General features: G+C 61.0%; 54 protein-coding genes and 1 tRNA gene (1 of these 55 running past the window's edge). 40 read left to right on the plus strand and 15 right to left on the minus strand.

The annotated features are described in order from the left end of the window. Positions 1–352 precede the first annotated feature (352 nt). Together DXD94_RS04780 and DXD94_RS04785 are read right to left on the minus strand one after the other, a co-directional pair. A tRNA-Leu gene (locus DXD94_RS04780) sits at positions 353–437 on the minus strand. 31 nt (positions 438–468) lie between these two features. After that, positions 469–1,092, minus strand: a complete 624-nt coding sequence (locus tag DXD94_RS04785) for a hypothetical protein (protein ID WP_117763395.1) — start codon at positions 1,090–1,092, stop codon at positions 469–471. 163 nt (positions 1,093–1,255) lie between these two features. Here DXD94_RS04785 and DXD94_RS04790 point away from each other — a divergent pair, with 163 nt between their 5' ends. Both DXD94_RS04790 and DXD94_RS04795 read left to right on the plus strand, forming a co-directional pair. Then, entirely contained in the window at positions 1,256–1,543 is a 288-nt protein-coding gene (locus DXD94_RS04790) for a PTS sugar transporter subunit IIB (protein ID WP_055252380.1), read from the plus strand. 11 nt (positions 1,544–1,554) lie between these two features. Then, the gene (locus tag DXD94_RS04795; protein WP_055252379.1) at positions 1,555–1,929 is read left to right on the plus strand and encodes a VOC family protein; all 375 of its coding nucleotides are present in this window, start codon (positions 1,555–1,557) and stop codon (positions 1,927–1,929) included. Positions 1,930–2,003: 74 nt separating this feature from the next. Here DXD94_RS04795 and DXD94_RS04800 read toward each other — a convergent pair whose 3' ends face one another. From DXD94_RS04800 to DXD94_RS04810, 3 genes are read right to left on the minus strand one after another with little or no spacing between them, the layout of a single operon-like run. After that, positions 2,004–3,299 carry a cell wall metabolism sensor histidine kinase WalK gene (locus DXD94_RS04800; protein WP_117763396.1) on the minus strand — a complete coding sequence of 432 codons (1,296 nt, stop codon included), beginning with the start codon at positions 3,297–3,299 and terminating at the stop codon, positions 2,004–2,006. Next, on the minus strand, positions 3,283–4,059 hold the full coding sequence (locus tag DXD94_RS04805; RefSeq protein WP_117763397.1) for a response regulator transcription factor: 777 nt from the start codon (positions 4,057–4,059) through the stop codon (positions 3,283–3,285). The genes DXD94_RS04800 and DXD94_RS04805 overlap by 17 nt, the downstream gene beginning before the upstream one ends. A gap of 18 nt (positions 4,060–4,077) precedes the next feature. Further along, positions 4,078–4,620, minus strand: a complete 543-nt coding sequence (locus DXD94_RS04810) for a hypothetical protein (protein WP_055252376.1) — start codon at positions 4,618–4,620, stop codon at positions 4,078–4,080. Between the two features lie 373 nt (positions 4,621–4,993). Between DXD94_RS04810 and DXD94_RS04815 the strand changes: the two genes are divergently transcribed. Then, complete coding sequence (locus tag DXD94_RS04815; protein WP_117763398.1) at positions 4,994–5,755, plus strand: metallophosphoesterase; 762 nt, start codon at positions 4,994–4,996, stop codon at positions 5,753–5,755. 21 nt (positions 5,756–5,776) lie between these two features. On the opposite strand, the gene DXD94_RS04820 is transcribed toward DXD94_RS04815, so the two are convergent. Then, positions 5,777–6,457: a hypothetical protein gene (locus DXD94_RS04820; protein WP_117763399.1), complete on the minus strand. Its 681-nt coding sequence runs from the start codon at positions 6,455–6,457 to the stop codon at positions 5,777–5,779. A gap of 473 nt (positions 6,458–6,930) precedes the next feature. On the opposite strand from DXD94_RS04820, the gene DXD94_RS04825 reads away from it, so the two are divergent. Both DXD94_RS04825 and DXD94_RS04830 read left to right on the plus strand, forming a co-directional pair. Next, positions 6,931–7,170: a hypothetical protein gene (locus DXD94_RS04825; RefSeq protein ID WP_117735535.1), complete on the plus strand. Its 240-nt coding sequence runs from the start codon at positions 6,931–6,933 to the stop codon at positions 7,168–7,170. Positions 7,171–7,255: 85 nt separating this feature from the next. Beyond that, complete coding sequence (locus tag DXD94_RS04830; protein WP_233540321.1) at positions 7,256–8,020, plus strand: metallophosphoesterase; 765 nt, start codon at positions 7,256–7,258, stop codon at positions 8,018–8,020. 82 nt (positions 8,021–8,102) lie between these two features. On the opposite strand, the gene DXD94_RS04835 is transcribed toward DXD94_RS04830, so the two are convergent. The 3 genes from DXD94_RS04835 to gluQRS form a co-directional block, all read right to left on the minus strand. Next, the gene (locus DXD94_RS04835; protein ID WP_082435587.1) at positions 8,103–8,576 is read right to left on the minus strand and encodes a GNAT family N-acetyltransferase; all 474 of its coding nucleotides are present in this window, start codon (positions 8,574–8,576) and stop codon (positions 8,103–8,105) included. Next, entirely contained in the window at positions 8,573–8,839 is a 267-nt protein-coding gene (locus DXD94_RS04840; RefSeq protein WP_158550249.1) for a DUF1778 domain-containing protein, read from the minus strand. Before DXD94_RS04840 ends, DXD94_RS04835 begins: the two co-directional genes overlap by 4 nt. 103 nt (positions 8,840–8,942) lie before the next feature. Further along, on the minus strand, positions 8,943–9,944 hold the full coding sequence (gluQRS, locus tag DXD94_RS04845; protein WP_117763401.1) for a tRNA glutamyl-Q(34) synthetase GluQRS: 1,002 nt from the start codon (positions 9,942–9,944) through the stop codon (positions 8,943–8,945). 517 nt (positions 9,945–10,461) lie between these two features. On the opposite strand from gluQRS, the gene DXD94_RS04850 reads away from it, so the two are divergent. Then, positions 10,462–12,408 carry a DUF2207 domain-containing protein gene (locus DXD94_RS04850; RefSeq protein WP_158564793.1) on the plus strand — a complete coding sequence of 649 codons (1,947 nt, stop codon included), beginning with the start codon at positions 10,462–10,464 and terminating at the stop codon, positions 12,406–12,408. A 110-nt stretch (positions 12,409–12,518) separates the two neighbouring features. On the opposite strand, the gene DXD94_RS04855 is transcribed toward DXD94_RS04850, so the two are convergent. Beyond that, positions 12,519–13,160 (minus strand): GNAT family N-acetyltransferase, encoded by a 642-nt coding sequence (locus DXD94_RS04855; RefSeq protein ID WP_055251276.1) that lies wholly within the window; start codon positions 13,158–13,160, stop codon positions 12,519–12,521. A gap of 277 nt (positions 13,161–13,437) precedes the next feature. Between DXD94_RS04855 and purH the strand changes: the two genes are divergently transcribed. The 6 genes from purH to DXD94_RS04885 all read left to right on the plus strand — a co-directional run bounded on the left by purH (position 13,438) and on the right by DXD94_RS04885 (position 19,661). Continuing rightward, complete coding sequence (purH, locus tag DXD94_RS04860) at positions 13,438–15,045, plus strand: bifunctional phosphoribosylaminoimidazolecarboxamide formyltransferase/IMP cyclohydrolase (RefSeq protein ID WP_117763403.1); 1,608 nt, start codon at positions 13,438–13,440, stop codon at positions 15,043–15,045. A gap of 246 nt (positions 15,046–15,291) precedes the next feature. Continuing rightward, positions 15,292–15,999, plus strand: a complete 708-nt coding sequence (locus DXD94_RS04865; RefSeq protein WP_233502255.1) for a hypothetical protein — start codon at positions 15,292–15,294, stop codon at positions 15,997–15,999. A gap of 176 nt (positions 16,000–16,175) precedes the next feature. Further along, positions 16,176–16,847, plus strand: coding sequence for a response regulator transcription factor (locus DXD94_RS04870; protein ID WP_117763404.1), 672 nt, complete (start codon positions 16,176–16,178; stop codon positions 16,845–16,847). 9 nt (positions 16,848–16,856) lie between these two features. After that, a complete protein-coding gene (locus tag DXD94_RS04875) occupies positions 16,857–17,900 on the plus strand; it encodes a sensor histidine kinase (protein WP_117763405.1) in 1,044 nt (347 codons plus the stop codon). A gap of 178 nt (positions 17,901–18,078) precedes the next feature. Then, on the plus strand, positions 18,079–18,369 hold the full coding sequence (locus DXD94_RS04880) for a helix-turn-helix domain-containing protein (protein WP_082435520.1): 291 nt from the start codon (positions 18,079–18,081) through the stop codon (positions 18,367–18,369). Then, entirely contained in the window at positions 18,369–19,661 is a 1,293-nt protein-coding gene (locus DXD94_RS04885) for a HipA domain-containing protein (protein ID WP_117763406.1), read from the plus strand. The genes DXD94_RS04880 and DXD94_RS04885 overlap by 1 nt, the downstream gene beginning before the upstream one ends. A 98-nt stretch (positions 19,662–19,759) precedes the next feature. Here DXD94_RS04885 and DXD94_RS04890 read toward each other — a convergent pair whose 3' ends face one another. Further along, positions 19,760–20,197, minus strand: coding sequence for a universal stress protein (locus tag DXD94_RS04890; RefSeq protein WP_055251269.1), 438 nt, complete (start codon positions 20,195–20,197; stop codon positions 19,760–19,762). A 246-nt stretch (positions 20,198–20,443) separates the two neighbouring features. On the opposite strand from DXD94_RS04890, the gene DXD94_RS04895 reads away from it, so the two are divergent. Both DXD94_RS04895 and DXD94_RS04900 read left to right on the plus strand, forming a co-directional pair. Next, positions 20,444–21,421, plus strand: coding sequence for an undecaprenyl-diphosphate phosphatase (locus DXD94_RS04895; protein ID WP_117735525.1), 978 nt, complete (start codon positions 20,444–20,446; stop codon positions 21,419–21,421). Between the two features lie 293 nt (positions 21,422–21,714). Continuing rightward, positions 21,715–24,615, plus strand: a complete 2,901-nt coding sequence (locus DXD94_RS04900) for an ATP-dependent helicase (RefSeq protein ID WP_117763407.1) — start codon at positions 21,715–21,717, stop codon at positions 24,613–24,615. A gap of 323 nt (positions 24,616–24,938) precedes the next feature. On the opposite strand, the gene DXD94_RS04905 is transcribed toward DXD94_RS04900, so the two are convergent. Beyond that, positions 24,939–25,871 (minus strand): type I phosphomannose isomerase catalytic subunit, encoded by a 933-nt coding sequence (locus DXD94_RS04905; protein WP_370448122.1) that lies wholly within the window; start codon positions 25,869–25,871, stop codon positions 24,939–24,941. A gap of 72 nt (positions 25,872–25,943) precedes the next feature. Then, positions 25,944–26,663: a GntR family transcriptional regulator gene (locus tag DXD94_RS04910; RefSeq protein WP_117763409.1), complete on the minus strand. Its 720-nt coding sequence runs from the start codon at positions 26,661–26,663 to the stop codon at positions 25,944–25,946. Positions 26,664–26,966: 303 nt separating this feature from the next. Here DXD94_RS04910 and DXD94_RS04915 point away from each other — a divergent pair, with 303 nt between their 5' ends. From DXD94_RS04915 to nhaA, 7 genes are all read left to right on the plus strand, one after another. Continuing rightward, the gene (locus tag DXD94_RS04915; protein WP_117763410.1) at positions 26,967–28,367 is read left to right on the plus strand and encodes a glycoside hydrolase family 1 protein; all 1,401 of its coding nucleotides are present in this window, start codon (positions 26,967–26,969) and stop codon (positions 28,365–28,367) included. Positions 28,368–28,487: 120 nt separating this feature from the next. Then, positions 28,488–29,831, plus strand: a complete 1,344-nt coding sequence (locus DXD94_RS04920; protein ID WP_099432237.1) for a PTS sugar transporter subunit IIC — start codon at positions 28,488–28,490, stop codon at positions 29,829–29,831. A gap of 158 nt (positions 29,832–29,989) precedes the next feature. Further along, entirely contained in the window at positions 29,990–30,292 is a 303-nt protein-coding gene (locus tag DXD94_RS04925; RefSeq protein ID WP_055285538.1) for a PTS sugar transporter subunit IIB, read from the plus strand. A gap of 9 nt (positions 30,293–30,301) precedes the next feature. After that, a complete protein-coding gene (locus DXD94_RS04930) occupies positions 30,302–30,634 on the plus strand; it encodes a PTS lactose/cellobiose transporter subunit IIA (RefSeq protein ID WP_199407153.1) in 333 nt (110 codons plus the stop codon). A gap of 242 nt (positions 30,635–30,876) precedes the next feature. After that, positions 30,877–31,830 (plus strand): ROK family protein, encoded by a 954-nt coding sequence (locus DXD94_RS04935; RefSeq protein ID WP_233539392.1) that lies wholly within the window; start codon positions 30,877–30,879, stop codon positions 31,828–31,830. Positions 31,831–31,995: 165 nt separating this feature from the next. Then, a complete protein-coding gene (locus DXD94_RS04940; protein ID WP_117763412.1) occupies positions 31,996–32,919 on the plus strand; it encodes a manganese-dependent inorganic pyrophosphatase in 924 nt (307 codons plus the stop codon). 264 nt (positions 32,920–33,183) lie between these two features. Further along, a complete protein-coding gene (nhaA, locus tag DXD94_RS04945) occupies positions 33,184–34,542 on the plus strand; it encodes a Na+/H+ antiporter NhaA (protein WP_117763413.1) in 1,359 nt (452 codons plus the stop codon). A gap of 177 nt (positions 34,543–34,719) precedes the next feature. Here nhaA and DXD94_RS04950 read toward each other — a convergent pair whose 3' ends face one another. Next, on the minus strand, positions 34,720–34,974 hold the full coding sequence (locus tag DXD94_RS04950; RefSeq protein ID WP_117763414.1) for a hypothetical protein: 255 nt from the start codon (positions 34,972–34,974) through the stop codon (positions 34,720–34,722). A gap of 150 nt (positions 34,975–35,124) precedes the next feature. Between DXD94_RS04950 and DXD94_RS04955 the strand changes: the two genes are divergently transcribed. From DXD94_RS04955 to DXD94_RS04985, 7 genes are all read left to right on the plus strand, one after another. Beyond that, positions 35,125–36,429 (plus strand): aminotransferase class I/II-fold pyridoxal phosphate-dependent enzyme, encoded by a 1,305-nt coding sequence (locus DXD94_RS04955; RefSeq protein ID WP_117763415.1) that lies wholly within the window; start codon positions 35,125–35,127, stop codon positions 36,427–36,429. A gap of 67 nt (positions 36,430–36,496) precedes the next feature. Continuing rightward, complete coding sequence (locus DXD94_RS04960; RefSeq protein ID WP_117763416.1) at positions 36,497–36,811, plus strand: STAS domain-containing protein; 315 nt, start codon at positions 36,497–36,499, stop codon at positions 36,809–36,811. A gap of 153 nt (positions 36,812–36,964) precedes the next feature. Beyond that, complete coding sequence (locus DXD94_RS04965; protein WP_158557542.1) at positions 36,965–37,564, plus strand: twin-arginine translocase TatA/TatE family subunit; 600 nt, start codon at positions 36,965–36,967, stop codon at positions 37,562–37,564. Beyond that, positions 37,564–38,355, plus strand: coding sequence for a twin-arginine translocase subunit TatC (tatC, locus tag DXD94_RS04970; protein ID WP_022093860.1), 792 nt, complete (start codon positions 37,564–37,566; stop codon positions 38,353–38,355). Before DXD94_RS04965 ends, tatC begins: the two co-directional genes overlap by 1 nt. A 6-nt stretch (positions 38,356–38,361) precedes the next feature. After that, the gene (hypA, locus tag DXD94_RS04975) at positions 38,362–38,718 is read left to right on the plus strand and encodes a hydrogenase maturation nickel metallochaperone HypA (RefSeq protein ID WP_117735512.1); all 357 of its coding nucleotides are present in this window, start codon (positions 38,362–38,364) and stop codon (positions 38,716–38,718) included. A gap of 35 nt (positions 38,719–38,753) precedes the next feature. After that, complete coding sequence (hypB, locus tag DXD94_RS04980; protein WP_117763418.1) at positions 38,754–39,437, plus strand: hydrogenase nickel incorporation protein HypB; 684 nt, start codon at positions 38,754–38,756, stop codon at positions 39,435–39,437. A gap of 54 nt (positions 39,438–39,491) precedes the next feature. After that, positions 39,492–42,071 carry a DNA topoisomerase I gene (locus DXD94_RS04985; RefSeq protein ID WP_117763419.1) on the plus strand — a complete coding sequence of 860 codons (2,580 nt, stop codon included), beginning with the start codon at positions 39,492–39,494 and terminating at the stop codon, positions 42,069–42,071. A gap of 140 nt (positions 42,072–42,211) precedes the next feature. On the opposite strand, the gene DXD94_RS04990 is transcribed toward DXD94_RS04985, so the two are convergent. Continuing rightward, positions 42,212–43,195 carry a zinc-ribbon domain-containing protein gene (locus DXD94_RS04990; RefSeq protein WP_117763420.1) on the minus strand — a complete coding sequence of 328 codons (984 nt, stop codon included), beginning with the start codon at positions 43,193–43,195 and terminating at the stop codon, positions 42,212–42,214. Positions 43,196–43,407: 212 nt separating this feature from the next. Here DXD94_RS04990 and tmk point away from each other — a divergent pair, with 212 nt between their 5' ends. From tmk to DXD94_RS05050, 12 genes are all read left to right on the plus strand, one after another. Next, on the plus strand, positions 43,408–44,091 hold the full coding sequence (tmk, locus tag DXD94_RS04995) for a dTMP kinase (RefSeq protein ID WP_117763421.1): 684 nt from the start codon (positions 43,408–43,410) through the stop codon (positions 44,089–44,091). 1 nt (position 44,092) lies between these two features. Continuing rightward, on the plus strand, positions 44,093–45,220 hold the full coding sequence (locus tag DXD94_RS05000; RefSeq protein WP_117735508.1) for an ATP-binding protein: 1,128 nt from the start codon (positions 44,093–44,095) through the stop codon (positions 45,218–45,220). Then, the gene (gene ricT, locus DXD94_RS05005; RefSeq protein ID WP_117763422.1) at positions 45,211–46,911 is read left to right on the plus strand and encodes a regulatory iron-sulfur-containing complex subunit RicT; all 1,701 of its coding nucleotides are present in this window, start codon (positions 45,211–45,213) and stop codon (positions 46,909–46,911) included. The genes DXD94_RS05000 and ricT overlap by 10 nt, the downstream gene beginning before the upstream one ends. Before the next feature lie 102 nt (positions 46,912–47,013). Beyond that, the gene (locus DXD94_RS05010) at positions 47,014–47,820 is read left to right on the plus strand and encodes a ComF family protein (RefSeq protein ID WP_233539393.1); all 807 of its coding nucleotides are present in this window, start codon (positions 47,014–47,016) and stop codon (positions 47,818–47,820) included. A gap of 10 nt (positions 47,821–47,830) precedes the next feature. Continuing rightward, entirely contained in the window at positions 47,831–48,940 is a 1,110-nt protein-coding gene (locus DXD94_RS05015; protein WP_117763423.1) for a hypothetical protein, read from the plus strand. A 731-nt stretch (positions 48,941–49,671) separates the two neighbouring features. Next, a complete protein-coding gene (locus DXD94_RS05020) occupies positions 49,672–50,697 on the plus strand; it encodes an ABC transporter substrate-binding protein (RefSeq protein WP_233540328.1) in 1,026 nt (341 codons plus the stop codon). Between the two features lie 317 nt (positions 50,698–51,014). Further along, on the plus strand, positions 51,015–51,599 hold the full coding sequence (hpf, locus tag DXD94_RS05025) for a ribosome hibernation-promoting factor, HPF/YfiA family (protein WP_117763425.1): 585 nt from the start codon (positions 51,015–51,017) through the stop codon (positions 51,597–51,599). Positions 51,600–51,679: 80 nt separating this feature from the next. Continuing rightward, the gene (locus tag DXD94_RS05030) at positions 51,680–52,633 is read left to right on the plus strand and encodes a DegV family protein (RefSeq protein ID WP_117763426.1); all 954 of its coding nucleotides are present in this window, start codon (positions 51,680–51,682) and stop codon (positions 52,631–52,633) included. Between the two features lie 98 nt (positions 52,634–52,731). Then, a complete protein-coding gene (locus DXD94_RS05035) occupies positions 52,732–53,811 on the plus strand; it encodes an NAD(P)-dependent oxidoreductase (protein ID WP_117763427.1) in 1,080 nt (359 codons plus the stop codon). 5 nt (positions 53,812–53,816) lie between these two features. Continuing rightward, positions 53,817–54,245 carry a hypothetical protein gene (locus DXD94_RS05040; protein ID WP_055310425.1) on the plus strand — a complete coding sequence of 143 codons (429 nt, stop codon included), beginning with the start codon at positions 53,817–53,819 and terminating at the stop codon, positions 54,243–54,245. A 15-nt stretch (positions 54,246–54,260) separates the two neighbouring features. Continuing rightward, positions 54,261–54,959 (plus strand): hypothetical protein, encoded by a 699-nt coding sequence (locus tag DXD94_RS05045; RefSeq protein WP_117743274.1) that lies wholly within the window; start codon positions 54,261–54,263, stop codon positions 54,957–54,959. Positions 54,960–54,965: 6 nt separating this feature from the next. Next, positions 54,966–55,946: the 5' portion of an isocitrate/isopropylmalate dehydrogenase family protein gene (locus DXD94_RS05050; RefSeq protein WP_117743273.1), read on the plus strand. 105 nt of this gene lie beyond the right edge of the window; the window shows 981 of its 1,086 coding nt (coding positions 1–981); its start codon is at positions 54,966–54,968; the stop codon falls past the right edge of the window.

A 55,946-nucleotide genomic window follows, 5' to 3' on the forward strand; every position in this document is an offset into this window, starting at 1 on the left:
CTAACAGAGCCTTTTTTAATCCCCGTCCCAGAAAACTCATTGGGTGGGCGGAAAAGTAGTCAAAAAAGCCCCGTCCCAAATTAGCTGCCCTGCAGTTGACGGCATCTAAAAGAAACGGGCCCGCATCCCTTGGGGACACGGGCCCGTAAACAATACGTGGTAGGGGCGGTGGGACGTCTGCGTATTTGCTTCGCAAATACGCACCGGCTTCGGTCGCCTGCCGGCGCCCTCGCCGGCTTGCTGCAAACGCTCCGCGTTTGCTTAACGCTCGCCCCCTCGCGGGTTCGAGCCCCACCGGCGTGCAAAAGAAACGGGCCCGCATCTCTGGGAGATACGGGCCCGTAAAAGCCAATGGTAGGGGCGGTGGGACTCGAACCCACAATCCTTGCGGCGAGAGATTTTAAGTCTCCTGCGTATGCCAATTCCGCCACGCCCCCGTGAGACTAGAAGTCTAGCACAAGCCGCCCGTTACGCGTTGACAGCCATCGAGTGCTGGCCCGACTTTTCCAAGTACTCGGCAAACTTGGCCTCGTCGCCCTTGTTCTTGTACTGCAGGGCCAGCAGGTATTCCAGGCGGCAGCTCTTGACCTTGTCGTCACCGGCCTCCTTGAGCATGCGCTCCAGTTCGGGAATGTCGTTGTGGCGCTTGAGAATCATCGTGTCGTACATCAGCTGACACTCGTGCGCGACTGCTTCGGCCTGACCGCCCTCAAAGCCCTTGATCTCGTGCAGCAACTCCTTGGACTTTTTGCGGTCCTCCTGGCCAACGTAGTAGTTAAAGGCCTTAATTACCAGGTCGACGCGCTGCATCTTGGGCAGGTTGAGTCCCAGCAACAGGTCGAACATCTCGTTGGCGTGTTCGTGGTCCTCGCGCAACAGATAGGAGTTCAGGCGCAGGTAGTCGCGGTTGTAGCGCGGGTACAGCATGCTGGTGAGCTTGCCGTCGAGCAAACGATCGAACTCGTCCCACTGCTTGGCGGCCATAAGCTGCTGCAGGCGTTTAAACGTGGTGCGTTTTTTAACGCTAAAGAACACCGACACGGCGATACAAATAATGACGACGGCGGTCCAGAGTGTGCGGGAATCGGGCATATTGAGCTCCTCGGTCGCTCATAAAACAGGCGGTATGACAACACGTACTAGATGTATTATACGCAGTGCGCAGGCAAACTGGTACAAAAGTGCATCGAGGCCGAGCACCATCGCTCGCTGCGGTACACTTACCTAAAGTAAACCATGAAGGGAGACATTACCTATGAAGAAGATCGTTTTGGCTTGCGGTGCTGGCGCTGCTACTTCCACGCTCGTTGCCCAGAAGGTCGCTACCATGCTCGACGCCAACGGTTATGCCGGCAAGTATGAGATCGTGCAGTGCGCCATCTCCGAGGCCAAGGACGCTTGCGACGAAGGCGCCGACCTGCTGATCGCCACCACCGTTGCCCCCGAGGGCCTCACCTGCCCGTACGTGAGCGGCGTGCCCTTCATGACCGGCATGAACCGCGTTGCTGCCGAGAAGGCCGTTCTCGACGTCATGGCTCAGTAGGCGCTGCCTGTATGAATGAGCAGAACGCCAATCCGGTCGAGCTCTTTGGCATGCGCGTCGCCCATGTGGGCATCAACGCCGCCGACCCGGCAGACGCCTTGGAGATCGCGGAGCTGTTCTCGACGATGATGGGCTTGCCCGTTATCGAGACCCCGGTTTCGTACTTTAACGATTCGCTGATCGAGGTCATGAAGCAGAACGGTCGTGGCACCAAGGGCCACATCGGCTTTGCCGTCAACGACATCGATGCGGCCGAGAAGTGGTTTGCCGAGCGCGGGCTCGAGGTTAACGAGGAGTCGCGCGCGCTGCTGCCCGACGGTTCTACCAAGCTCGTGTACTTTAAGCGCGAGTTCGCCGGCTTCGCCGTGCATCTGTGCCGCGAGTAGCGCACAAACTGCCATAACGAACAAAAAGGGATAGGGCCGCATGGCCTTATCCCTTTTTTACGCCGAGGGGCTTCCTACCGTGGCAGGCGAATCGTAAAGCGGCTGCCGACGCCTTCGACCGAGGTCACGCCAATAACGCCGCCATGGCTATCGACAATCCACTTGGCAATGGCAAGCCCCAGACCCGAGCCCTGTGCGCCGGCATCGCGTGCGTTGTCGGCACGGTAGAACCGTTCAAACGCGTGAGCTGCGGATTCCTGATTCATGCCGATACCCTCGTCCTCAACACTTATGTCGATCGCGCCCGTGCCCGTATCCTGCGCTACGCCAAAGGTGATGGACGTGCCCGCGTCCGAATACTTGGCGGCGTTTTGCACGATCACGCGCAGGGCCTGCTTCACGAGCGCCACGTCGACAGAAGCATCGCAGCGCGGGTCGCTGGCGAGCGCAGTGTCGTACGCCAGCCGATACGTGTGCTCGGCATCGATCATCTGCGATTCCTCGCACACCTCGCCGACCAGTGCGGCCATGTTGGTGTCCACGCGCCTCAGTACGGTGCGGCCGGCATCGCCGCGCGCCAAAAACAGCAGCTGCTCCACGAGCTCTTGCATGTGCTCGCTTTCGGCCTTGAGGGACGCGATGGATTCTGTCAGCACGTCCGGGTCGTCTTTGCCCCAGCGGTCGAGCATGTTCACGTAGCCCTGAATCACCGCGATGGGCGTGCGCAGCTCGTGGCTCGCATCGTTGACAAAGCGCATCTGCTGTAGCTTGGCCTCTTGCATCTGGCGCAGCAGGCGGTTGAGCGCGACCTCGATGCTCGCCAGGTCGGCGTCGCCGGTGGTGACGCTCGGCGAGTCGACACTCGCGCGTTCGATTGCCTGCTCCAGCGTTTCCATCTTGCCGCCGGAGAGCTGCATGCGGCCGAGCTCGTCCACGCGCAGGGCCAGGTCGTTGAGCGGTGCCATGGTGCGGCGCACGCGGCGAGCGCCGCTGAGCATGTTGAGCACGCTGATGACTTGCCCGCCCGCAACGACAAGATAGAGGGGCCACAGCGCGATGAGGTCCTGCGCGAGGGGGAAGGTCTTGGTGGTGCGCGCAAGCTCGACGGTATAGGTGAGCGTGGCCAGGTCCAAGCCGCGCGCGGGCGCGAACGACATGCCGTGAACGGTGGCGCCGGGGATCCAGCCTGCGGTAAACGCGCCGTCGGGCAGCGTCTGGTTGTAGCCATAGACCAGGATCGCCGCCGCAACAACCAGCAGCCACAGATCGAGCCAGACGTAGCTCATCAGGCGGCGCCACATGTAGCTCCAGTTGATGGCGCGGGCGATGGAGGTGACGCGCTTGGTCTCGGCGTTACGCGCGGCAGACATAGCCCACCCCGCGCACGGTCTGGATGATGCGGGCGCCGCCGGCGTCCTCGATCTTGGCGCGCAGGTGCGCGATGTGCACGTCGACGTTGTTGGTGTCGCCCACGTATTCGTAGCCCAGCGCTTCGTGCGCGATGCGCTCGCGCGTGAGCACGGTCTCGGCATGCGCCATAAGCAGGGCGAGGACATCGAACTCGCGGGCCGTGAGCGCGATGGGCGAGCCGCCGACCGTGACTTCGCGGCGGTCGGGGTCGAGCGCAACCGAGTCAACGGTAAGCACGGCGGGGGAGGGCACGGCAGAGGTTTTGGCCGAGTCGCTAGCCGGGGACGTCGCGGCGGTACCGGCACCCGTAGCGCCCTCCCCGGTCCCAGCGCCGCCAACGCCCGAAGCCGCCCGCACGGCCTCCGAGCGCTTCAACGCCACGCGGATCCGTGCGAACAGCTCCTCAATCGCAAACGGCTTGGTCAGGTAATCGTCGGCGCCGGCGTCGAGCCCGGCTACCTTGTCCATCACGGCATCGCGCGCGGTGACCATGATCACCGGCACATCCTTGTGCTTGCGCACGCGCCGCAGCACCTCCATACCGTTGAGCTGCGGCAGCAGCACGTCGAGCAGAATCAGATCGTAGTCGCGCTCCAGCGCCAGGTCGACGGCGGTGCGGCCGTCGGCGGCGTGCTCCACCTGGTAGCCCTCGTGCTCCAGCTCGAGCGTCACAAAGCGGGCGATTTTCTCCTCGTCCTCTACGATCAGGATTCGTGCCATGCGTGCCCCCGTCTGCGATTACTTATCGTCGTTCAGATTTTGCTTGATATCGTCTGCGGCATCGGCGGCGTGATTCATCAGGTTGTTGATGCTGCCGGGCACGTCGCCGTCGCTATCGATGCGGTAACGCATGCCAAAGAACAGACCGATCAGCATCAGCCATATCGTGGCGCCCCAGGCAAACAAGGCGACGATGGGAATCAGGATGGGGATGTTAAGGATGATCGCATCGCGGCGCGTGGCGATAAATTTGGTGTCCAGGCTCAGGCGGAAGAGCTTTTTGAGGTACTCCCACACGCTGTCCATCTTCTTGGAGAAGTCGGTCTTTTCGCTCGACTTCTCGTAGGCGGCCTGCGCGGCGACCATCTCGGCCGAGGGCTCATCTACCGGCTCGGACTCGGTGGCGGCGTGCGCCGACGTGGTCTGGGTCTTGCCTTGCGACTCGAGCCAAATAATGGCGTCCAAAACGTTGCCGTCGGCGGCATCGAGTGCTGCCTTGGCATCGGTGTAACTCACGTTGCACTTGGTGCGGATGGTTTCAACTTTTTCGAGGTCGTCCATGACCTGTCCTTTCGTTCGATGGGCGCGCCGCCGGGCGATTTGCCCGGGCGCGAGCGTTGCGTTCGGCGGCCTGCGTCGCGCGGCGCCGCCCCGCCCTTGGTCGAACTCTATAGTGCAGGTTATAGATTAAGCGATTCTTGAGCCAAGATTAATGTTGGATGAGTTTTTGGGTGACGCGGAGGCGGCCTTTGAGGCAAGCGCAGGCCGAGCGGCTAGAGCCCAAGGGTAAATTTGTGTCCGCACGGCGAGATATACTTATTGTCAACGTTGAGGGCGCGTCAGGGCAAAGCTGCCTGGCGCCCGCGAAATCAGAGGGGCCGCCGTGCCGCATGGCGCAAACGAGTGGGGTCCCGACGCAAACAGGGGGTCATACGTGCATATCTACGCTATGAGCGACATTCACGGGTGCTTGGACGCCTTTAAGGCATCGCTTTCCACCGTCGACCTCGATGCCGAGGATTCCAAGCTGGTTTTGCTTGGCGACTACTGCGACCGAGGCCCCGATTCACTCGGGGTCTTCGAGCTCGTCATGGACCTGCAAAAGCGCTACGGCGATCGCGTCGTGGCGCTGCGCGGCAACCACGAGGAGATGTTCCTCGAGTACATTGACGAGGTGAATGACCCCAATTTCACGCAGGCATGGATACTTGCCGACGGCAATCTGGCAACGGCCAAGAGCTTCTTAGACGCCGAGGCATTCAAGCACGTTAAGCACCTTTTGAGGCTCAGGGAGTTCGAGGAGGCCTACGCCTTTACGGTTGAGCGCATAAAGGCCGAGCACGCGGACATCATCGCGTGGGTTCGCAAGCTCCCTTACTTTTACGAGAGCCCCTTCGGCCAGGTCTTTGTGCACGCCGGCGTTGACGAGGAAGCCGGGGAGGATTGGAAGCTTGGCACGGCTGTCGAGTCGTTAACCATGATGCTGCCCGATTACGTGGGGCGCGAGTTCTATCTGGATGTTATCGCCGGGCATATCAACACCGAGGTTGTTTCGGGCATTGCGGGCTATCGCGGCATCTGGCATGACGGGGCTAGCCACTACTACATCGACGGGAACGTCATGAAGAACGGCGAGGTCGCCGTGTTGAGCTACGACTCGGAGACGGGGAAGTACAGCGGCCAAGGGCTGGAGTAGGTTGGTGGGCGATTAGTTCTCCTACGGCCTGCACAACGCTACCCTAAGCCATTCGTTCATCGCCGAAGAGGGCTGCCGTTGCCAATTTTTACCCTTTGATCTAAGTTGAAGTTCAATGGTGCCGGAGGCATAACGGCTGAATCGCAGTTCCAGGGCGTTCAAGTCACCTTTGTCCCAGTCTTTAATGTGCTGGTATAGGCAATGGCATTCGTGCCGCTCGTTGCTTAGGGCATGGGCGACGTCACGGAACGCAAGCAGGGAGATGAGCACATGCCACTGCTGATCTAAAACAGTCGTATTGTCCTTGAAAGGATTAAAGGCATCGATTTCTGCAACCGAATCTTTGTCGAAGTAAAAGCGGTAATGCCCTTGGCTGTCGGTGCGGTGTTTAAGCGCAAGGTAGAAAACAGCATCTTCCGGTGATGCTTTTATACCATTGTTTTTAAGCCATTCATTCCACCTGCCTTCTTTCAGGGCAGATTTCATCTCCATAAGCCTGTCTTCATTAAGGCAATTTAGGCTGCGTACGGTTTGACCAAGCACATTGGCCTGGTCATCTACTGTCCTATTGGAATCATTTTTGTAGGGATTGTTGCACCAACCAATAAAGTCTTTGACGCCTATCGGCTCAACAGAGGGCCTGTCGACACGGTTGAAAAAGTCCTGGATTTCGTTCAAATCGGCGAGCTTGGCTTCGTTCATAGCTGGATTCCTTTCTCATTAGGAAACATGTCTCATTATAGGCATGCCTGCGGTCGCAGCGGCTAGGGGTGCCAGTGCTAGTGAGGGTTCCAGAGAAGGAAGCGCCGCACCCTCGGGGCAGCAAAGAATCAAGGTCTAATACTTTTCCGGAGAAGTGAACGAGCTAAATCGGACCGCCGAAGCATCGACACTTTGAGCGTGTCGTTTCCTGCGGTTTCGGTGCTGAAATCCTGCGATTTTGCGGCCGAAAAATGCGGATGTTTCAGGGGTCCAAAAACAGCCGTTCACTTCTCGGGAAAAGTATTAGACCTCGATAGCGGGGGATGGGGTGCCGGTGCAAAACGGCGTCAAGGGTTGGTCGAGCAGGCGGTTTCTTCATTGATGTCCGCACGACATGTGACACTTACCCTGTCGCCCTGCTCTGCCGCGGCGGCATGTACCTGAACAACGACCCTCTAAGGAGCTCGATAGTAATGAGTGACAACACCAAGCATCTCGCAAAGAAGTACGTCAAGGACGCGGGGCCGTGCCTCGTGCTGTGCCTTGCCGGCGCAGCGGTCGCGCTGCTGGCTGTTCTGGGGCCGTTCGACGTGCTCCGAAGTGCCGTCTCTCTACACATTTGCATGGCCCTTGCCGGCGCCATGATGACCGGCAGCGCGCTCGATCTGGTTTTTTGGGTGCTTGACCCGTTTGGATGGAAGAACGAGGGGTAAGCCCTAAGGGATGGAAGGGCTGGAACGGTTGGCTTAGTGATCGTGCAGAATGCGGGCTAGCGACTTACAGGGAAGTGGTGATCCGATGACGGTCTATGTGACGGGCGATATTCACGGCGGCGTCGACATGCAAAAGCTGCGCGACTGGGATCTTGGGGATAGTTTGACGAGCGATGACTATCTCATCATCGCGGGCGACTTTGGCTTTCTGTGGGATTTCTCTGCCGAGGAATGCGCCGACATCGCTTGGCTGGAGTCGCGCCCCTATACCGTGCTGTTCATCGACGGCAACCACGAGCGTTTCGATCACTGGGCGGAGCGACCCATGGAGTTGTGGCACGGTGGGCTGACGCAGCGCCTGTCGGATACCTCTCCCGTACGGCGCCTGACGCGCGGCGAGGTTTTTGAACTCGATGGCTCAACGATCTTTACCATGGGCGGTGCCACGAGTGTTGACAAGGAATACTGCATACCGTATTCCAGCTGGTGGCCGCAGGAGCTGCCGGACGAGCGCAACTTTGAGGAGGCACGGACAAAGCTCGGCAGCGTGGGCTGGAAGGTCGACTACGTAATCACCCACACTGCTCCACGCGCATGCTTTCGTCCACGTTCTATCCGGCGTCCGGCTGGAATTACCCCGCCGTTGATCGGCTTACGGCATTTTTCGATGAGCTGGAAGATCGCTTGGACTACAAGCGCTGGTATTACGGGCATTTCCATCGGGATGCCAACCCGGCCGAGCGCCATACCGTGCTCTACGACTGCATCGTTCGCCTGGGCGACGAACTCCAGCCCTGGGATGTTGCGTAGGGGTGGGAATAGCGAGAACTTCATACGATACCTTGGGTAGTTACCCTACATTTCAGTAGTAATCTTTATTTGTAGGGTAACTTAGGGCATGCTGGGAGCTGGAGGAGATGTCGCCCGACGATCTAAAGTTTCAGCGCCATTCGGTTGGTGCCCGGTAGGGTGGCGAAGCCAAAATGTTCATAGAATGCTGCCGCCTCATCATCTACTGGATCGACAACTAAAGCTCGCGCTCCTGCTAGGGCAGAAATTTTCAAGGCGTTCTCGATGGCATCTTTGAGCAGTGAAGCTCCAAGACCAAGCCCCTTGAACTTCTCATCGACCCCCATCATTCCAAGCAGCACTGTGGGGACTTGGGAGGGGGAGTTTCGCACGAACCATCCTCCATCAACATTTTCGCGAGCCACGGAGTGCGTGCACAACGTATAAAACCCAGCGACTGCGCCGTCGCAATACGATGCGTATATAACTGCTGATCCTCTTCTTCGCGCCGAGGCTGATCTGTTTTTAGCCCATCCGTCTACAAGAGTATTTCCGCAGTGGAAAGCCTCGATGCCTTGGCCAACGGGGAGTTGAACGGGCTTGGTAAATGTGCTCATTCCCAAACCGCTTTACGGTCAAGCAGCGCTTTTGCGGCTTGGGGCATGGGGGAATCGAGCATTTCGCAAAATGCATCGAAACCATCAGGAGAAAGATAGGTTGTTGATGCCTCGGCGATATCACGTGCGGAGCTCTCGTCAAGGTGGGCTGTGGCCCATTGGGTGAGAGTTTGCCCGCGCAAGGCCGCGGCGCGCTCGTAAGTAAGGCGTTGACGTTCGGTCAACCTTAGATCCATACGGCGTTGTTTCTCAATCGTTGGCATGGCAAAAACCTCCTTTGCACAATTGTACGGAATTATTCCGTACATAACAAGACGCAGAATTATGTCCTCGTTGAAGGGGGGCGAGGGGGCGGGGCGTATTTGACTACTCGGCCATTACGGTGATGTTCTCGCGGTGTGCGCGGATGACGTCCCAGCTAAAGTGCTCGGCCAGCTGCTCGGCAGAGCGCGGTGTGGTGTCCGGCGCGATGCCCGTTTGCCCGGCGAGCCATCCCAGCAGTGCCTCGGGTATGCCAAAGCGGGCGCGTAGTTCGCCTAGGTCCAGATCGCGGTCGCGCTTGGAAAGGCGGCGGCCGTCCGGCGACATGAGCAGCGGAATGTGCGCGTAGTGCGGCGTGGCAAGTCCCAGCAGATGCTGCAGGTAGATCTGGCGGGGCGTGGAGCCCAGCAGGTCGCATCCGCGCACGACCTCGGTAACACCCATGGCGGCGTCGTCGACCACCACGGCTAGCTGATAGGCAAAAACGCCGTCGCTGCGGCGGACCAAAAAGTCGCCGCACTCGGTGGCGAGTGCTTCGCATTGGGCGCCGTACGTGCGGTCAACAAATTCGACCACGTCGTCGGCGAGGTCATCGACGGCGGGCACGCGCAGGCGTGTGGCCGGGGCGCGCAGAGCACTGCGGCGTGCAACTTCTTCGGCAGAAAGAGCGCGGCAGGCGCCGCGGTAGATGGGCGTGCCGTCGCTGGCGTGCGGCGCGCTTGCGGCGTGGAGCTCGGCGCGCGTGCAAAAGCAGGGATAGGTGAGGCCGGCGTCTTGCAGCTGGCGCAAGGCGGCTTCGTACAGGTCTAGGCGATCGTGCTGATAGTAGGGGCCTTCGTCCCACTCGAGCCCCAGCCAGGCCAAGTCGTCAATCAGTTGAACGGCAAGCTCCGGTCGCTTGCAGCGATCGTCGAGGTCCTCGATGCGCAACACGATGCTGCCGCCCTGGCTGCGGGCCGAAAGCCACGCGCACAAGCAACTGAACACGTTGCCCAGGTGCATGCGGCCCGAGGGCGACGGGGCAAAGCGGCCCACGACGGGGGTGGGCACTGCCGTTGCCGGTGCGACCGCGGCGGGTGTTGCTATGTTGCGTGCGTTGATATCCATGCGGACGAGTATAGCGCGGGGCGCGGTGGGGGAGACGTTGCCGTGGCCTGCAAGTTGCCGAGGCCGCGCGTTGCGCGTGTCGAACCACCGGCTCGACAGCTCGATCGCCGCCCGCCAGCCCAACCTCTCAAACGACAGAAACCCCGGCAGCTCTTCGCAACTGCCGGGGTTTCCGCGGAAAAGGGGGACATGATCCTCGAGCGAACGGGAAAGGGGCAACCGTTTTCGCTCAACTGCTTTATGCCCCTCGGTTGGCGGCTCAATCAGCGCGTGCCGCGCCCACACAAAGCCGCTACACCTGTGACGGTGCTGTGAAGTGGTATCTATTGCTGGCGCGGGCCATGCCAAGGAGTGTCCCTAATGACTAGTCATTTAAGAACGTCCCCAATGACTAACTGCCGGGGTGCGGGCGTGACTTTTGTCCCGTTTTGACACTCCGCTGACCTAGATGTTCGTCACATGAACCCGCAAACGTGGGACAATGACGCTACTGGTATCACAGACAAAGGATGTGCCTATGAACGCCCCCGTTGCCAAGACCTGCCGGCAGCGCCACCTGTTTGCGCGATTCGCTTCCGTCTGCGCACTCGTCGCGCTTGCGTTGTTGCTACTGCCTGCCGCCGCGCACGCCGACGGCTACTCCATGACCCAAACCTATATCGGTGCCACGGTTGAAGCCGATGGATCGCTGACCGTTGTCGAGGGACGCCAGTTTGATTTCGATGACGATATCAACGGCGTGTATTGGGATATCAATACGGGCACCAACCAGCAGGGCGGCACGGCGGGCGTCGAAGTGCTGAGCGTCGAGGAAGACGATGCCGCGTTTAGCAGGGTCGACTATGCAAACAAAGGCGACAGCGGCGTCTATACGGTTGAGCAGTCCGACGGCAGCGTAAGGATCAAGGTTTTCAGCCCCCACGAGAGCGACGACAGCGCGATCTATTACGTGAGCTACACCATGACCGGTGCGGTTATGAACTGGGCCGATACCGCCGAGCTCTACTGGAAGTTCGTGGGTGACGGCTGGTCTGCGAATTCCGACGACGTCGAGATGGAAGTTTACTTCGCGGACGGTGCCATCGGAACGCCAGCGAGCAAGGGCGACAACTTCCGTGCGTGGGGCCACGGCCCGCTGACGGGCGACGTATCGATCGATGCGGACGAACCCATGGTCACCTACGCCATTCCGTGCGTGCACGAGGGCGAATTTGCCGAGGCGCGCATCGCCTTCCCCAGCGACTGGGTGCCAGGACTTTCCGCCTCGAGCGAGGAGCGCATGCCGACAATCCTGAGCGAGGAGAAGACATGGGCCGAGGAGGCCAACGCCCGCCGCGCCCGCGCCCGCATGATCGCAAATACGCTTGCCGCGGTAAGTGTTGTCGCGGCGGTGACCTTTACCGGCGTAATCGTCGTGCTCAAGCTGCGCCGTCGCAAGCCAAAGCCGCTTTTCCAAGATGAATACTTCCGCGACGTGCCCTCGGCCGACCATCCCGCGGTGCTTGCAGCTCTTATGAGCTGGAACGACGTGCCCGATCAGGCATATATCGCCACGCTGATGAAGCTGACCGACGACCGCGTGATCAAGCTAGAAGAAGCGACCGAGACCAAGAAGAAGGGTCTGCTCCGTCGCGAAAAAGAGGAGCGGACGTATCGCATCACAGTGACCGACGAGGCCTGGAAGGCTGCCAAGAAGGACGGCATCGATCGCGACGTGCTCAAGGTCTTCTTCGCTGGCGTTAAGCCCGATAAAGACGGCGTCCGTTCGCGCACGTTTAGCGAGCTGGAGGAGTATGCCAGCGAGCGTACTGAATCTGTTGGCGACAAGCTCGAGGACTATCAGAGCACGGTTAAGGGCAAGCTGGAGGAGCGCGAGTTTATCGCATCGGATGGCACTATCGCGATGGTGGCCGGCCTGGTTCTCGGCATCATCATTATCTTTGGCATTTTGGGTTCTCTGTTCTATACCGACTTTGCGGACGCCAACGTCGGTGCCGCTATGGTCTCGATCCCCGTCACGATTGTGGGTTTTGTCCTGAGCTGCACCTTCCGCCGTTACACGCCGGAGGGCGCCGAGGTGGCGGCTCGCTGCAAGGCGCTCAAGCATTGGCTCGAGGACTTTACGCGCCTGAAGGAGGCCGTCCCGGGAGATCTGGTGCTGTGGAACAAGCTGCTGGTGATGGGTGTTGCGCTGGGCGTTTCGAAGGAAGTGCTGCGTCAGCTTGCCGAGGCCGTCCCGCCCGAGGTGCGCGAGGCAGATGGCTTCTACGACAATTATCCCTGCTACTGGTGGTATTACCATCATTACGGTACCGAGTCCCCGCTCGATTCGTTTAACGACGTGTATCACGAGACCATCCGCGAGCTGGCTTCGAGTTCCGATAGTTCGAGCGGCGGCGGAGGCGGTGGCTTCTCGGGCGGCGGAGGCGGCGGCGTCGGCGGAGGCGGCGGCGGAACGTTCTAGCGGTCCTAAATTACGGGACGGGCTTTTCTCGACAGCCGTCGGGGAAAGCCCGTCCCTTTCTTATGTGCCGAGATGGGACGTTCTTGAATGACTAGGTGTGGCTACCGGGGTTAGGCGGTTAGGTCCAGCTCGTAGAGGAAGCTTTCGCGCGGCATGTCGTGGCGGCGCTCTTCGCGGTTGGCGCGGTGCGTTGCCGTGCGCTTAAAGCCGTGCAGCTCGTAGAACTTCCACGAGCAGTTGGAGTCGGTGTGCAGGTGCGCCCTCGTCGCTCCGCGTGAGGACAGGTGCGAGACTGCAGCATCGAGCAACACCGAGCCGACGCCCAAGCCATGGACATCGCGATCCACGGCAAGCAGCGTGACCTCGTTGTCGTGTGGCAGGGGGCTGCTTTCGAGCAGACGGTTGTTGGTGCGGATGGTTGCGCGCACAAACGAGAGATACTCGGCGCAGGCATCGGGCTCCAGCTCGCGCATCTGCGATAGCAGCGCGCGCTCGGTATCCATCCAATGTTCCTTGACGGCGGCGCCGGAGCTTTGCCCCGCACGCGCGAGCGCAATGCCGCGCGCCTGGCCGTCGATTACGGCAACCTGCGAAAACGTCGACGACGAAAGGCAATAGGCGAGGTCGCACGCGGCCTCGAGGCGGTTGTACTCATCGTTATCCGAATTGTTATGCCAAAGCTGCTGCAGAATCAGCGCGATGGCGTCGAAGTCTTCGGTGTCAAACGGTCGGTAGAGAACCCGCGAGACCATGGTGCCTCTTTCTTTTGCGGATGCATATCGAGCACAGTTCTACCACGCCATTGGCATCTAATTATGGTGCCCCTGTGTTCCATGAACTCACCGTGCCCGGCGCTGCGCCCACATCCTCCACTCGCAAGCTTTTTCTGCACATGCGACCGTTGCGGGGTGCATCGACGCGCTCGATGCGCTACATTAAATCAGTATTTTCAATGCCGCTGCGCGAGCGCTGCAGATCGACGTATCACCGACTCACAGAGCACGGCGGCGTACCAGACAGGAGGACTGCATGGGATCTGATGTGAAGATCGCACGCGCGTTGATCTCGGTTACCGATAAGACGGGCGTCGTCGATTTCGCACGGACGCTGGTCGATGACTTTGGCGTCGAGATCGTCTCTACGGGCGGTACGGCTCGTGCTATCGAGGATGCGGGCGTTCCCGTAACCCCCATCGAGGAGTTCACGGGCTATCCCGAGATGATGGACGGCCGCGTTAAGACCCTGCACCCCAAGGTTCACGGCGCGCTGCTGGCCCGCCGCGATTCCGAGCAGCACATGCAGGAGGCGGCTCAGCACGGCATTAAACTGATCGACCTGGTCGTCGTCAACCTGTACGAGTTCGAGAAGACCGTCGCCAACCCCGAGGTCACCTTTGCGGACGCCATCGAGCACATCGACATCGGCGGCCCCTCCATGCTGCGCTCCGCTGCTAAGAACGCCGCGAGCGTTACCGTCATCTCCGACCCGGCCGACTACGATGCCGTCCTGGCCGAGATGCACGAGACCGGTGGCTGCACCACGCTTTCCACCCGTCGTCGTCTGCAGGTGAAGGTCTACCAGACCACCGCCGCCTACGACACGGCTATCTCCCGTTGGCTTGCCGCCCAGGCAAGCGACGTGGCGGACACCTCTGCCAAGCTCGAGGTTTCGCTCGAGAAGGTCGACGACCTGCGCTATGGCGAGAACCCGCAGCAAAAGGCCACGGTCTATCGCTTTGCCGAGGGCTGCGAGAACACCGCGAGCTCGCAGTTCCCGCTCGTTGGCTCCGAGCAGATTCAGGGCAAGCCGCTCAGCTACAACAACTATCTGGACGCCGACGCCGCTTGGAACCTGGTCCGCGAGTTCGACGAGCCTGCCTGTGTGATCCTCAAGCACCAGAACCCCTGCGGTTCCGCCGTTGCCGAGGACATCACGGCTGCCTACGACCGCGCTTTTGCCTGCGATCCCAAGAGCGCCTTTGGCGGCATCATCGCTTGCAACCGCGAGGTTCCCTTTGAGTTGGTTGAGCACTTTGCCGATCAGAACAAGCAGTTCGTCGAGGTCATCATCGCCCCGAGTTACACCGCCGAGGCGCTCGAGCGCATGGCCAAGCGCCCCAACCTGCGCGTGCTGGCTACCGGCGGCGTGGACCACGGCGCCAAGGTGGAGCTGCGCTCCATCGACGGCGGCATGCTGGTGCAGGAGGTCGACCACGTGACCGAGGACCCCGCGACCTTTACGTTCCCCACCGACCGCAAGCCCACCGACGCCGAGATGGCCGAGCTCGAGTTTGCCTGGAAGGTCTGCAAGGGCGTTAAGTCCAACGCCATCCTGGTCTCCAAGGGCAAGGCCGGCATTGGCATGGGCCCGGGTCAGCCCAACCGCGTTGACTCCGCGCTGCTTGCCTGCGAGCGCGCCGAGGACTTCTGCGAGCGCGAGGGCGTGGAGAAGGGCGGCTTTGCCTGCGCAAGCGATGCGTTCTTCCCGTTCCGCGACAACGTCGACGTGCTTGCCGCTCACGGCGTGACCTGCATCATCCAGCCCGGCGGCTCCAAGCGCGACGACGAGAGTATCCAGGCCTGCAACGAGCACGGCATCGCGATGGTCTTCACAGGTGCCAGGCATTTTAGGCACTAGGGCTTTCCCAAGCACCCGACCTTGCCCCTCAAACCGTCGCTTGCGTACATTTAGTACGCGGCGCTCCTCTTTCGGGGCAATCTCGGGCACTTGGAAAACCCTTAATGGGATGTTGTTCTATCCCATTAAGCTGATCGGTCGCTTGGCCATATCGTCAAAATAATCTCTGCAAAAGACGGCCGCTCCGTTTGGAGGGCCGTCTTTTTGGTATAAGAGGACGGAATGACTAACACGAAAGGGATGACCATGCCCCAGATTGATGATGCCGAGCTGTTTGGCAATGCCGAGGACCAGCGCGCGTACGAGGACTTTTGCGCCAATCAGGAGGCGGTTGAGAAGTTTACGCTCGACGAGCCCGCGCTCGTGTGCCGGTGGCGCATGTCCAACAAAAAGGTACCCATGCTCAACCGTCACATCCGTGCGCTGTCCGAGCGCTTGGTGCAGGGCGAGCCGCTCACCCATAACATGCTCAGCTGGGCAAAGCAGCACGTTGAGTGGTCGCTTGCCGAGGGCGATTACACCGCGCACGACGGCGTGCTCATGCTAGTGATCGACGTCAACGGCAATGCCGCCATGACGGTGGGCGAGTACGAGCCGCTGGCCGATACTTCGGCCAAGGCGCTGCGTGCCCGCTCTGCCGAGGCCCGCTCCGAGGCCGACGAAACCGGCGTGGCGCCCGAGTTGCTCGCTTCCGTCAACGACGGAGAGCTGGCCTTTGTGGCGCCGGCGGACGAGTGCCTGTGCGGTACGGCGACGCTCATCGAGCAGCTGGCCCAGACCAAGGGCATCTCGGTCACGCGCGTAGACATTCCCGCGCAGCTCAAGGGTGCTTTGTTTCTGGTGAGCGACGAGCACGGCGTGGTTCCCGCTGCCGATGCCGACGCTGCCGAGGCGGACGCTGCTATGGTCACCTTCTTCGCCGACGGTTACGAAAAGCTCCGCGCCCGCCGCTAAATGATTTTTCTGGCGCGGGGATTTTATAATCATTTGATCCCCGCACCCGTTGCGAGCGAGGGCGAGTCGAACCTTTCGTTCGCGAACAGTTCTGTCACCTTGTTGCCGCGCGAGGCGCGTGCCGGCGACTTCGCGGCAATAATGGCTGTAAGACAACTAAGAGGGGAGCGTAATCCATGGCGCTGATCTATATCGTTGAGGACGACGAGCCCATTCGTCGCGAGCTCGCCGACATCCTTGCCCGTGCTGGTTTTGAGGTCGAGTCCTGCGAATCGTTTGAGCACGTCTCGCGCGATATTCTCGCTGCCGCGCCCGACCTGGTGCTGCTCGACCTCACGCTTCCTGTCAAAGACGGCCAGTACATCTGCCACGAAGTCCGCCGCGAATCCGAGGTCCCCATCATCGTCCTTACGTCGCGCACGACCGAAATCGACGAGGTCATGGCCATGACACTCGGCGCGGACGACTTTATTTCCAAGCCCTATAGCGCGCGCGTGCTCGTGGCGCGCATCAACGCGCTGCTGCGCCGCACCACGTCGGCAGGCGAGCGCAGCACCATGGTCCACAAGGGGTTGGAGCTCGACCTTGCCCGCTCCACGGTCACCAATACGGCAACCGGTGACAGTACCGAGCTCACCAAAAACGAACTGCGCATTCTCTCGCTGCTCTTGGGTCGCGTGGGCAAGATTGTCTCGCGCTCGGCCATCATGCAGGACCTGTGGGATTCCGATGCCTTTGTGGACGACAACACGCTCACCGTCAATATCAATCGCTTGCGTGCGACGCTCGACAAGATCGGCGTCAAGGGGTATCTCACCACGCACCGCGGCCAAGGCTATTCGGTTTAGGGTCCGGCCATGTCGTTTGGCAAGTTCTTTAAAGACGCGTTGCTGCCCGTTGCCGTGTGGACGTGCGGCGTGCTACTGAGCTGCTTTGTGCTGACGGTGGCCGGCGCCCCCGCATCCATCGTGATCGTGGTGGTTGGCGTGTCCTTTATCTTTGGCGTACTGGGTATCGTGATCGAATATGCGCGCCGTCGCCGCTTTCTGCACCAGCTGGAGCGTGCGGCCGAGGAGCTGGAGAGCCCCGCGTGGGTGCAGGAGATGGTGCAATGCCCAACCTATGCCGAGGGCGAGCTCGAGTACGAGGTTCTGCGCCGGGTGGGCAAAGCCGCTTGCGATGAGGTTGCCGAAGGCCGGCGTCAGACCGATGACTATCGCGACTATATCGAGAGCTGGGTCCACGAGGCCAAGCTGCCCCTGGCGGCAGCCCATCTGATTTTGGAAAACTTGGACGGCAGCGAAGACGACCTGTCGCGCGTGGATGACCTGGGTCGCGAGCTGGATCGCGTGGAGCGCTATATCGACCAGGCGCTGTACTATGCGCGCTCGGAAGTCGTGGAGCGCGATTACCTGATTCGCCGCTGGGATCTTAAGACCTTGGTGGCGGGTGCGATTAAGGCCAACGCGCGCGAGCTCATTGCGGCGCACGTGGCTCCGGTGTGCGAGAACCTCGATTTCGAGGTCTTTACCGACGAGAAGTGGCTCGAGTTTATCCTGGGCCAGCTCATTCAGAACAGCATTAAATATGCGTGCGAGGACGGCGCGAAGATCGTGTTTTCGGGCGCGTTGCTGGACGAGGGCTTGGCAAGCGAGCGCATTGAGCTTGCCGTCGCCGATAACGGCTGCGGCGTGTGTGCGGCAGACCTGCCACGCGTGTTCGAGAAGGGCTTTACCGGCGACAATGGCCGCACCACCAAGCGTGCAACGGGCATCGGCCTCTACCTGGTGGCGCGCCTGTGCTCCAAGATGGGCATCGACGTCACCGCAGCGTCCGACCCCGGCGAAGGTTTTGTCGTAACGTTTGCCTTCTCGACGAACAAGTTCCAATACTTTGAGTAGCCGGCCCGTATGGCGCGGCCGATCGGAATCTTCCCGTCTGGGAACAAATCGGGGGCTTTTAACAACTATATTCCTGAACGGGAACATTGCTAATGAAGTCGATACTATATTCTCGTACATGAACATAGCTTAGTAGTTTTATACTGTGTTCACGAATAGGAATATAGCTAGGAGCATCATGAGAACAGTGACAACGATTAAAAAGCTGGATGGGCGCATCAAGCTCAAGCCGTCAGAAGCTGCTTTCTCGGAGCGCATGGTTTTCGATCCGGCCGAGATGGGGAAGGCCCTCAGGCTCAGAAGGCGTGAGCTTGGCTTAACTCAACGTGACGTCGCGACTATGACGGGTCGCAGCCTTCGTGTGATCGGTGATATCGAGCGGGGGCGGACAACGGTCGAAATTGGCGTCATTTTCGACTACGCCTCCATCGTGGATATCGATTTTATTCTGAAGGTGAGGGGAAAATAATGGATGGCGCACTGTTCGTTCATCGTGAGTTTAATGGTTCCTACCAGCTGGTTGGCGTATTAGAGGAAAACGCCGGGCTTCCGATATTCGCCTATGACCCCAAGTATCTCGAGAGTGCTGATGCGGCCCCGATTTCGGCCTCGCTGCCTTTGTCGGCCGAGGCGTTCAGCCCGGACGTAACGGGCTCCTTTTTCTCTGGCATCATTCCAGAGGGGCAGCTTAATAGGGACCTCGAGAAAAGGGCGCGAGCGGAACGCGGAGATTACTTTAAGGTGCTCGATTTGGTCCGCGATGAACCCGTCGGCGCTCTTGTTTTGACGCGAGAGCCTTCGGCAGAGGGTCTCGAAATGGGCTATGAAGAGATAGATGGGGAGCGGCTAAGCAGGCTGGCATACGCACCGGCGGAGGTTGCTTTTGACTTAGCGCTAGAGAGTCGAATCTCCCTTGCGGGTGCTCAGGCGAAGGTTGGCCTTTACCATACGGGCGATGACCCGTGCGGCGGATGGTACCTGCCTCATGGAGCGGCTCCATCTACGCACATCCTCAAGGCGGGGTCGAAAACGTTTCCGGGCGAGACGGTGTGTGAAGCAATGTGCGTTAGAGCCGCATCTCTGATGGACCTATCGGCCGAAGAATGCTTTCTAATCCGGGTTGAGGACGCCGAGCCGATTATCGCTGTGAAGCGATTTGATCGAGTAACGTCGGATGACGGACGCTCGGTTGATGGATTGCCAATTCCATATCGTTTGCACCAGGAAGATGTTTGTCAGGCCAAGGGTATCTCGCGTGAGCTTAAATATGAGCCGACGGGCGTCAATTATCTGGGACTTATCGTCGATGCGGTGCGAAGGGTGTCGACTAATCAAATGGAGGATAGGTTCCTTATCGGCTATAACCAGCTGTTCGATTATGCCGTAGGTAACTGCGATAACCATCTTAAGAACTGGTCGCTCGTGTGGGACGAAAGTTGGAAACAAGTGAGGTTGGCGCCGCTCTATGACGTGCTGTGCACAATGGTTTACCCCAGCCTTGTTCGCGAGATGGGCGTCTCGTTTGGTGGGAGCCGGAAGATCGACGATGTAACGCGCGGATCGGTGATGAACCAAATGATCGAGGCGGGTTTGCCCGCGGGAATCGTTGCCGGGATGATAGCCGACACCTGCAATGAGGTTCCAGACGCACTAAGAGACGCCGCGCGCGGTCTCAAAGAAGATGGTTTTCCCGAGGCGGAGGTAATGTTCGAGAAGATCATTCCAGAAGTACAAGCCCGTCTAAGCAGGATCGCCTCATAACAAAACGTGCCGCCCCGATCGGGGCGGCACGCCATCTTTCTTATCAGCCAGCTCGCTGAAGTAAGGCTGCGAAGGCCCCGCGGCCGGTGGGAGCAACGCTACTTCACGACCAAGATGTCGCAGTCGGTGTTGCGTAGCAGGAACGTCGAAATCGAGCCCAGTAGCGCATACTTGATCGAGGACAGGCCGCGGGCGCCGCAGAGCACCAGGTCGGGCTTGACCACGTCGAGCATCTCGTCTTTGAGCGTCTCGCGAATACGACCGGCGCGGATCATGACCTCGACCTCGGGAATATCAGGATTGGCCTTGGCCTCTTCGAGCTGCTTGGCGATGGAGTTGTTAAATGCCTCCTCCAGACCGTTGACCAGATCGACCGGATAGGAACCGGCGCTCTCGAGCGCCGTGGAATCGATAACGTGGCCGATAATCAGCTTGGCACCGTTGTTTGCGGCGACCTTGATGGCGCGTGCGAGCACAAAATCCTGCTGCTCAGTACCGTCGAGTGAAACAAATACCTTGGTGTAGCCCTCGTTCATGGTTTCCTCCTTGGTCTATCGCACGGGCGCTGGGCTCGTGCATCGGGCGGGCGCGGATGCGTGGCCGCCGGACACTTTATCTTGTTGCAGTTATACCCAAGGATTTGGGTTTGACCGCTCGCAATTCTGTGAACGGGCGAGTTTTTTGGTAAGGGTAGGCGCAGACGCGCCCGTACGGTTGATAATGGGATATCGCCCGCACCGTCCGCAGAATAATATCGGCGGGTGTCTAACGAGGGGGTCCCTTTGGATATCATCGAGCTTCTAAAATCTGCCTTTATGGGCCTGGTCGAGGGCATCACCGAATGGCTGCCTGTTTCGTCGACTGGTCACATGATCTTGGTGGACGAGTTCGTCAAGATGAACGTGAGCGAGACGTTCTGGAATATGTTCCTGGTCGTGATCCAGCTTGGCGCCATTTTGGCCGTCTGCGTCCTGTTCTTCTACGACCTTAACCCGTTTTCTCCCAGCAAGGGCAAGGAGGGCCGTCGCGACACCTGGGTGCTGTGGGGCAAGATTGTGCTCGGCTGCATTCCCGCCGCGGCAATCGGTCTGCCGCTCAACGACTGGATGGAGGAGCATTTCTACAATGCTCCCGTCGTGGCACTGGCGCTCATCGTATACGGCGTGCTGTTTATCGTGATCGAGAACTGGCGCGCGAGCAAGCGCGAACAGGCTGCTCTTGCCGGTTCGTTTGGTTCTCGTGCCGTGACGTCGGGTGGGCGTCCCGCTGGCGCACACTTTGCCGCACCCGCTGCGACTGCCGCTGCAGACGACGATGACGATAACCTGGACTTTGGTTCCATCGCTACGCTCGAGGACCTGAGCTGGAAGACCGCACTGGGCATCGGTTGCTTCCAGGTGCTCTCGCTGGTGCCGGGTACGTCGCGCTCTGGCTCCACCATCATCGGTGGCCTGCTTTTGGGCTGCACGCGTTCGGTGGCGTCCAAGTTTACGTTCTTCCTGGCCATCCCTGTCATGTTTGGCGCGAGTGCGCTCAAGCTGGTCAAGTACTTTATTAAGGGCGGTACGTTCGGTGCCAACGAGGTCGCTATCTTGGGCGTGGGCTGCGTTGTGGCCTTTGTGGTTTCGCTCATCGCCATCAAGTGGCTCATGGGCTTCGTTCGCCGTCACGACTTTAAGTGCTTCGGTGTTTACCGCATCATCCTGGGCATCGTAGTGCTCGCATACTTCTTCGTTCTGGAGCCTATGCTCGGCCTCTAACTCAGCTGTCGTTGCGCGACGGCCAGAGCGACAACTTGTCATTCAAAGAGGGTGGCATGACCAAAAGGTCTATGCCGCCCTCTTTTCATGTCAATTTGTTCGCTCTGGCCGCCGCTCGCTACCGTTGCCGTGACATCGGTGGCTCCGTGATTGGTCCAATGGGGTCAGGTTTGGCGGCGGCGCACGGAGTCGTGGTGTGATTTGCGTCGGTGTCCGTGCGGCTCGGTATACTGGTACGGCTCAAACTATGGCGCTGCCCGCAGGCGCGCCGTCCGTCAGATGAGGAGTCGCCCATGACCCAGCCCTTGCCCTGGGAAAAGAACACCGCGGTACCCGTGCCGCCCGCGCCGGAACCCGTGCCACTCGATGCATACGCCGCCCCCGCCGCGCCGGAACCCGAACTTGTCCCGCTCGACATCTACGACGCTCCCGCGCCGGCTCCTGCGCCCGCAAAGCCGCTTGTCGACATCGACAGCCTTAATCCCGCCCAGCGCGAGGCGGTCCTCACCACCGAGGGCCCGCTGCTGGTCCTTGCCGGCGCCGGCTCGGGTAAGACCCGCGTCCTGACCTTCCGCATCGCGCATATGCTCGGCGACCTGGGCGTTAAGCCTTGGCAGGTGCTTGCCATCACGTTTACCAACAAGGCCGCGGCAGAGATGCGTGAGCGTCTGGCGGCGCTCATCCCCAGCGGCACCCGTGGCATGTGGGTATGCACGTTCCACGCCATGTGCGTGCGTATGCTGCGCGAGGACGCCGACCTGCTGGGCTACACCGGTCAGTTCACCATCTACGATGACGATGACTCAAAGCGCATGGTGCGCGATATTATGCAGGCGCTCGGCATCGAGCAAAAGCAGTTTCCCATTAACATGATCCGCAGCAAGATCAGCTCGGCCAAAAACGCCATGATCGGGCCCGAGGACATGCTCAAATCCGCCGACAGCCCCAATGACAAAAAGGCCGCGCAGGTCTACCTGGAGCTGGAGCGCCGCCTGCGTGCTGCCAACGCGATGGACTTCGACGACCTGCTCGTGCGCACGCTCGAGCTGCTGCGCACCCGCCCCGAGGTGCTCGACAAATACCAGGAGCGCTTCCGCTACATTAGCGTCGACGAGTATCAGGACACCAACCACGTCCAGTACGAGATCGCCAACCTGCTGGCCGCCAAGTACCAAAACCTCATGGTCGTGGGCGACGACGACCAGTCCATTTACAGTTGGCGCGGCGCCGACATCACCAACATCCTGGACTTTGAGCAGGACTTTAAAAACTGCAAGACCGTTAAGTTGGAGCAAAACTACCGCTCCACGGGCCATATCCTGAGCGCCGCCAACGCCGTGGTGCGCCACAACTCGCAGCGAAAGGACAAGCGTCTGTTTACGGCCGAGGGCGATGGCGAGAAGATCCAAGCCTTCCAGGCGAGCGACGAGCGCGACGAGGGCCGCTGGATTGCCGGCGAGATTGAGAAGCTGCATGCCAAGGGCACGAGCTACGACGATATCGCCGTGTTCTACCGCACCAACGCCCAGTCGCGTATTCTCGAAGATATGTTCCTGCGTGCGGGCGTGCCCTACAAGATTGTCGGCGGCACGCGATTCTTCGACCGCGCCGAGATCCGCGATGTCATGGCTTACCTCAAGATGATCGTGAACCCGGCCGACGAGATGAGCGTCAAACGCGTCATCAACACGCCGCGCCGCGGCATCGGTTCCACCTCGATTCAAAAGATCGAGCAGCTGGCGCGCGACAACCGTTGCTCGTTCTTCCAGGCCTGCGAGATTGCGACAGCCGAGACGGGCATGTTTAGCGCCAAGGTGCGTAATGGCCTGTCGAGCTTTGTGGCGCTGGTGCGCGAGGGCCGTCGCATGGACGGCGAGCTCAAGGACGTCGTCGAGATGATTGTCGATAAGACGGGCCTGCTGAAGGCTTTTCGCGCCGAGGGCACCATGGAATCCGAGAGCCGTGCCGAGAACATCCAGGAATTCCTGGGCGTTGCCGCCGAATTTGAGGAGACGCACGAGGATATTGAGGGTACGCTCGAGAGCTTGGAAGAGCTGCGCGCGGCTGGCGTTGCCGATGTGCCGGCCGGCGCTGAGCCCGAGCCCGTTGTGGTGAGCGCACCTGCGCCCGAGCCGGGACCGTCCGCGCCCGCGTCTTCGTTTGAAGCGCTTGTCGGCGCGCGCGATGCCGCGGGCACCAATCCGCTCGATAGCTTGGCCACTCCGGCACTCTCGCCGCAGGACGCCTTGGCCGCTGCCATCGCGGGCAACGCATATGCTGCGCCGACGCAGCTGCCGGCGGGTGCCGTGCATGCCGATGAGATTGAGCGCACCTATGGCCCGCTTACCTGCAAGGCGCTGCCGGCGCTCATGGAGTGGCTGGCCCTACGTTCCGACTTGGATTCCCTGGCCGGCGAGACGCATGCCATCACCATGATGACCATCCACTCCGCAAAGGGCCTGGAGTTCCCGGCGGTGTTCGTGGCCGGCATGGAGGAGGGTATCTTCCCGCATGTGCACGACTTTGGCGGCAGCGATGATCCGGGCAAGCTCGAGGAGGAGCGTCGCCTGGCCTACGTCGCCATCACGCGTGCCCGTAAGCGCCTGTTCTTGACCTATGCGGCCACGCGCCGTACGTACGGCTCAACTTCTGCCAACCCGCGCTCGCGCTTCCTCAACGAGATTCCGTTTGAGGATATCGAGTTCAGCGGTATCGGTTCTGCCGGTTTTGAGGGCACGGGCTGGGAGAAGCGCGGCGACCGTCGCGGCACCTTTGGCTCGGGCATGGGCTCGGATATGTACGGCGGCAAGGTGTTTGGCTCGCATACGCGCTCGACCGGCGGTTCCGCCTCGCGTGGCGGATCGAGCTTCGACGATTTCTTTGGCGGCAGCAGTTATGGGACCGAGCGTCATCGCGGGGTCTCGCCCGACGCCGGCCGTGTCGCCTCGACCTTTGGCTCGGGTGCATCGCGAGCCAAAAAGCCGTCGTCCAAGGTGTCGCCGACGGTGGAGCGCAAGGTCGATCGCGCGAGCGCGTCGCAGGACTTTGCCGCGGGCGATACCGTGAGCCACAAGACCTTTGGCACGGGTACCGTGATCTCGGTCGCCGGAGACATGATCGAGGTTCAATTCGAAAAAACCGGCCAGACTAAAAAGCTAATGAAGGGCTTTGCGCCTATCGTCAAGCTGTCGTAATCCCGGCGGACCTGGGTGGGCGTATAGGGCAACATCGCCTGCTCGGGCAGTCCTGCGCAAGACGGAGAGCACATTAAGTGCTCTCCTTTGCGTGCGGAACTCGCGATCGATGTTGCCCCATACGCCCGCCCAGATCCTTAGACAACGTTGATGGGCGAACGTCGCTTTGCTCGTTTGCTTTTTGGTCTGGAGAGCCGGGTGGGCTGAATACTTAGACATGGCAAGGGGCTCCCCCGTTGATGAGTGGGGGAGCCTCTTGTTGCTTTTTAGCTTGTTGTCCCAAACCCCGCGCCCATCCCGGCGAGCGCTCGGGGATTGGTAGCTTACAGGTGGCTGATGATCAGCTCCATTTTGCCCTCGAGGTCAATGGACTTCACGGTGCTGGGGGCCAGGAGGTGGCTTCCCTTGTGGACGGGGTCGCCGCAGACGGTGCCTTCGCCGTCGATGACCGACAGGCACATGAAGGGCCAGCGCTGCTCCAAGGTCTTGCTGCCGTTGGCGCGCACGCGATCGACGGTGTAGCAGGGGTTGGACTCGAGCTCAGTCACGCCGTCGACCTCGGGTGCGGTCACGGTGCCGTCGGTCGGAGCCTGAGCATCAAAGTTGATGCAATCCAGACTCTGCTCAATGTGCAGCGGACGCAGCTTGCCATCGGTGCCGGGGCGGTCGTAGTCATACAGGCGATATGTCACGTCGCTCGACTGTTGCGTCTCCAAAATGAGCGTGCCGGTCTTGATGGCGTGCACGGTACCGGAATCAATCTGGAAAAAGTCGCCCTTGTGGATCGGCAGCACGTTGAGCATGTCGTCCCAGCGGCCGTCCTTGATCATCTGTGCGGCCTCAGCGCGATCCTTGGCGCGCTGCCCGACGATAATCGTGGCGCCGGGCTCGCAGTCCAGGACATACCAGCACTCGGTCTTGCCCAGGCTGCCGTTCTCGTGCTTCGCGGCGTACTCGTCGTTGGGATGAATCTGGATCGAAAGGTCGTCCTTGGCGTCCAGAATCTTAATGAGCAGCGGGAACTCCTTGCCCTCGCAATTGCCAAAGAGCTCGCGGTGCTCGGCCCACAGCCACGACAGCGTGTGGCCTGCATATGGGCCCTCAGCAATCTGGCAGTCGCCGTTGGGATGGGCCGAGATAGCCCAGCACTCACCGATGGGACCCTCGGGAATATCGTAACCAAATACGGTTTCGAGCTGGCGGCCGCCCCAGATCTTCTCGTGGAAGATCGGCGTGAGTTTAATCAAATCGGACATGTGCATACTCCCATAAGGTTGTGCGGGTGCCGCGTAAGACAGCTCAAAACGAGCACCCACCGGATTACAAAACTAGGCCAACGTTACGTTGTGCAGCTCAAAGCGGTCGCCTACGTTGTGCGAGATAGAATATTCAAACGCGGTGCCGCTATCCAAGAAGCCAATCTGTTTGAGTTCGAGCAGGGGAGAGCCGGGTTTGGTATCCAGGCGCTCAGCCTCTTCTTCAGTTGCCGCGACAGCGCGAATGGTGCGATGGAAGCTCGAAATCTTCAGCCCGCATTGCTCGCGGATAAAGCCGTAGACCGATCCGTACAGGTCCTTCTTTTTTAGGCCCGGGATCAGTTCTAGCGGCATATAGGTGTACTCGATGACGATGGGCTTCTCGTCGACCTGGCGCACGCGCACGATGTGATAGGCGAAGTCATCCTCGGCCATTCCCAGCTGGGTCGCAACCTCTGCCGGCGGATTGACGATCGAGAAATCGTAGACCACCGAGGTCACCTTTTCCCCGCGGTGCTCATACGAAAAGCCCTGGGCACGGTCGTTCTTGCCTTGAAAAAACACCTGGCCGGGAAGCCCCGCCGTGTCCTTGACGTAGGTGCCCGATCCGCGCCGGCTGGTAATAAGGCCTTCCTCGGTAATCTGCTCAATCGCTCGTTTGACGGTGATTTTGGAAACGCCATAGAGCTCACAGAACTCAACGACGGTGGGCAACTTATCGCCCGGTTTAAGTGCGCCGTCCTCGATGCTTCGACGGATATCTGCAGCTATCGCCTCGTATTTGGGAATCATGCAATCCTCCCTTCATATTTGCGTCGATATTTAAAAAGTATACCTACTTAAAAAAGCATCCATATGGCTTTCATGAAAGAAGTTCGATAAAGAAAAATGAAAAAGACGCTTTACATAGAAAATTAGAGCGCTATAGTTACAGACAACAAGCGAGATGCATTGGCGTTTCCTTGTACTGTTTGGGGACGGTTTTGTTTTGGCGGGTTGGATATCGGCATGACCGGTGCGCGCCCGCGCCGGATAACCTGCCAAGGCAAACCCGTCTCCAACCGGAAGCTCTAGAACACGAAAGCGAGGACTTTGATGGCACAGTATCAGCTGCCCCGTGACTTCTTTTTTGGCGCTGCTATGTCCGGCCCGCAGACTGAGGGTCAGTGGAATCAGGGCGGCAAGCTCGAGAACCTGTGGGACACCTGGTCCATCCAGGATCTGGGGTCGTTCTATAACTGCGTTGGCTCTTATGCCGGCAATGACTTTATGGCCAAGTACCAGGAAGACTTTCGCATTTTGAAGGACTTGGGCCTGAATACCTATCGCACTTCCATCCAGTGGAGCCGTCTGCTCGATGCCGACGGCAATCTTAATGAGGAGGGCGCTGCGTGGTATCACGAGCTGTTCCGCGCCTCTCGCGAGGCCGGCCTGGAGCCGTTTGTCAACTTGTACCACTTTGACATGCCCACCTACCTCTTTAACCGTGGTGGCTGGGAGAGCCGTGAGGTCGTCGAGGCTTACGCGCATTACGCCGACGTCGCCTTCCACGAGTTTGGCCAGGAGATTAAGTACTGGTTCACCTTTAACGAGCCCATCGTCGAGCCCGAACAGCGCTATCAGGAGGGCGTGTGGTTCCCGCAGCTCCACGACTTTAGCCGCGCCCGCACCGTGCAGTATCACATTTCACTGGCACATGCGCTGGCCGTGGGCAACTATCGTCGCGCCTATGACGAGGGCGCCGTTCGCAGGGATGCCAAGATCGGCATGATCAACTGCTTTACCCCGGTCTACACCAAGGATAACCCCAGCGAGGCAGACCTCGAGGCCGTGCGTATGACCAGCGGCATCAATAACCGCTGGTGGCTCGACCTCATTACCAAGGGCGAGCTCCCTGCCGACGTGCTCGACAGCCTGGCCGAGGGCGGCGTTAAGCTCCCGTTCCGTGCTGGAGACCAAGAGATTCTCAAGCAGGGTGTTGTCGACTGGCTCGGTTGCAACTACTACCACCCCACGCGTGTTCAGGCGCCGGCGAGCAAGGTCGACCAGTACGGCCTGCCGCACTTTGCCGACGAGTACGTATGGCCCGACGCCGTTATGAACGAGAGCCGCGGCTGGGAGATCTACCCGCAGGGCCTCTACGACTTTGGCATGGACTGCGCCAAGAACTACCCCGATCTTGAGTGGTTCGTTTCCGAGAACGGCATCGGCATCATGGACGAATACAAGAACCGTGACGCCGAAGGAACCATTCAGGATGACTACCGTGTCGACTTTGTACGTCAGCACCTGGAGTGGGTGGCCAAGGCCATCGACGAGGGCGCCAAGTGCCGCGGATACCATTATTGGGCCGTTATCGATAACTGGTCTTGGGCCAATGCCTTTAAGAATCGCTATGGCTTTGTCGAGGTCGATTTGATGGATGGCTACAAGCGCCGCCTTAAGAAGTCGGCGGCCTGGCTCAAACAGGTCGCAACGACCCACGTGGTTGATTAGCGACCGGGCGAAGTCCCAGACCGCGCGCCGCCGCGCGCAACACATGGCACATCTGGTGGCAGAGGGCGACAGACCACCGTGCGAATAGGAAAAGGCCGGATTTGATAGTTAGGAGCAATCATGGCCAGTGACAACGGAAAGAGCTTCCTCGACAAGTTTGCCGAGGTCTCTGCGAAGGTGGGAAACCAGGTTCACCTGCGTTCCCTGCGCGACGCCTTCGCGACCATCACGCCGCTCTATATCCTTGCGGGTATCGCGGTTCTTATTAACAACGTCGTGTTCCCCCTGTTCCCGCTCGATGCGGCGGGCCTTGCCAACCTTCAGACGTGGGGTTCGGCAATTACGCTGGGCACCCTCAACGTCTCTGCCATTATCTTGGCCGGATTGATTGGCTACAGCCTCGCCAAGAACAAGCGTTTCGATAACCCGCTCGCTTGCGTGGTCGTCGCTATCTCTGCTTTCGTCATCATGATGCCGCAGCAGATCACCGCCACGCTTGCCGCCACGAGCCCGCTGCTCACCGACAAGATCACCTCCGCCGAGGTCACGGGCGCCCTTTCGACTGCCAACACCGGCACCAACGGTCTGTTCTCGGCTATTATCATCGCCCTGCTTTCCGTCTCGCTCTTCATCAAGATTTCTGGCGTCGAGAAGCTCAAGGTTAAGCTGGGCGAGGGCGTGCCTCCCGCGGTCTCCAACTCCTTCAACGTCATGATCCCGATGCTGCTCAACCTCGCGATCTTCGCTCTTGCCGCAGCTCTGCTCGCCGTGTGCGCCGGCACCGATCTGTGCGCCATCATCTCTACGTGCATCTCCAACCCGCTCAAGAGCATCATGAACGCCGGTCCGTGGGCTGTTATCCTCATCTACACCCTTGCCAACCTGCTGTTCTGCGTCGGTATTCACCAGTCCACCATCTCTGGCGCTACCGTCGAGCCGATCCTGACCATGCTCATCGTCGACAACATGGCTACCTTTGCCGCCGGTGGCACCATCCAGCCCGATCACTACATGAACATGCAGATCGTTAACAGCTTCGCCCTCATCGGCGGCTCGGGCTGCACCCTCATGCTTCTGCTCGACACGCTCCTGTTCTCCAAGAACAAGGCTTCCGAGACCGTTTCCAAGATGGCTATCCTGCCTGGTCTGTTCAACATCAACGAGCCGGTTATCTACGGTTACCCTATCGTGTACAACCTGCCGCTCATGATCCCGTTTGTCCTCCTTCCCGACTTGTTCATCGGCATCACCTATGGCCTTACCTGCGCAGGCATCATCAGCCCCTGCATCGCCCAGGTGCCCTGGACTATGCCTCCCGTCATCAATGCCCTGCTCGCTACGGGCTTTGACTGGCGCGCCGGCGTGTGGCAGGCCCTCGAGATTGTCATTGGCATGGCTGTCTACCTGCCCTTTATGAAGATTTCCGAGAAGGCAATCGCCAAGCAGGAGGCTCTCGCCGAGTAGAACGCCTAACGTTCGTCCCTTTCACCGTTGCGGGCGCCGGTACGCGGTGCCGGTGCCCGCACCTCTCTTTTGCGTAAGGGCGCAGAAAGAGGGCACAATAACCGCAAGAAATACAACCAGTTGTCGTCTGCGCGCCGCGCAGTTATAAGGAGGAAACCATGAAGAAGATCATGCTCTGCTGCAATGCCGGTATGTCCACGAGTCTGCTGGTCCAGAAGATGCAGGCCGAGGTTGCAAACCGTGGTCTGGATATCGAGATCGAGGCTCGTCCCATGAACGAGGCCCACGATCACCTGGACGAGTGCGACATGTTGTTGCTTGGCCCGCAGATCGGCTACACCAAGGGCGATTTTGAGAAGGAGGCCGCTGGCCGCTTCCCGGTCGAGGTCATCAACATGGTCGATTATGGTCGCATGAACGCCGCCGGCATCATCGACCACTGCGTTAGCGTGATGGGCTAGGTGCAGCATATGGAGGATATGAACGAGTTGCAGATGACCTGCTTCGAGATCATCAGCTACGTCGGTACCGCCAAGAGCATGTACATCAATGCCGTGCAAAAGGCCAAGGAGGGTGATTTTGACGCCGCCGAGGAGCTTATCAAGCAGGGCGACGAGGCCTATAACGGTGGCCACGATGTTCACATGGGGCTTCTGAAGAAGGAGGCCAACGGCGAGCGTAACGGTGAGGCTCCGTTGATTCTGCTGCATGCCGAGGACCAGATGGCCGGCACCGAGACCATGCGCGTCATGGCCACGGAGCTCATCGAGGTCCACAAGCAGCTGCAGGCACTGAAGGCCTAGCTGGCGTTATCGCCGCGACGGACCGTGCAATCCAACAGACAATACAGTCCCTTTCACGGGCGCCGGGAGCCTCCGCCTCTCGGCGCTTGTTGTTTTTGGCGAAGGCCTTTCGCGGCCTGCTGAGCGGACATTCGCGTTTTCCCAGATAAAACCTGCCAAAACAAACCTGTCCCTTTTTGGCAGGTTTTTGCCTTGGGAGCGGTACCATACTGGCAATGTTTAAACGAGAAAGGTGGGCTCCCATGGAACCTAAGCAGTACTACATCGGCATTGACGTCGGCGGCACTTCGGTTAAGGAGGGCCTGTTCGACGAGGACGGCAACCTGCTTGCCAAGGCCAGCGTGCCCACGCCTCCCATCGTTGACGCTGCGGGCTTTGCCGCGGTGACCGAGGCCATCGACCAAGTGGTCGCCAAGGCACAGATTCCGCGCGCCTTTGTGGCGGGCATTGGCCTGGCCGTTCCGTGCCCCATCCCGGCTTCGGGCGACGCCAAGGTCAAGGCCAACATTGCCATTAACCTGCCCGAGCTTAAGATCGCCATTCAGGAGCACTGCCCCGACGCGGTCGTTAAGTACGAAAACGATGCCAACGCCGCTGCTATGGGCGAGGCTTGGCTCGGCTCTGCCAAGGGCGTGCAGAACGTGGTGATGGTCACCATCGGTACCGGCGTGGGCGGTGGCGTTATCGTCAACGGCGATGTGGTATCGGGCGTTGTGGGCGCCGGCGGCGAGATCGGCCATATGTGCCTGAATCCTGCCGAGGAGCGCACCTGCGGCTGCGGCGGCCATGGCCACCTGGAGCAGTATTCCAGCGCCACCGGCGTGGTGAGCAACTACCTTGCCGAGTGCGAGAAGGCGGGCGTCGGGCCCATCGAGCTCACCGGCCCCTCCGATTCCAAGGACGTGTTCCAGGCCTGTCGCGAGGGCGACAAGCTTGCGCTGGCCGCGGCCGATACCATGGCCGACTATCTCGGTCGCGCTCTGGCGCTTATCGCCAACGTGGTCGACCCCGAGATGTTCCTGATCGGCGGTGGCGCCTCCGCCTCGGCCGACGTCTACCTCGACGCGGTTCGCGAACACTTCCAGCACTATGCGCTATCCGCCTCGCGCGAGACGCCCATCGAGGTCGCCTCGCTCGGCAACGACGCCGGCATCATCGGTGCCGCCTACGTAGCCCTGCGCGCCGCCGGCAAATAGCTGGCGCAAGGGGGGCAGGTTAGTTTGCACCACATGGTGCAGAGGGGGCAGACTTTGCCCCAGCGCCTGCCCCAATTTGTGCTGCGGCCCTTCCATCTCATAGGGTTCGGCGTCAGCGTGCTACCATAGCTACGTCCAAGTACACATATCAAGTGGAGGATTTCCATGGCAAACGTTCTTGTCTTTGGTCACCAGAATCCCGATAACGACGCCATCATGAGCGCCGTCGTCCTGTCCCAGCTGCTCAACCAGGTTGAGTATGCCGGCAACACCTACGAGGCCTGCGCACTGGGCCAGCTTCCGGCCGAGTCCGCCAAGCTGCTCGCCGACGCCGGCATTGCCGAGCCCCGCGTGATCGATTCCGTCGAGGCCGGCCAGCTCGTCGTCCTCACCGACCACAACGAGTCTGCCCAGTCCGTCGCCGGCCTTAAGGACGCCACGGTCTTTGGCGTCGTCGACCATCACCGCATCGGCGACTTCGAGACCGCCGGCCCGCTGCACTACATCTGCCTGCCCTGGGGCTCCAGCTGTACCATCGTCACCAAGCTCGCCGGCGTGCTCGGCGTCGAGCTTTCCGACGTTCAGGCCAAACTGCTGCTCTCGGCCATGATGACCGATACGCTCATGCTCAAGAGCCCCACCACCACCGATCTCGACCGCGCCGTCGCCGCCAAGCTCGGCGAGCAGGTGGGCGTCGACCCGGTCAAGTTCGGCATGGAGGTCTTCCTCACCCGTCCGTCCGGCTCCTTCACCGCAGCCGAGATGGTCGGCAACGACATCAAGATGTTCGAGCCCGCCGGCAAGAAGCTGCTCATCGGCCAGTACGAGACCGTCGACAAGAGCCGTGCGCTTGGCATGATTGACGAGATCCGCGAGGCCATGCGCGCCTACGCCGCCGAGAAGGGCGCCGACGGCATCGTCCTGTGCATCACCGACATCATGGAGGAGGGCTCGCAGGTTCTGCTCGAGGGCGAGACCGAGGCCGCTCAGAAGGGCCTGGGCATTGCCGACGAGCACGACGGCGTTTGGATGCCGGGAGTCCTCTCCCGCAAGAAGCAGGTCGCTGCTCCCATCATGGCCGCCTGCTAGGTTTTGCAACCTGCTCACGACCGGATCGCGGATGCTCCGCGCTCCGGTCGTTTTTTGTGCGCGGGACCACGTCGCCTATTGGACAGGGGCGCCCGTGCCGTTGAACAAATAATGTTCAACCTGTGGTTCCGCTTTTCGGCCGCGCTCGCGCGCTTGTCGCGCAGGGTAGGCTAGATGCAAGCGTAATACGTTGGAGCGCGGCGCCGCCATTTGGGCGGGCCGTGCTTTTTTAAGACGGGAGCCTTCCCGTGAAAGGAGCCGCCCATGGCAGCACCCGAGCAGCTGTTCAACACCCGTGAGCGCAAGCGTTTTGAGCGTCACGACATTTGGGAGCGCATTGCCGAGAACGGCACGATTTCCGCCGCCGTCATGGTGATCGCAGCCATCGCCGCGGTCATCTGCGCCAACACCGATGCCTACGAGGCTATTCATCACTTTTTGGAGACCCCGCTGTATGTGGGTCTTGGCAGCCTTACGGCTGGCCTTACCGTCGAGGTCTTTGTCAACGACTTTCTCATGGCGATCTTCTTTTTGCTGGTGGGCATCGAGCTTAAGTACGAAATGACGGTCGGTGAGCTCAAGAACCCGCGTCAGGCCATGCTTCCCATGTTGGCGGCCGTGGGCGGCGTCGTCGTTCCCGCCTGCATCTACCTGATCTTTAACCATGCCGGCGCGCACAACGGCTGGGCTATTCCCATGGCAACCGATATCGCCTTTGCGCTGGGCGTGCTATCGCTTTTGGGCAACCGCGTGCCCAACGGCGTGCGCGTGTTCTTCTCGACGCTCGCCATCGCCGACGATCTCATCTCCATCGCCGCCATCGCCATTTTCTACGGTCAGAGTCCCAACCCGTTTTGGTTGGGCGCCGCCGCGGTTGTGACTTGCGCGCTCGTGTGGCTCAACAAGACGCAGCATTACCGCCTTGCCCCGTATTCGGTGCTGGGTCTGCTGCTGTGGTTCTGTATGTTTAAGAGTGGTGTGCACGCCACGCTCGCCGGCGTCATCTTGGCCTTCACCATTCCGGCCAAGTGCGGCGTCAAGCTCGATAGCCTTACCGACTGGCTGGGCGAGTGCCTGCCGTTGCTCGACGACCGCTACGACGACGAGGCGCACATCCTGGGTCAGCACGACTTTACCGTCTCGACTACCAAGGTCGAGCGCGTCATGCACCGCGTGACTCCGCCGCTCATCCGCATGGAGCGTCTGATCTCCACGCCGGTCAACTTTGTGATTCTGCCGATCTTCGCATTTGTCAACGCGCAGGTTCGCTTGGTGGGTGTGGACATGAGCACGCTGCTTTCCGACCCGGTGACGCTCGGCGTGTATTTTGGCATGCTGCTGGGCAAGCCGATCGGCATCTTTGGCATGACGTTTGCCCTGGTTAAGCTCAAGATTTCCGAGCTGCCGCACAATGTCAACTGGCATATGATCGCCGGTGTGGGCATTTTGGGCGGTATCGGCTTTACCATGTCGATCCTCATCAGCGGCCTCGCCTTCCCGACGGCCCAGTTTGAGGTCCTGGCCGCAAAGGCCGCCATTCTTGCCGGTTCGGTCACCGCGGCCGTGCTGGGCATGATCTACATGAGCGTGGTCTGCAAGCACCCTGCGCCCAAGGACGAGTAAGAGCACATACAAGTTTGAAAACGCCGCCTGTGAATACCATCACAGGCGGCGTTTTAGTCACTGGGTAGTCGTTGGGGACAGACTTAAATGACTGCCCAAGTGCCGGCAGGTTGGGACTACTCATTTAAGTCTGTCCCCAATGAGTGGTTCATTTAAGTCTGTCCCCAATGAGTGGTTCTATTCCACGGTGCCGTAGACGGCGCCCCAGCCGTGGGCGGCTAAGGCGGAGTTCAGCTGGTCGCAAAGTGACAGGCGGTCGTAATAGCCGGGCGGCAAAAGGTTCACGATCTCCATAAGGTCGGGCGCCAGGTCCAAGATTTCGGCCTGCACGATTAGGTCCAGGCGGTCGATGGCGTGGCGGTCGTAAAACAGCCCGTCGACCAGGCGCTGCAGGTCGCCGAATTCCTCAGCCCTAAACGAACCGTATTCCATAATGCCTCCTTAGGCGCCCCACGCCGGCATGCGCGGCGATGTCGTAATTCATTGCGATGAACTTAATCTATCACGGCTTCATACCGTTGCGGCGGTGGCGGTCTATACTTAGACGAACTGCAACGTCCCGCTTCGCGAAAGGTCGCACCCATGCAGACGATCTACCAGAAGATGGAAACCACCGAACTCGATGCCGCCATCGAGGCGCTCAAAGCCGAGGTCGCCGAGGTCAAGGCCAAGGGCCTGGCGCTCGACATGGCCCGCGGCAAGCCGTCGCCCTCCCAGGTGGACATCTCGCGCCCCATGCTCGATATCCTCAATGCCGAGGCCGATCTGCACGACGGCAACGTCGACTGCTCCAACTACGGCTGCTTCGAGGGCATTCCCTCGGCACGCAAGTTGGCAGGGGAGTTCCTGGGCTGCCCCGCCGAGCAGACGCTCGTGCTGGGTTCGTCGAGCCTTTTGATCGAGCACGACATCGCCGGCATGTTCTGGCGCTGTGGTTCGTGCGGCAGCGAGCCCTGGGATGCCTACGAGGCCGCGCACGACGGCAAGAAGGTCAAGTTCCTGTGCCCCGTTCCCGGCTACGATCGCCACTTTGGCATCACCGCCGACTTGGGCATCGAGAACGTCCCCGTTGCGATGACCGACAACGGCCCCGACATGGACGAGATCGAGCGCCTCGTTGCCGCCGACGATTCCATCAAGGGTATCTGGTGCGTGCCCAAGTATTCCAACCCCACGGGCATCACCTTTAGCGAGGACACCGTGCGCCGCCTGGTCGAGATGCCCACGGCCGCGCCCGATTTCCGCATCTTCTGGGACAACGCCTACTGCGTGCACGACCTGTACGACGAGACCGACGAGCTTGCCAATATCTTTGACCTCGCTCGCGCGGCGGGCACCGAGGACCGCGTGGTGGCCTTTGCCTCGACGTCCAAGATTACCTTCCCGGGCGCCGGCATCGGCTTTATCGGCGCGAGCCCTGCGGTCATCGCGGAGTTCTCCAAGCGCCTCAAGGCCGGCCTTATCAGCGCCGACAAACTCAACCAGCTGCGTCACGTGCGTTTCCTTCCCACCATCGAGGCGGTCAAGGAGCATATGAAAAAGCATACCGAATTTTTGCGCCCGCGCTTTGAGGCCGTTGAGCGCAAGCTCACCGAGGGCCTGGGCGACACGGGCTGCGCCACCTGGACGCAGCCCCGTGGCGGCTACTTTGTGAGCTTCGATGGCCCCGAGGGCTCTGCCCAGAAGGTCGCCGCGCTTTGTGCCGATCTGGGCGTCAAGCTCACGCCGGCCGGCGCCACCTGGCCCTATGGCAAGGACCCGCGCGATACCAACATCCGCATCGCGCCGAGCTATCCCACGGTCGAGGACCTGGAGGCCGCGCTCGACGTGCTGGTGCTGGCCGTTAAGCTTGTCGCTGCCGAGCTCGCGCGTGCCGAGCGCGCCTAGCGCGCAGAGCTCTGCAAGTCCGCGCCGCGTACTTTTCCGCACTTTCGATACGCAAAGGAGCGTATACATGGATTTGGGTATTTCCACCAACCCCACGCCGGAGCTCTACACCATTAAGGTGACCGGCGAAATCGATATCTCTAACGCCGACAGTTTGCGTAACGCCATCGACTTGGCACTTGAGCAGCCCACCGAGGCCGTTGAGCTCGACTTTGCCCAGGTGAGCTATATCGACTCGACGGGCATTGGCGTGCTTGTGGGCGCCGCGCACCACGCAGTCGATCATGACAAGCGTTTTAGCTGCGCCAACGTGCAACCCCCGGTGATGCGCGTGGTTCAGCTGTTGGGTGTCGACCAGGAGATTTCGATCACCGCTGCATAATCTTTGCCCCCAAAAGGGCGTGCCGTTTGGCATATGTTTGTGATGCGCTCGGACGTTTTGGCGTCCGGGCGCTATACTTGACCGAATGAATAGACGAGTTCCGGCCGAATGGCGCGGTGCGGGCTCGACTCACATCGAGCCTTGGAGGTATGTGTGTTTGGTATTGGAGAGGGTGAGCTGGCAATCATCGTGGTCTTCGGCTTTTTGCTGTTTGGCCCGGATAAGCTCCCGCAGATGGGCCGCACGATCGGCCGTGCCATCCGTCAGTTCCGCGAGACGCAGGAAAAGATGACGGCAGTTGTTCAGTCCGAGATTATCGATCCGGTAAGTGAGGCCGCTTCGGCGCCGGTCAAGCCCAAGAAGGCTGCTGTCGATGACGATTCCGATGCTGACGCCGATGCCGTCAAGACGGCCGCGCCCGCAAAGAAGGAGACCTTTGCCGAGCGCCGTGCCCGCCTTGCCGCCGAGAAGGCCGCGAGTGAGGGTGCTGCTGAGGGCGAGGCTGCTGCCGAGGAGACGGAGGCCGAGGGCGCTGGGCCCGCCGCTGCTGTGTCCGCTGCCGATGCTGCCACTGCCGCCGTCGAGCCCGAGCCTGCCGCAGAGCCCGAGCCCGAGCCGGCAGAGCCCACGACGGCCGACCTCTACGCCCGTCGTCCCCGCAAGCGCAAGGCCGTCGTCGACCAGCTCGCTCGTGAGCTTGAGGTCGAGGACGAAGCCGCTGCCGCCGACGCCCCGAAGGGAGGCGATGAGTAATGCCTATCGGACCTGCGCGCATGCCGCTCTTCGATCACCTGGGAGAGCTCCGTCGCCGCCTGACCATCGTGGTCGTATCGGTGTTTGCCGCCGCCATCGTGCTGTATTTCGCCACGCCCGTGGTGCTCGATATCCTGGAAGACCCCATCCGCTCGTTTGTGCCGGACGGTAAGTTCTACATCACCACCACGCTCGGCGGCTTTGGCCTGCGCTTCTCGCTGGCCATCAAGATGGCCGTTGTCATGTGCACGCCCATGATCATCTGGCAGATCTTGGCGTTCTTCCTGCCGGCGCTTCGCCCCAACGAGCGCAAGTGGGTCGTGCCCACGGTGCTCGCTTCGACGGTGCTGTTCTTCCTGGGTGCCATCTTCTGCTACTTCATCATCATTCCTGCGGGCTTTGAGTGGCTCATCGGCGAGACCTCTGCCGTCGCAACTGCGCTGCCCGATCTGGAGAACTACGTCAACATGGAGCTGCTCTTTATGATCGGCTTTGGTGTGGCGTTTGAGCTGCCGCTCATCATTTTCTACCTGTCCGTTTTCCACATCGTGTCCTACGCGGCTTTCCGCGGCGCCTGGCGCTACGTGTACGTGGGCCTGCTCGTGGGCTCGGCTGTGATCACGCCCGACGGCTCGCCCGTCACGCTGGGCCTTATGTACGGTGCCCTGCTTTCGCTCTACGAGATTTCGCTCGCCATCGCTCGCGTGGTCATTACTGCGCGCGAGGGCAAGGAGGGCCTGTTCGTGAGCCGTCTGGACCTGTTCTCGGACGACGAGGACGACGAGGAGTAAATCGGTATGCACGAGGTTGGCATTGTCAACGGCATACTCGATACAGTGATTCGCGCGGCGCGTGGGGCGGGGGCCTCGCGCGCCGTTTTGGTAACGCTGCGTATCGGGGATATGACCGAGGTGGTGCGCGAGGCGCTCGACTTTGCGTGGGAGACGTTTCGCGACGAGGACCCGCTCACGCGAGGCTGCGAGCTTTCCGTGGAGGAAGTCCATCCACAAAGCGAGTGCCTGGACTGCGGCGACGTCTTCGACCACGATCGCTTCCACTGTCGCTGTCCCCAGTGTGGTGGTGCCAACGTGCGCCTACTGCACGGCCGCGAACTCGACATCGCAAGTATCGAAATCGAAACCCCCGACGATTAGCCGTCACCAAATGGCAGAAGTAAGGAGTGCCGAGTATGGCCGAGAAAACGATTGATATCGCATCGCCGATCCTGTCGCGCAACGAGCGTCTGGCAGACCAGCTGAGTCAGCGATTTAATGAGGCAGGCACCTATGTGATCAATGTGCTGTCGAGCCCCGGTTCGGGCAAGACCACCACGATCCTGGGCACCAACGAGCGCCTGCGTGACAAAGCCGGCCTGCGCTGTGCCGTCATCGAGGGCGATATCGCCTCGGACGTCGACGCCATCATCATGAAGGAAGCCGGCATGCCCGCCATCCAGATCAACACGGGTGGTCTGTGCCACCTTGAGGGCAACATGATCATGGAGGCCGTCGACGCCTTCGACCAGGCTGTGGGTTTGGAAAACATCGACGTCATCTTTATCGAAAACGTTGGCAACCTGGTCTGCCCGGTCGACTTTGACCTGGGCGAGAACCTGTCCATCATGATCCTCTCGGTGCCCGAGGGCGACGACAAGCCTATCAAGTACCCGGGTATCTTCCAGCACGCCGGCGCGCAGCTGCTCAATAAGGTCGACGTGGCCCCGGCTTTCGATTTTGACATGGATAGGTATACTAAGACACTCGATGACCTCAATCCGCAGGCGCCGCGGTTTGCCGTGAGCGCGCGCAAGGGCGAGGGCATGGATGCCTGGTGCGATTGGCTCATCGGGCAGATCGAGCAAGCAAGGGCGTAAGTCGGCCGCCATAAGCGCGGGCGCAGCCGCAGAGACATGAGATAGGAGCCTCTTTTGAAGCTCATCATCGCCGAGAAAAACGACGCCGCGCGCCAGATCGCCGAGCGTCTGTCCACGGGCAAGCCCAAAAAGGACAAGGTGTACAACACCGCCATCTACCGTTTTGAGTGGAAGGGCGAGGAGTGCGTGACGATCGGCCTTGCCGGTCACATCCTCGCGCCCGATTTTTGCGACAGCGTGCTGTTCGATAAAAAGCTGGGCTGGTATTCGGTCACCGAGGACGGCGAGATGCTGCCGGCCGATATGCCCGATGGTCTGGCACGTCCGCCCTACGACACCAAGCGCAAGCCGTTTCTTGCCGATGGCATCTCCATCAAGGGCTGGAAGCTCGAGAGCCTGCCCTATCTCACCTGGGCGCCCGTCATTAAGTTGCCGGCCGAGAAGGAGCTCATTCGCTCGCTCAAGAACCTTGCCAAGAAGTCCGACAGTGTCATTATCGCTACGGACTTCGACCGTGAGGGCGAGCTGATAGGTTCGGACGCCCTCAACAAGGTGCGCGAGGTTGCGCCCGACTTGCCGGTCGCCCGCGCCCAATACTCTTCGTTTACCAAGGCCGAGATCACGCAGGCCTTCGATAATCTCGTCTCGCTCGACCAGAATCTGGCCGACGCCGGCGAGAGCCGCCAGCACATCGACCTCATTTGGGGTGCGGTGCTCACGCGTTACCTGACGCTCGCCAAGTTTGGCGGCTTTGGTAACGTGCGCTCCGCCGGCCGCGTGCAGACGCCGACGCTTGCCCTGGTGGTCGAGCGCGAGCGCGAGCGCATGGCGTTTGTGCCCGAGGACTATTGGCAGATTCGCGGTATGGGTGCCGCGCAGGGCGCCGCCGAGGACGACCGCTTTAAGATCGCGCACAAGACGGCGCGTTTTACCGACAAAGATGCCGCCGAGACAGCGTATGGTCATGTCGACGGCGCTACGACGGCGACCGTTGCCGCGGTGACCAAGCGCTCGCGTAAGCAGCAGCCGCCCACGCCGTTCGCGACCACCTCGCTGCAGGCAGCCGCTGCGGCCGAGGGCATATCGCCCGCACGCACCATGCGCATCGCCGAGTCCCTCTACATGGCGGGTCTCATCAGCTATCCGCGTGTCGACAACACCGTGTACCCCGCGACGCTCGATCTGGGCGCCGTGGTAAGCGACCTGGCAAAGATCAACCCGGCGTTGGCGCCCGTGTGCAAAAAGGTGCTCGCCGGCCCCATGAAGCCCACGCGCGGCAAGGTCGAGACCACCGACCACCCGCCTATCTACCCCACGGGCGAGGGCGATCCGTCCACGCTCGACGGCGGCCAGCGTAAGCTCTACGACCTCATCGCCCGTCGCTTCCTGGCGACGCTTATGGGTCCTGCGACCATCGAGAACACCAAGCTCGAGCTCGACGTCAACGGCGAGCCCTTCGTGGCTTCGGGCGACGTGCTCGTGACCCCGGGCTTCCGCGAGGCGTACCCGTACGGCCTTAAGCGCGACGAGCAGATGCCGCCGCTTGAGCAGGGCGATACGGTCGACGTGTTCGACATTAAGCTCGAGGCCAAGCAGACCGAGCCGCCCGCGCGCTACAGCCAGGGCAAGCTCGTGCAAGAGATGGAAAAGCGTGGCCTGGGCACCAAGTCCACGCGCGCGAGCATCATCGAGCGCCTGTACGCCGTGCGTTACCTCAAAAACGATCCCGTGGAGCCGAGTCAGCTGGGTATCGCCATTATCGATGCACTGTCGCAGTTTGCCCCGCGCATCACGAGCCCCGATATGACCAGCGAGCTCGACGGCGACATGACCCGCGTGGAGCGCGGCGAGGACACCGAAGAGCATGTCGTGACGCACTCGCGCGCGCTGCTGGCCGGCGTGCTCGACGAGCTGCTCAAACATACGCAGGAGCTGGGCGACGCCATCAGCGACGCCGTCACGGCCGATGCGCGCGTGGGCGCCTGCCCCAAGTGCGGCAAGGACCTGGTTATGAAGACGAGCGCCAAGACTCGCGGCAGCTTTATCGGCTGCATGGGCTGGCCCGACTGCGACGTGACCTATCCGGTGCCGAGCGGTGTCAAGGTGAGCCCGCTCGAGGGCGAGGCCGCCGTGTGCTCCGAATGCGGCGCGCCGCGCATTAAGTGCCAGCCGTTCCGCCAGAAGGCCTTCGAGATCTGCGTGAACCCGACGTGCCCCACCAACTACGAGCCCGACCTTAAGGTGGGCGAGTGCAAGGTGTGCGCCGAGGCCGGACGCCATGGCGATCTGATCGCGCACAAGAGCGAGAAGAGCGGCAAGCGCTTTATCCGCTGCACCAACTACGATGACTGCGGCGTGAGCTATCCGCTGCCGGCGCGCGGTAAGCTCGAGGCGACGGGTGAGACCTGCCCCGAGTGCGGTGCCCCCATCGTGGTGGTCAACACGGCGCGCGGCCCGTGGCGCATCTGCGTTAACATGGACTGCCCGACCAAGGAGAAGAAGCCCGCCCGCGGCCGCAAAACCACAACCAAGGCGAGCACGGCAAAGAAGGCCACGGCGGCAAAGAAGACTTCGACCGCCAAGAAGTCGACGGCGAAGAAGTCGACTGCCAAGAAAGCGGCTACCGACAAGTAGCGGCGCAGTCGAAACATTGCCCTAAAAACGAGCGAGGACCCTGCGATCATCGCTCGTTTTTTGACCGGCAGTTAGGGACGTTCCTTTTCTGCCGGCAGTTTAGGAACGTCCCTAACTGCTGGCTCGGGAACGACAAAGCGCTAGTTCACTTCGACGGGTTTGGCGCCGGGATAGCGCTCCTCAAAGTCTAGGCGGTACTTATTGTCATTGGTGCCCGCCACGTTGTCGTGTGACAGCGGCGCCACGATCTCATTCTTATGGTCCGCAGGCTTGGCGTATTTCAGGCTGATCTCCCAGGCATCACAGATTGCGTCGATGCGGTGATCCAGGTCGTCGTACAGGGCAACGATGTCCTTCCAGGAGCTGTAGTTCCTGGAGCTCGTCGGGACGTCCAGATCCTCGACGATGTCGTAATACTGCTCGATGGTGTCCTCCGTGCGCTCGGCGACGTCGGCGAGATTTTGACGGGTGGTGCGATCTTCTTCCAGATAGCTGCCATTGAAGGCCTGCGCGCAGGCGCGGACCTGGCTGTCGAGGTCTTCGAGCAGGTCGTAGTATTCGCTCAGTCGGCGGTAGAGGTTCTGCTCGGAGAGCGTTGCTTCGCCGCCATCCTCGTCGTCATCGTCATCATCGTCGTACAGGCTGTTGGGATCGCCGAGGGGCTTTAGGTCATCGTCGTCGACGTCATGGTGCAGCTTAGCTACCTCGGCAGTCGTCTGCGTGGCGGCGTTGTCGAACGGTCTGATTGCAAAGAAGATGACCAGAGCGATGATGATCGCCACCAGCACAACGATAACGGCGATAAGCGGCCCGGTGCCGCTCTTTTTGGGAGCGGGGGTCTGTGGCGAAGCGGGCGCGTATGAGGGAGCCGGCTGCTGTTGGGGCGAGCCGCTCGCGACGGGTATGCGCTGCGTGGTCTCGACGGCCGCGGGGCTTGCGGCGGGGTCGGGGCGATAGGCGAGGGGGTCGTCCGCCTTGGCTTGCGGCATATCAAGGGAGCCGGTCTGCTCAAAAGCGGGCTGGCTATCGCTCGCGGTTGTTTGCTCAACGGGTGCACCGCACGAGGTGCAGAACTTGGCATTATCTGCAAGAAGCTTGCCGCACGAGGAGCAATACCGAGACATTGCCACTCCTTTCGCCACATTTCAATGCAATACGACGATTATACCCATCGTCCAAAATTCCCCATCATGACAGTTGGGGACGTTCCTTTTCGGCCGGCAGTTTGGGAACGTCCCTAACTGCCGCCTGGTGGTTGGGGCGCGCCTGCCCCTGGGGTATCATGATTTGGTTGATATATCTGCATTTACGCGCCATGTAGGAAGGGGCTGCGCCCATGGCTTTTGAGCCTGCTCAACATAGCTTTATCACGCTCGAGGGCGTCGACGGCGCCGGCAAGTCCACGCAGGCGCGCCTGCTTGCCCGCGCGCTCGACCTCGCTGGCTATCAGGTCGTAACTCTGCGCGAGCCGGGTGGCACCGCCATCAGCGAAAAGATTCGCGCCCTGCTGCTCGACCCCGCCAACACGGCGATGGGTGACACCTGCGAGCTATTGCTGTACGAGGCGGCCCGTGCCCAGTTGGTGCACGAGGTCATAGCCCCCGCCCTCGCGGCCGGTAAGGTGGTCCTGTGCGACCGCTTCTACGATTCCACGACCTGCTACCAAGCGTTTGCCGACGGCCTCGATCGCCAGATGGTACGCGATGCCAATAACCTGGCCGTCGCGGGAACGCATCCGGCGCTCACGCTCGTCTACCACATCACACCCGAGCAGGCGGCTCTGCGTATGGCCGCCCGTGGCGCGGCAGATCGCATGGAGGCAAAGGGCATGGCGTTCCAAGAGCGCGTTTACCAGGGATTTTGCAGCATTGCCGCCGAGGAGCCAGGCCGCGTAAAGCTCATCGACGCCACCGCGCCCATCGAGGAAGTCTTTGCGAAGACGGTCGAGCAGGTCCGCGCGCACGGTCTCGATATCTCCCAAGACGCCGTTGCCGCCGCGCTTGCCCAGGAGGCCGAGTAACATGGCCCCCGCTCAGACAAGCCTGTTGGCCAAGCTCGACACCCAAGAGCGCGTGCGCGACTTTTTGACCAATGCCGTCGCCGGCGGCCGCGCATCGCACGCTTACCTGTTTTTGGGTGCTCCCGGCGCCGGCAAGCTCGACGCTGCATGGGCGCTCGCCCAGGCCTTCCTGTGCGAGCAGGATGGCTGCGGCGCATGCGACAGCTGCGTGCGCGTTGCTCGGCATACGCATCCCGACGTGCACTATTACACGCCCGAGAGCGCCACGGGCTACCTCATTGCCCAGACCCGCGAGTTGCTCGATGACGTGCCGCTGGCGCCCATCCGCGCCAAGGCCAAGGTCTACATCATCGACCGCGCCGAGCAGCTGCGCGCCAACACCGCCAACGCGCTGCTCAAAACACTCGAGGAGCCGCCCGAGGGCGTTATGTTCATTTTGCTGGGCACCTCGGCAGACGTGATGCTGCCCACCATCGTGAGCCGCTGTCAGTGCGTGCCGTTTCGGCTGGTGTCGCCCGCCGTGGCCGCGCAGGCCGTGAGCCGCGCCACCGGCCAGGACCTCGCGCGTTGTCGCATGGCGGTCGCCGTGGCGGGGAGCCCCACGCGCGGCATCGAGTTCCTTAAGAGCGCCGAGCGCCAGGACGCTCGCCGCCAGATGGTTCGCGCCATCGATTCGCTTATCGCCGCCGACGAGGCTGATGTGCTCAGCCTCGCCAAGTCACTCATCGTCGCCGTTAAGGCGCCGCTCGCCGAGGTCAAGTCCACGCAGGAAAAGGTGCTTGAGCAAAACGCCGACTACCTGTCGCGTGGAGCATTGAAGCAGCTTGAGGACCGCAACAAGCGCGAACTCAACGCGCGCGAGCGTTCGGGTATCATGGAAGCGCTGGCGAGCGCGCGGACGCTCATGCGCGATGTGCTGTTGACGCTTCAGGATGAGGCGGCCGACGTGGTGAACGAAGACGTGCGCGACACGATCGGTCGGCTTGCCGCCGCGACCAATGTTGCGGGTGCCACCCAGGCGCTCGAGGCGGTCGCAACCGCCGAGCGCAACATCGCCAGAAATGTTACTCCCCAGCTGGCCATCGAGGTCATGCTGTTCGATATCAGGAAGGCACTGAAATGCCGTTAGTCGTACCCGTTAAGTTTACCTATGCCTCGCGCGACCTGTGGTTCGACCCACAGGATCTGGATATCCTCGAGGCCGATTATGCCATTTGTTCTACCGAGCGCGGAACCGAGATCGGCCTGGTCACGGCCGATCCCTTCGAGGTGCCGCAAGACGAGATCGGTCAGCCACTCAAACCCGTGCTGCGCGTGGCGAGCGACATCGACCTGCAGCTTGCCGACGACCTGGCTATCCAGGGCGACGAGGCCATGGTTGATTTCCGCCGTCTGGTCAAGGAACTCGACCTCGAGATGAAGCCGGTCGGCGTCGAGTACCTGTTTGGCGGCGAGAAGGCCGTGTTCTACTTTGCGGCCGAGGAGCGCGTCGATTTTCGCCAGCTCGTCAAGGACCTGTCCTCGACGCTGCACATTCGCGTCGACATGCGCCAAATCGGCGTGCGCGACGAGACCCGCCTGGTGGGCGGCTATGCCCAGTGCGGACAGGAGCTCTGCTGCACGCGTTTTGGCGGACAGTTTGAGCCCGTCTCGATTCGCATGGCAAAAGAGCAGGACCTGCCGCTCAACTCGTCCAAGATCAGCGGTGTTTGTGGCCGCCTGATGTGCTGCCTGCGCTATGAGTTCGAGGCGTACAAGGACTTTAAGAGCCGCGCGCCCAAAAAGAAGACGCTTATCGACACGCCGCTCGGCAAGGCGCGCATCCAGGAATATGACACGCCGCGCGAGCAGCTTGTGCTGCGTCTGGAGAACGGCAAGGTCTTCAAGGTCAATCTGGCCGACATGACGTGCTCGGAGGGCTGCAAAAAGAAGGCCGCCGAGCAGGGCTGCAACTGTCGCCCCGACTGCGTGACGCGCGACGTGCTCGAGCGCATCGAGTCGCCTGAGATGCGCCTGGCGCTCATGGAGCTCGATCGTGAGAACGGCGTCGACGTGGGTGATGGTCTGTCGAGTGCCGACCGTCTGGCCGGTACGTCGATGCCCAAGCGCCGTCGTCGCGATGCTGAATCCGATGCTCGCGCCGGTCAAGGCCAGGGCGAGGGTCGTGGCCGCGGAAAGGGCCGCGGCAAGGCCGAGGTGCCCGAAGTCGAGGAGGCCGCCGGTGGCCGTCGTCGTCGCAAGCGCGCGGGCTCGGGCGATGTTACCGAGGCCGCGGCCACGGGCAAGAACGCCTCTCGCGAGCGCGAGGCTCAGCAGCCCCAGCAGCAGAATCGCGGCGGTGGCATGAACCCCACACGTCGCCGCCGCCGCCATCTGTCGAGCGAGGAGCGCGAGGACGCCTTCCGCGCCGCAGCTGCTCGCGAGGCTGGTGCCGCCCCCAAGGGTGGTTCGGGTTCCGATACGCCTGCCGACAAGGGTGGCAAGCAACGCAACGATGACGAGCGCGCGCCGCGTCCGCGCCGTCGCCATTCCTCGGGCGCGCAACAGAAGCCCTCAGTGCCCTCCGTGGCCGATCAGGTCTTGGATGGCGAGGTCAAGGTCACGCGCCGTCGTCCCGGAGATGGCGGAGGGACTGCCGCCAAGGCTTCGCGTGGCGCCGCTCGCGATGAGCACGAGCTGCGCGAGGATCGCGGTAGCGAGGGTTCGGCCGATCAGGGCCAGAAGCGCCGTCGCCGTCGCCGTTCCCGCAAGCCGCGCCAGGATGGTGGCGAGGGCTCGACCCCGTCTTCGTCTGCACCACAACCGCCCGCCGGCGAATAACGCCTGCGAGCGGATTTAGCCCGCCTTGCCCCGAGCGCATCGGGGTATCATAGCGCTGAATCAACAACCCTCCCTGCGACCGAACGTAGGGAGGGTTGTGTCTTGAAGAGCCATCTGAACATATTGAGCCGTCTGCAGGGTGCCGGCGCCCTACCGTTTGCGGACGAATTGCGACCGTTTGCCGAGCGGGCGGCACGCGAGGTGCTTGAGGCATTGTCGCCAACACGATGTGCCGGCTGCGAGCGCGCCGGTACGCTTATTTGCCAAGACTGCCTGGCTGCGCTCACGCTCATCGACCCATGCCATAGCTGCATCCGATGCGGTGCCCCGTTTGGGGATTTGCTGTGCACTGAGTGTTCGGTCGAGGGCACGTCCTCGGCAATGTCGGAGGCGCTCGACCGCTGCCTGGCGTGCGCCGTCTATGCGCATCCGCTGCCGCGCATCATTAAAGCTTACAAGGACGCGGGCGAGCGACGTCTGGCTCCGTATCTGGCGGAGTTGCTCTACGACACCGCCCTGCATGCCCAGGTCGTAGCGCCCGAACGCTTAGGAGGCGTGCTGTCCGGTGCGGATGCGGTGGTGTTTGTGCCTGCGACGGAGGCAGCGTTTCGGCGGCGCGGTTTCGATCATATGGAGGCCATTGCGCGCCCATTTTGCGAGCTGTCGGGTGTTCCTCTGCTCGATGCCCTCGTCAAGTACGGCCATGGCGACCAGCGCGAACTCGGTCGTGAGGAGCGCCGCGAGCGTGCCCAAGGCATGTACGAGACGGTTGAGGACGTGCACGGCCGCCGCCTGCTGCTTATCGATGACGTTATCACTACGGGCGCGACGATGGCCGCGGCTTCGGCGGAACTCAAGCGCGCCGGCGCTGCGGCAGTCGATGGCCTTGCTATCGCACGTGTTTGGTAGGGGTGGTTTTGTGGCAGTAAAGATTGAGCGGCGCAACGAGCCGACAGGCGAACAGCTAGCGGCTTCCGTAATCCTAACAGGCGCCTCAGCGCTGCGCATGATGCGCGCCGAGCGCCGGCAGATGGGCTATATCAGCTGGAAGGACCTTGATCCCGATGAGGAGCGCCGCGTACTAAACGCTTCGTCGCCTTCGGCTGAGGACATCTATCTTCCTGACTTGGTGCGGATTGGGGCCGCAAGCGGCGAGGTGCAAGAGGATTTGTGCTTGCTGGTAGGGTCTGCAGCGCAGCGCCGCCGCATGCCTGGCGTGGGCTGGTCCGTGTCTTCCGGGTTGCCTGCCGGCTCGATTCTAGAGGTGGAGCCGGGGGTGTACAGCCTATCTCCCGAGGCCCTTTGTGTTGCCGTTGCACGCGAGGTCGGCTGCATCCAGGCGTTTGCCCTGACCCAGGAACTGTGCTCTAAGATTTCACTGAGCGACCGCGGGAAGTATCTGCCTCCCTACACCTCGCCCGTTGCGAACAAACTTGCAAAGGACAAGGACCAACCGACAGACGTGGGCTACTTTGAAGTCGAGCCAGTGCTGACGCCCGATCGCTTGGCAGATTACCTCGCGGTATGCAAGGGAAACGCGGCCAAACAATTGCAGCGTCTGTGTCCCTACTTGTCAGAAAACCTGCGCTCGCCCATGGAGTGCATCATGCTCGCCCTGTTTTCGCTTCCGTTTTCCTATGGAGGATTTGCCTGCGGTCCCTTTAAGACCGACTACAAGATCGAGTTCGATGATCGCGCGCAGGCAATCTCGGGGATGCCCCATGCAGTTTGCGATGCATATCAGGAGACAGCCCGGTTTGACCTGGAATACAACGGTGAGCTGGGCCATTCCTCCCGGAGGGGACGTACCCATGATGAAAAACGCAACACGGGCTTGATTACTATGGGAATCGAGGTCGCAACGGTCAACAACGAAATGCTTTGCGACATGGAAGCGATGGAAGCGCTCGCATGGCGCATCCACCAGCGTATGCGAAAGCGGTACCGGAATCGTGTCGATGCCCGCAGAAAGAAGCAAGAGGCGTTGCTTAACACGCTGCGGGTGTGTTTTGGGCTTAAGCCGGTCTAATTCGCGTCGAAAACAGGGGGTTAATCATATGCCCTGGCCAAAATATGGCAAATATGAGTACTGTCACTAAATCAGTAACAGCAAAATCAAAGAATTTAGGACTCGGAGGCGGCGTAAAGTAAGAAGATAATAAACAAATGTAGAATAACTAAGCATCAGGTTGGCGACACTGAGCGCGAAATCTGTCCGAGAGGCCAAAACTGCCTGTTACTAAATCGGTGACAGTACTCATATTTGCCATTTTTTGGTCACGGCACCCTAAGAAGGGTGCCCCGGAGCTCCCCACAGGGGAGCTTCGGGCTTCATAGGGGCACGAATAGCCCACTCCGACCTGCAAATCTGTACTCGCGATGCGAATGACGCCCCTAACCTTAAACTTTAGCTTGAACTTAGCTATAATGCGCTTCGTTCCTACCAGGCTGTGGTTGCGGACGGGCGAAATGCCCGTCCTAGTCCAAGACAGACGCGGTCAAAGGGATCCACGTAAGCGACCGCGTGCGCGCGGCGCGATCATGGCGCGTCCTAGATGTAAGCCGCACCGTCCGTTCTACTTTCTTTGGGGCAATACCGCCTCGCGGGCGAGCGGGTCAGTCGTGAAGGTGGCTGCGGCCTCCCGAGCAAACACCCCGGTGCGCAAGTGTGGGGTCAAATACCAGGTCAGCTGGTGGGAACAACCTGATATTCCGCGCAACGCACGGATCGTATACGACACAGAAGGCAGGGTAGTGGACATGGTGAGGGGCAGCTTGATGCACGCGGCTCGGTTAGGTGCTGGGACTGCAGCGGTCATCGCCGTTTTGGGCCTGAGCGGATGCGCGTTCAACCCGCTGTCTACGTTCACGACTCCCACGATCGACCAGATCGAGTACGAGACCGTCACGCCGGCGGTGTCGGATGATGCCCTGGTCACTCCCGGAACCCTGACGGTCGCCCTCGATACTTCCGATGCGCCACAGGCAATGCAGGGCGCCGACGGCGAGCTTACGGGGTATGCAGTCGACGCTGCCCGCGCCCTCGCAAGCCGCATGGGCCTTAAGGTCGCCTTTGTCGATGCGTCCTCGGCAGGTTCCGCACTCGGCGACAAAAAGGCCGATATCTTTATCGGCGAGATCAACTCCACGGACGGGGACATTAGCTCGCTCGGCGCCTGCCTGTACGATGCCGCTTCTGTGTTCGGTAAAACTAGCGATGGTGGGTCGCTCAGCGTTTCCACCGATACCCTTAACACGTCCACCCTGGGCGTTCAGATGTCCTCGGCCTCGCAGGAGGCGCTTGCTAAGCAGAGCATCACCGCCAACCAAAAGACCTATTCCAACATCAACGAGTGCTTTGAGGCGCTCGAGTCCGGCGAGGTCGACTATGTGATCTGCGACTCTACGGCCGGCGGCTACCTTGCACGCCTGATGAGCGAGGTCTCCTATGTCGGTTCGCTCGAGGCGCCCTCGACGCTTAGTGTTGCGGGCCTCTCGTCCAATGACGAACTGTGCCGTGCCGTGAGCGATGCCCTCGACGGTATTACGGCCGACGGCACGCTCGAGGCGGTCCACTGCGTCTGGTACGGCACGATGCCCTACGACCTCACCACTAAGACGGTTTCGGGCGCTAACGTGCGGCCGGGCGATTCTGAGTCCAGTGAGACCATGTCCTCCGGCAGCGAGTCCTCCGATTCCAACAATGCGACCGCATCCTCCGAGGACAAATCGTCCAGTCAGGAAGGCGCCATCACCGACGACGACATTAACAAACTCAATAGCTAGTTATTGCTAGGGGTGGTGTCTCCTATACGTTGGAAAGGATACCTCTTCACGGTTTCAACACGCACCGCCGGGCTTCCCCAATAGGGAAGCCCGGCTTTTTTGTTTCCGTAAAACCAGCAGGTCAAGGGCAATTTCCAGGAGAAAAACCAACTCAGCCGACGCTTTCCTATAGCGCACTTTGCCACGGAAAAGTGCGAGACTTCGGTATGCGGTATCAAGCAATCGTTATTCGGGTCTTTGGGAATTCGGGTGATTAAATGCACGGCAGTGGGTACATAGCCAGTACAGTAAGTCCCCGAGGCAGATTGGAGCCACGTATGGATATCAAGGTTTCTGGACGCAAGACGACGGTAACCGATGCTCTGCGTGCGCATGTGGATGAGAAGATCGGCGAGGCGCTCAAGGTTTTCGATATCGAGCCCATGACGGTCGACGTTGTGCTTCGCTATGAGAAGAACCCCTCGAACCCCAACCCGGCAATCGTCGAGGTTACGGTTCGTGCCCGCGGTTCGGTGATTCGCGTTGCCGAGCATGGCGCAGATATGTACGCCGCCATCGACCTCTCCGCCGATAAGGTCACCCGCCAGCTGCGCAAGTTTAAGACCAAGGTCGTGGACAACCGCCAGTGCGGTGCCAGCGCAGCGGATGTCGCACCGGTCGAGCGCGTCGAGGATCTGGCCGACCTGCTGCTGCCCGAGGAGGAGGACGATCTGCTCGTCCGCGAGAAGGTCATCGATGTCACCCCGATGACTGAGGAGCAGGCGCTGGTACAGACCGATCTGCTGGGCCACGACTTCTACGTGTTCGAGAACGCGACGACTGGCCTCATCAATGTGGTGTATCACCGTAAGAATGGTGGATATGGCATCATCAAGCCCCGCATCGAAACACTTGACGAGTAAAATACGTTAACTTGCATGAGTTAACGGCCGGCGGTCATCCCATGCGGATGGCCGCCTTTTTTACGTAAGGAGTCGCTTTGATGGACAAGGCTGCATCTACCGGCCATTCTGACCGCTGCCGCATCGTCGTCGATACCTGCTGCGACTTTAGCCCCGAGGTCGCTGCGAACCTCGATGTCGATATCTTGGGCTTCCCCTTTATCATCGATGGCGAGGAGCGCACGGACGATATCTGGTCGAGCATGAGCCCCAAGGAGTTCTACGACCGCATGCGCGCCGGCGCTCGCGTGTCTACCTCCGCCGTGTCACTCGGTCGCTATATCGAGTTCTTTACCGAGTGCGCCAAAGAGGGTACGCCCACGGTCTACCTGTGCTTTACCTCGGCGCTGTCGTCGAGCTACAACTCCGCGTGCCAGGCGGCAGACGCCGTGCGCGCCGAGTATCCCGATTTTGAGCTCTACGTGGTCGACAACGCTCTGCCCTGCGCGACCGGCGAGCTCTTGGCGCTCGAGGCCGTCCGTCAACGCTCGGCGGGACTTACCGCCAAGCAGCTGGTCGACTGGGCAAACGAGGCCAAGACCTATGTCCACGGCTACTTTACGCTCGAGAGCTTCGATGCGCTGGCTGCCGGCGGCCGCATTCCGCCCGCAGCGGCACAGCTCACGGCAAAGCTCGATGTCAAACCCGAGCTGTCTTACGACCTGGCCGGCTCGCTGTCGCTGATCGGCGTCAACCGCGGTCGCAAGAAGGCGCTCAAGTCCATCCTCAAGTCGTTTCGCGAGAACTACGTGCCCGACCGCACCATGCCCATCGCCATTATGACGGCCGATGCCGAGAAGGACGGTGACTGGCTCGAGGCCGCCATCCGCAAGGAGGAGGGCTGCGCCGACGTCACGATTATCCGCAGCTCCGTGGGCCCCACCATCGGCTCGCACGTGGGTCCTGGCATGGTGGCCTGCGCGTTTTGGGGCAAGAACCGCGCCGACAAGGCGTCGCTTTCCGACCGCATCGCCCGCCGTGTGCGCGGCCAGTAGACAGGCGCTGCGGCCGTAATCGCCCTCAACTCACAGCCCAAACGCTGGCACCGAGTATTCAACCTGGTAATAACACCCAACCCAAAAGGAAAGGTTTCATGGCAAACAAGCTCTCTGTCGCATTTATTGGCACCGGAATTATGGGTGCCCCCATCGCCGGCCACATTCTGGACGCCGGCTATCCCGTCACGGTCAACAACCGTACCAAGTCCAAGGCCGCGGCGCTTATCGAGCGCGGCGCTGTCTGGGCCGATACGCCGGCCGATGCCGTGGCGAACGCCGACGTCGTCTTTACCATGGTGGGTTATCCCTCCGAGGTCGAGGAGCTCTACCTGGCGGGCGACGGCCTGCTCGCGTGCACCAAGCCCGGCGCGGTCCTGATCGACCTCACCACGAGCTCGCCCGAGCTCGCGCGCGATATTGCCGAGGCCGCCCAGGTTTCCGGCCGCATGGCGTTTGACTGCCCCGTCACCGGCGGCGAGTCCGGTGCTATCGCCGGCACGCTCACGGCCATCGTGGGCGCCACCGAGAACGACATCGCCCCGGTCCGCGACATCCTTTCCACCTTTGCGGCAAATATCTGCTGCTTCGATGGCGCCGGCAAGGGCCAGGCTGCCAAGCTCGCCAACCAGGTGTCGCTGGGCGCCTGCATGGTCGGCATGGCCGATGCGCTGGCGTTTGCCGAGCTGAGCGGCCTTGATCTTGAGAAGACCCGTCAGATGATCCTGGGCGGCACCGGCAAGTCCGGCGCCATGGAGAGCCTGGCGCCCAAGGCGCTCGACGGCGACTACAAGCCCGGCTTTATGGTCGAGCACTTCATTAAGGACCTGCGTTTGGCGCTCGCCTATGCCGACGATCGCGAGCTTGCGCTGCCCGGCGCCGACGTGGCCTTTACGCTCTACGACATGCTCGACGCCATCGGCGGCGCCAAGCTGGGCACCCAGGCCATCACGGTACTCTACAAGGAGGAGGCCGACGCCATCGCCGCCGGACTGGACTGGTCGCAGTATCGTCCCGAGGAGCATGGTGCTCACGAGGAGGGCTGCGGTTGCGGCGAGCACGGCGACGAGCATGAGTGCGGTTGTGGCCACCACCACGGCGAGGACCACGAGTGCTGTGGTGGCCACGGCCATGACGACGGCCACGAGTGCTGCTGCGGCCACCATCACGAGGAGTAGCGCCCATGAGCTGGACGTTCGTGGTGCTCGCGCTGGTGCTCTTTCTCTTTGCAATCTACATTGGCTTTTTGTGCGGCCAGTGGGCCTGCGAAAAGCGCGTCATCACCAAGCGCGACTACTGGATCGCCAACTTTGCAGGAGCGGCGGCAGTCGTCCTGCTGACCTGGGTGTTCTCGCTGTTCCCGCTGGTGCAGTTTGCGCCGATCGGCTGGCTCGGCGGTTTTATCGCCGGTCTTAAGATGAGCTTTGGCGAGTCCGTCGGTCCGTGGCGCAAGCACGACGAGGTCTTTAACGTCAACAAGGCCCATCGCGCCGCCGCCGACGCGGGTGACGCCGAGGAGCGCCGCCGTGCCCGTCGCAATGGCGCGGCCGACCGACAGCTCATCTCGGTCACCGATGACAGCAAGGGTGCTGGCAAGCACGCTAAGAAATAGTAAGAAGAGGTAACTATGGCAGAAAACAAAGACGAACAGCTCACCGACGAGGAGCTGGCACAGCTTCAGCTGGCAGAGGAGAACGAGAACGCCGTCGACCGACTGGTCCAGGAGCTCGGCTGCCCCACGCGCCGCATGCGCCAGTTTGCCGCCCGCGTGCTGCACCTGCTTGCCGAGCGCGATCCGCAGCGCGTCGTGCCCTGCGTGCCCGCGTTGATCGAGGCGCTCGACCGCCCCGAGGCTCAGACCCGCTGGGAGGCTCTCGATGCCCTGGCGGCGCTCGCCACCACCTGCCCCGAGCAGCTGGGCGATGCCTTTGAGGGTGCCGAGACCGCGCTGTTCGACGAGATTTCCTCCACGCTGCGCTATGCCGCCTTCCGCCTGCTGTGCGTATGGGGCGCCACGAGCGTCGAGCGTTCGCGCGAGGCTTGGCCCATCCTGGACGAGGCCATCCAGTGCTACCACGGCGACCTCGAGTATCGCGACATGCTCGGTTGCCTGTACGAGTTTAGCCAGGGCGAGATCGACGCCGAGGTCGCCGACAAGCTCGCACTGCGCCTTAAGTTCGATGCCGAGAACGGCAAGGGCAGTTATCTCAAGGCCCGTTCGAGCGAGATTTGCGAAATGCTTGTTAAACGTTTTGGCCTGGAACTCTCCAAAAAGAAGAAGCGTGCTAGCGTTAAGAAATCTGACGACGCCGAAGACGAGGAGTAACAGATTATGGCGCACGATGTAGTCCTGATTCCCGGTGACGGTATCGGTCCCGAGATTACGCAGGCCATGCGCCGCGTGGTCGAGGCCACCGGTGTCCAGATCAACTGGAACGTCCAGGAGGCCGGCGCCGGCGTCATGGACGAGTTCGGTACGCCGCTGCCCCAGCACGTCCTCGATGCGGTCGCCGAGACCAAAGTTGCCATCAAGGGCCCCATCACCACACCGGTCGGCACGGGCTTCCGCAGCGTTAACGTCGCCCTGCGCAAGCACTTCGACCTGTACGCCTGCGTGCGCCCCTGCCTGTCGCAGCCGGGCGACGGCTCGCGCTTCCGCGACGTCGATCTGGTCATCGTGCGCGAGAACACCGAGGACCTTTACGCCGGTATCGAGTTCGATGAGGGCGCTGCCGAGGTCGAGGAGCTCTCGCAGCTCGTCGAGCGCTCGGGTCAGAAGACCTTCGCCGCTGATTCCGCCATCTCGATCAAGCCCATCTCCATCGCCAAGAGCCGCCGCATTGTGGAATACGCCTTTGAGTACGCCCGCCGCTGCGGCCGCAAAAAGGTGACGGCCGTGCACAAGGCCAACATCATGAAGGCGACCGACGGCCTGTTCCTGCGCGTTGCGCGCGAGGTGGCCGCCAACTATCCCGACATCGAGTTCAACGACAAGATCGTCGACGCCACCTGCATGGGCCTGGTCCAGAACCCCAACGACTTTGATGTCCTGGTGCTGCCCAACCTGTACGGCGACATCGTGAGCGACCTGTGCGCCGGCCTGGTGGGCGGCCTGGGTATGGCTCCGGGCTCCAATATCGGTGCCGACTGCGCCATCTTTGAGGCAACGCACGGCTCCGCGCCCGATATCGCCGGCCAGGATATCGCTAACCCCACGGCAGAAATTCTCTCTGCTGCCATGATGCTTGATCACTTGGGCGAGAACGACGCCGCTAATCGCATTCGCGCCGCCGTTTCTGCCACGCTCGACGAG

It is taken from the genome of Collinsella sp. TM10-22, assembly GCF_003466125.1.
Classification (GTDB): Bacteria; Actinomycetota; Coriobacteriia; order Coriobacteriales; family Coriobacteriaceae; genus Collinsella.

Excerpts from the sequence above, each read along its gene's own strand:
- DXD94_RS04830 (WP_233540321.1), top strand. The coding sequence starts at position 7,256 with ATGACGGTCTATGTGACGGGCGATATTCACGGCGGCGTCGACATGCAA.
- DXD94_RS04885 (WP_117763406.1), top strand. The coding sequence starts at position 18,369 with ATGGATGGCGCACTGTTCGTTCATCGTGAGTTTAATGGTTCCTACCAG.
- DXD94_RS04940 (WP_117763412.1), top strand. The coding sequence starts at position 31,996 with ATGGCAAACGTTCTTGTCTTTGGTCACCAGAATCCCGATAACGACGCC.
- DXD94_RS04950 (WP_117763414.1), bottom strand. The coding sequence starts at position 34,974 with ATGGAATACGGTTCGTTTAGGGCTGAGGAATTCGGCGACCTGCAGCGC.
- DXD94_RS04800 (WP_117763396.1), bottom strand. The coding sequence starts at position 3,299 with ATGTCTGCCGCGCGTAACGCCGAGACCAAGCGCGTCACCTCCATCGCC.
- ricT (WP_117763422.1), top strand. The coding sequence starts at position 45,211 with ATGCCGTTAGTCGTACCCGTTAAGTTTACCTATGCCTCGCGCGACCTG.
- DXD94_RS04840 (WP_158550249.1), bottom strand. The coding sequence starts at position 8,839 with ATGCCAACGATTGAGAAACAACGCCGTATGGATCTAAGGTTGACCGAA.
- hypA (WP_117735512.1), top strand. The coding sequence starts at position 38,362 with ATGCACGAGGTTGGCATTGTCAACGGCATACTCGATACAGTGATTCGC.
- DXD94_RS04880 (WP_082435520.1), top strand. The coding sequence starts at position 18,079 with ATGAGAACAGTGACAACGATTAAAAAGCTGGATGGGCGCATCAAGCTC.
- DXD94_RS04905 (WP_370448122.1), bottom strand. The coding sequence starts at position 25,871 with ATGTCCGATTTGATTAAACTCACGCCGATCTTCCACGAGAAGATCTGG.
- nhaA (WP_117763413.1), top strand. The coding sequence starts at position 33,184 with ATGGCAGCACCCGAGCAGCTGTTCAACACCCGTGAGCGCAAGCGTTTT.
- DXD94_RS04920 (WP_099432237.1), top strand. The coding sequence starts at position 28,488 with ATGGCCAGTGACAACGGAAAGAGCTTCCTCGACAAGTTTGCCGAGGTC.
- DXD94_RS04785 (WP_117763395.1), bottom strand. The coding sequence starts at position 1,092 with ATGCCCGATTCCCGCACACTCTGGACCGCCGTCGTCATTATTTGTATC.
- DXD94_RS04925 (WP_055285538.1), top strand. The coding sequence starts at position 29,990 with ATGAAGAAGATCATGCTCTGCTGCAATGCCGGTATGTCCACGAGTCTG.
- DXD94_RS04875 (WP_117763405.1), top strand. The coding sequence starts at position 16,857 with ATGTCGTTTGGCAAGTTCTTTAAAGACGCGTTGCTGCCCGTTGCCGTG.
- DXD94_RS04850 (WP_158564793.1), top strand. The coding sequence starts at position 10,462 with ATGAACGCCCCCGTTGCCAAGACCTGCCGGCAGCGCCACCTGTTTGCG.
- DXD94_RS05040 (WP_055310425.1), top strand. The coding sequence starts at position 53,817 with ATGAGCTGGACGTTCGTGGTGCTCGCGCTGGTGCTCTTTCTCTTTGCA.
- DXD94_RS04835 (WP_082435587.1), bottom strand. The coding sequence starts at position 8,576 with ATGAGCACATTTACCAAGCCCGTTCAACTCCCCGTTGGCCAAGGCATC.
- DXD94_RS04820 (WP_117763399.1), bottom strand. The coding sequence starts at position 6,457 with ATGAACGAAGCCAAGCTCGCCGATTTGAACGAAATCCAGGACTTTTTC.
- DXD94_RS04930 (WP_199407153.1), top strand. The coding sequence starts at position 30,302 with ATGGAGGATATGAACGAGTTGCAGATGACCTGCTTCGAGATCATCAGC.
- DXD94_RS05045 (WP_117743274.1), top strand. The coding sequence starts at position 54,261 with ATGGCAGAAAACAAAGACGAACAGCTCACCGACGAGGAGCTGGCACAG.
- DXD94_RS05020 (WP_233540328.1), top strand. The coding sequence starts at position 49,672 with ATGGTGAGGGGCAGCTTGATGCACGCGGCTCGGTTAGGTGCTGGGACT.
- tatC (WP_022093860.1), top strand. The coding sequence starts at position 37,564 with ATGCCTATCGGACCTGCGCGCATGCCGCTCTTCGATCACCTGGGAGAG.
- DXD94_RS04900 (WP_117763407.1), top strand. The coding sequence starts at position 21,715 with ATGACCCAGCCCTTGCCCTGGGAAAAGAACACCGCGGTACCCGTGCCG.
- DXD94_RS04855 (WP_055251276.1), bottom strand. The coding sequence starts at position 13,160 with ATGGTCTCGCGGGTTCTCTACCGACCGTTTGACACCGAAGACTTCGAC.
- DXD94_RS04865 (WP_233502255.1), top strand. The coding sequence starts at position 15,292 with ATGCCCCAGATTGATGATGCCGAGCTGTTTGGCAATGCCGAGGACCAG.
- DXD94_RS04935 (WP_233539392.1), top strand. The coding sequence starts at position 30,877 with ATGGAACCTAAGCAGTACTACATCGGCATTGACGTCGGCGGCACTTCG.
- DXD94_RS04870 (WP_117763404.1), top strand. The coding sequence starts at position 16,176 with ATGGCGCTGATCTATATCGTTGAGGACGACGAGCCCATTCGTCGCGAG.
- DXD94_RS04790 (WP_055252380.1), top strand. The coding sequence starts at position 1,256 with ATGAAGAAGATCGTTTTGGCTTGCGGTGCTGGCGCTGCTACTTCCACG.
- DXD94_RS04795 (WP_055252379.1), top strand. The coding sequence starts at position 1,555 with ATGAATGAGCAGAACGCCAATCCGGTCGAGCTCTTTGGCATGCGCGTC.
- gluQRS (WP_117763401.1), bottom strand. The coding sequence starts at position 9,944 with ATGGATATCAACGCACGCAACATAGCAACACCCGCCGCGGTCGCACCG.
- DXD94_RS04990 (WP_117763420.1), bottom strand. The coding sequence starts at position 43,195 with ATGTCTCGGTATTGCTCCTCGTGCGGCAAGCTTCTTGCAGATAATGCC.
- DXD94_RS04890 (WP_055251269.1), bottom strand. The coding sequence starts at position 20,197 with ATGAACGAGGGCTACACCAAGGTATTTGTTTCACTCGACGGTACTGAG.
- tmk (WP_117763421.1), top strand. The coding sequence starts at position 43,408 with ATGGCTTTTGAGCCTGCTCAACATAGCTTTATCACGCTCGAGGGCGTC.
- DXD94_RS04915 (WP_117763410.1), top strand. The coding sequence starts at position 26,967 with ATGGCACAGTATCAGCTGCCCCGTGACTTCTTTTTTGGCGCTGCTATG.
- DXD94_RS04955 (WP_117763415.1), top strand. The coding sequence starts at position 35,125 with ATGCAGACGATCTACCAGAAGATGGAAACCACCGAACTCGATGCCGCC.
- purH (WP_117763403.1), top strand. The coding sequence starts at position 13,438 with ATGGGATCTGATGTGAAGATCGCACGCGCGTTGATCTCGGTTACCGAT.
- DXD94_RS04960 (WP_117763416.1), top strand. The coding sequence starts at position 36,497 with ATGGATTTGGGTATTTCCACCAACCCCACGCCGGAGCTCTACACCATT.
- DXD94_RS05030 (WP_117763426.1), top strand. The coding sequence starts at position 51,680 with ATGGACAAGGCTGCATCTACCGGCCATTCTGACCGCTGCCGCATCGTC.
- DXD94_RS04910 (WP_117763409.1), bottom strand. The coding sequence starts at position 26,663 with ATGATTCCCAAATACGAGGCGATAGCTGCAGATATCCGTCGAAGCATC.
- DXD94_RS04810 (WP_055252376.1), bottom strand. The coding sequence starts at position 4,620 with ATGGACGACCTCGAAAAAGTTGAAACCATCCGCACCAAGTGCAACGTG.
- hypB (WP_117763418.1), top strand. The coding sequence starts at position 38,754 with ATGGCCGAGAAAACGATTGATATCGCATCGCCGATCCTGTCGCGCAAC.
- DXD94_RS04805 (WP_117763397.1), bottom strand. The coding sequence starts at position 4,059 with ATGGCACGAATCCTGATCGTAGAGGACGAGGAGAAAATCGCCCGCTTT.
- hpf (WP_117763425.1), top strand. The coding sequence starts at position 51,015 with ATGGATATCAAGGTTTCTGGACGCAAGACGACGGTAACCGATGCTCTG.
- DXD94_RS05035 (WP_117763427.1), top strand. The coding sequence starts at position 52,732 with ATGGCAAACAAGCTCTCTGTCGCATTTATTGGCACCGGAATTATGGGT.
- DXD94_RS05000 (WP_117735508.1), top strand. The coding sequence starts at position 44,093 with ATGGCCCCCGCTCAGACAAGCCTGTTGGCCAAGCTCGACACCCAAGAG.
- DXD94_RS04825 (WP_117735535.1), top strand. The coding sequence starts at position 6,931 with ATGAGTGACAACACCAAGCATCTCGCAAAGAAGTACGTCAAGGACGCG.